The sequence below is a fragment of the Nodularia chucula CCY0103 genome (genome assembly GCF_963923915.1).
In the GTDB taxonomy this organism is placed as follows: domain Bacteria; phylum Cyanobacteriota; class Cyanobacteriia; order Cyanobacteriales; family Nostocaceae; genus Nodularia; species Nodularia chucula.
This window is the reverse complement of sequence record NZ_CAWUOL010000010.1, coordinates 1-57,671: the sequence shown is the minus strand read 5'-3', so window position 1 is coordinate 57,671 and position 57,671 is coordinate 1. Positions and strand designations below refer to the sequence as shown.

At 40.8% G+C, this 57,671-nt stretch carries 49 protein-coding genes; 25 read left to right on the top strand and 24 right to left on the bottom strand.

The features are described 5' to 3' along the window. Positions 1-541: 541 nt before the first annotated feature. The 4 genes from tig to ACM0OP_RS05360 all read left to right on the top strand — a co-directional run bounded on the left by tig (position 542) and on the right by ACM0OP_RS05360 (position 5,304). Complete coding sequence (gene tig, locus ACM0OP_RS05375) at positions 542-1,963, top strand: trigger factor (protein ID WP_414527361.1); 1,422 nt, start codon at positions 542-544, stop codon at positions 1,961-1,963. Between the two features lie 291 nt (positions 1,964-2,254). Further along, entirely contained in the window at positions 2,255-2,953 is a 699-nt protein-coding gene (gene clpP / locus ACM0OP_RS05370; protein WP_414527360.1) for an ATP-dependent Clp endopeptidase proteolytic subunit ClpP, read from the top strand. Between the two features lie 9 nt (positions 2,954-2,962). Continuing rightward, positions 2,963-4,297: an ATP-dependent protease ATP-binding subunit ClpX gene (gene clpX / locus ACM0OP_RS05365; protein ID WP_414527359.1), complete on the top strand. Its 1,335-nt coding sequence runs from the start codon at positions 2,963-2,965 to the stop codon at positions 4,295-4,297. An 86-nt stretch (positions 4,298-4,383) separates the two neighbouring features. Further along, positions 4,384-5,304, top strand: a complete 921-nt coding sequence (locus ACM0OP_RS05360) for an alpha/beta fold hydrolase (RefSeq protein WP_414527358.1) — start codon at positions 4,384-4,386, stop codon at positions 5,302-5,304. A gap of 7 nt (positions 5,305-5,311) precedes the next feature. Here the strand turns inward: ACM0OP_RS05360 and ACM0OP_RS05355 are convergent, their stop codons facing one another. Both ACM0OP_RS05355 and ACM0OP_RS05350 read right to left on the bottom strand, forming a co-directional pair. Then, on the bottom strand, positions 5,312-6,415 hold the full coding sequence (locus ACM0OP_RS05355) for an alkene reductase (RefSeq protein WP_414527357.1): 1,104 nt from the start codon (positions 6,413-6,415) through the stop codon (positions 5,312-5,314). A 201-nt stretch (positions 6,416-6,616) separates the two neighbouring features. Beyond that, positions 6,617-7,603: a GntR family transcriptional regulator gene (locus tag ACM0OP_RS05350; protein WP_414527356.1), complete on the bottom strand. Its 987-nt coding sequence runs from the start codon at positions 7,601-7,603 to the stop codon at positions 6,617-6,619. 206 nt (positions 7,604-7,809) lie between these two features. Between ACM0OP_RS05350 and ACM0OP_RS05345 the strand changes: the two genes are divergently transcribed. Both ACM0OP_RS05345 and ACM0OP_RS05340 read left to right on the top strand, forming a co-directional pair. Next, the gene (locus ACM0OP_RS05345) at positions 7,810-8,559 is read left to right on the top strand and encodes a dienelactone hydrolase family protein (protein WP_414527355.1); all 750 of its coding nucleotides are present in this window, start codon (positions 7,810-7,812) and stop codon (positions 8,557-8,559) included. A 97-nt stretch (positions 8,560-8,656) separates the two neighbouring features. Continuing rightward, the gene (locus ACM0OP_RS05340; RefSeq protein ID WP_414527354.1) at positions 8,657-9,559 is read left to right on the top strand and encodes a S1 RNA-binding domain-containing protein; all 903 of its coding nucleotides are present in this window, start codon (positions 8,657-8,659) and stop codon (positions 9,557-9,559) included. 124 nt (positions 9,560-9,683) lie between these two features. On the opposite strand, the gene ACM0OP_RS05335 is transcribed toward ACM0OP_RS05340, so the two are convergent. Further along, positions 9,684-11,282: a cyanoexosortase A system-associated protein gene (locus ACM0OP_RS05335; protein ID WP_414527353.1), complete on the bottom strand. Its 1,599-nt coding sequence runs from the start codon at positions 11,280-11,282 to the stop codon at positions 9,684-9,686. Between the two features lie 69 nt (positions 11,283-11,351). Further along, complete coding sequence (gene hpsJ-A / locus ACM0OP_RS05330) at positions 11,352-12,065, bottom strand: HpsJ-like protein, cyanoexosortase A-associated (protein ID WP_414527352.1); 714 nt, start codon at positions 12,063-12,065, stop codon at positions 11,352-11,354. A 472-nt stretch (positions 12,066-12,537) separates the two neighbouring features. Between hpsJ-A and recA the strand changes: the two genes are divergently transcribed. Beyond that, positions 12,538-13,611: a recombinase RecA gene (recA, locus tag ACM0OP_RS05325; protein ID WP_414527351.1), complete on the top strand. Its 1,074-nt coding sequence runs from the start codon at positions 12,538-12,540 to the stop codon at positions 13,609-13,611. Between the two features lie 80 nt (positions 13,612-13,691). Here recA and ACM0OP_RS05320 read toward each other — a convergent pair whose 3' ends face one another. After that, positions 13,692-15,278 (bottom strand): serine/threonine-protein kinase, encoded by a 1,587-nt coding sequence (locus ACM0OP_RS05320; protein ID WP_414527350.1) that lies wholly within the window; start codon positions 15,276-15,278, stop codon positions 13,692-13,694. 470 nt (positions 15,279-15,748) lie between these two features. Between ACM0OP_RS05320 and ACM0OP_RS05315 the strand changes: the two genes are divergently transcribed. Further along, the gene (locus ACM0OP_RS05315) at positions 15,749-15,910 is read left to right on the top strand and encodes a metallothionein (protein ID WP_414527349.1); all 162 of its coding nucleotides are present in this window, start codon (positions 15,749-15,751) and stop codon (positions 15,908-15,910) included. Between the two features lie 123 nt (positions 15,911-16,033). Here ACM0OP_RS05315 and hemL read toward each other — a convergent pair whose 3' ends face one another. Further along, a complete protein-coding gene (gene hemL, locus ACM0OP_RS05310) occupies positions 16,034-17,332 on the bottom strand; it encodes a glutamate-1-semialdehyde 2,1-aminomutase (protein ID WP_414527348.1) in 1,299 nt (432 codons plus the stop codon). Between the two features lie 360 nt (positions 17,333-17,692). Between hemL and hisIE the strand changes: the two genes are divergently transcribed. Beyond that, positions 17,693-18,343: a bifunctional phosphoribosyl-AMP cyclohydrolase/phosphoribosyl-ATP diphosphatase HisIE gene (hisIE, locus tag ACM0OP_RS05305; protein ID WP_414527381.1), complete on the top strand. Its 651-nt coding sequence runs from the start codon at positions 17,693-17,695 to the stop codon at positions 18,341-18,343. A gap of 475 nt (positions 18,344-18,818) precedes the next feature. Next, positions 18,819-19,016: a DUF2811 domain-containing protein gene (locus ACM0OP_RS05300; RefSeq protein WP_414527347.1), complete on the top strand. Its 198-nt coding sequence runs from the start codon at positions 18,819-18,821 to the stop codon at positions 19,014-19,016. 209 nt (positions 19,017-19,225) lie between these two features. Here ACM0OP_RS05300 and ACM0OP_RS05295 read toward each other — a convergent pair whose 3' ends face one another. Further along, complete coding sequence (locus tag ACM0OP_RS05295) at positions 19,226-19,951, bottom strand: response regulator transcription factor (protein ID WP_414527346.1); 726 nt, start codon at positions 19,949-19,951, stop codon at positions 19,226-19,228. A gap of 872 nt (positions 19,952-20,823) precedes the next feature. Here ACM0OP_RS05295 and ACM0OP_RS05290 point away from each other — a divergent pair. Further along, positions 20,824-21,450, top strand: coding sequence for a CPP1-like family protein (locus ACM0OP_RS05290; RefSeq protein ID WP_414527345.1), 627 nt, complete (start codon positions 20,824-20,826; stop codon positions 21,448-21,450). A 133-nt stretch (positions 21,451-21,583) separates the two neighbouring features. Here ACM0OP_RS05290 and ACM0OP_RS05285 read toward each other — a convergent pair whose 3' ends face one another. The 8 genes from ACM0OP_RS05285 to pstS all read right to left on the bottom strand — a co-directional run bounded on the left by ACM0OP_RS05285 (position 21,584) and on the right by pstS (position 30,771). Continuing rightward, positions 21,584-22,282 carry an HAD family hydrolase gene (locus tag ACM0OP_RS05285; protein ID WP_414527344.1) on the bottom strand — a complete coding sequence of 233 codons (699 nt, stop codon included), beginning with the start codon at positions 22,280-22,282 and terminating at the stop codon, positions 21,584-21,586. A gap of 52 nt (positions 22,283-22,334) precedes the next feature. Beyond that, positions 22,335-23,375 (bottom strand): 4-hydroxyphenylpyruvate dioxygenase, encoded by a 1,041-nt coding sequence (gene hppD / locus ACM0OP_RS05280; protein ID WP_414527343.1) that lies wholly within the window; start codon positions 23,373-23,375, stop codon positions 22,335-22,337. Between the two features lie 111 nt (positions 23,376-23,486). Next, on the bottom strand, positions 23,487-24,869 hold the full coding sequence (locus tag ACM0OP_RS05275) for an NYN domain-containing protein (protein WP_414527342.1): 1,383 nt from the start codon (positions 24,867-24,869) through the stop codon (positions 23,487-23,489). A 202-nt stretch (positions 24,870-25,071) separates the two neighbouring features. Then, positions 25,072-25,857 (bottom strand): phosphate ABC transporter ATP-binding protein, encoded by a 786-nt coding sequence (locus ACM0OP_RS05270; protein WP_414527341.1) that lies wholly within the window; start codon positions 25,855-25,857, stop codon positions 25,072-25,074. 1,048 nt (positions 25,858-26,905) lie between these two features. Further along, positions 26,906-27,685 carry a phosphate ABC transporter ATP-binding protein PstB gene (pstB, locus tag ACM0OP_RS05265; protein WP_414527340.1) on the bottom strand — a complete coding sequence of 260 codons (780 nt, stop codon included), beginning with the start codon at positions 27,683-27,685 and terminating at the stop codon, positions 26,906-26,908. A gap of 43 nt (positions 27,686-27,728) precedes the next feature. Next, positions 27,729-28,610, bottom strand: a complete 882-nt coding sequence (pstA, locus tag ACM0OP_RS05260) for a phosphate ABC transporter permease PstA (protein ID WP_414527339.1) — start codon at positions 28,608-28,610, stop codon at positions 27,729-27,731. 33 nt (positions 28,611-28,643) lie between these two features. Beyond that, positions 28,644-29,636 carry a phosphate ABC transporter permease subunit PstC gene (gene pstC / locus ACM0OP_RS05255; protein ID WP_414527338.1) on the bottom strand — a complete coding sequence of 331 codons (993 nt, stop codon included), beginning with the start codon at positions 29,634-29,636 and terminating at the stop codon, positions 28,644-28,646. 85 nt (positions 29,637-29,721) lie between these two features. Further along, positions 29,722-30,771 carry a phosphate ABC transporter substrate-binding protein PstS gene (pstS, locus tag ACM0OP_RS05250; RefSeq protein ID WP_414527337.1) on the bottom strand — a complete coding sequence of 350 codons (1,050 nt, stop codon included), beginning with the start codon at positions 30,769-30,771 and terminating at the stop codon, positions 29,722-29,724. 337 nt (positions 30,772-31,108) lie between these two features. On the opposite strand from pstS, the gene ACM0OP_RS05245 reads away from it, so the two are divergent. Then, positions 31,109-32,617, top strand: a complete 1,509-nt coding sequence (locus ACM0OP_RS05245) for a UbiD family decarboxylase (RefSeq protein ID WP_414527336.1) — start codon at positions 31,109-31,111, stop codon at positions 32,615-32,617. 317 nt (positions 32,618-32,934) lie between these two features. Here the strand turns inward: ACM0OP_RS05245 and ACM0OP_RS05240 are convergent, their stop codons facing one another. The 5 genes from ACM0OP_RS05240 to acpP all read right to left on the bottom strand — a co-directional run bounded on the left by ACM0OP_RS05240 (position 32,935) and on the right by acpP (position 37,851). Further along, on the bottom strand, positions 32,935-33,345 hold the full coding sequence (locus tag ACM0OP_RS05240) for a type II toxin-antitoxin system VapC family toxin (protein WP_414527335.1): 411 nt from the start codon (positions 33,343-33,345) through the stop codon (positions 32,935-32,937). A gap of 4 nt (positions 33,346-33,349) precedes the next feature. Further along, positions 33,350-33,643 carry a hypothetical protein gene (locus tag ACM0OP_RS05235; protein ID WP_414527334.1) on the bottom strand — a complete coding sequence of 98 codons (294 nt, stop codon included), beginning with the start codon at positions 33,641-33,643 and terminating at the stop codon, positions 33,350-33,352. A gap of 153 nt (positions 33,644-33,796) precedes the next feature. Further along, positions 33,797-35,809 carry a transketolase gene (tkt, locus tag ACM0OP_RS05230; RefSeq protein WP_414527333.1) on the bottom strand — a complete coding sequence of 671 codons (2,013 nt, stop codon included), beginning with the start codon at positions 35,807-35,809 and terminating at the stop codon, positions 33,797-33,799. Between the two features lie 327 nt (positions 35,810-36,136). After that, complete coding sequence (gene fabF, locus ACM0OP_RS05225) at positions 36,137-37,387, bottom strand: beta-ketoacyl-ACP synthase II (protein ID WP_414527332.1); 1,251 nt, start codon at positions 37,385-37,387, stop codon at positions 36,137-36,139. Positions 37,388-37,599: 212 nt separating this feature from the next. Next, positions 37,600-37,851, bottom strand: a complete 252-nt coding sequence (gene acpP, locus ACM0OP_RS05220; protein ID WP_414527331.1) for an acyl carrier protein — start codon at positions 37,849-37,851, stop codon at positions 37,600-37,602. On the opposite strand from acpP, the gene ACM0OP_RS05215 reads away from it, so the two are divergent. Together ACM0OP_RS05215 and ACM0OP_RS05210 are read left to right on the top strand one after the other, a co-directional pair. Next, positions 37,843-38,064, top strand: a complete 222-nt coding sequence (locus tag ACM0OP_RS05215; protein WP_414527330.1) for a hypothetical protein — start codon at positions 37,843-37,845, stop codon at positions 38,062-38,064. The genes acpP and ACM0OP_RS05215 overlap by 9 nt on opposite strands. An 84-nt stretch (positions 38,065-38,148) precedes the next feature. Continuing rightward, entirely contained in the window at positions 38,149-39,060 is a 912-nt protein-coding gene (locus tag ACM0OP_RS05210; RefSeq protein ID WP_414527329.1) for a CoB--CoM heterodisulfide reductase iron-sulfur subunit B family protein, read from the top strand. A 145-nt stretch (positions 39,061-39,205) separates the two neighbouring features. Here ACM0OP_RS05210 and lpxD read toward each other — a convergent pair whose 3' ends face one another. Continuing rightward, positions 39,206-40,252 (bottom strand): UDP-3-O-(3-hydroxymyristoyl)glucosamine N-acyltransferase, encoded by a 1,047-nt coding sequence (gene lpxD / locus ACM0OP_RS05205; protein WP_414527328.1) that lies wholly within the window; start codon positions 40,250-40,252, stop codon positions 39,206-39,208. A gap of 457 nt (positions 40,253-40,709) precedes the next feature. Here lpxD and ACM0OP_RS05200 point away from each other — a divergent pair, with 457 nt between their 5' ends. The 8 genes from ACM0OP_RS05200 to ACM0OP_RS05165 all read left to right on the top strand — a co-directional run bounded on the left by ACM0OP_RS05200 (position 40,710) and on the right by ACM0OP_RS05165 (position 52,160). Continuing rightward, positions 40,710-42,155 carry a sugar transferase gene (locus ACM0OP_RS05200; protein WP_414527327.1) on the top strand — a complete coding sequence of 482 codons (1,446 nt, stop codon included), beginning with the start codon at positions 40,710-40,712 and terminating at the stop codon, positions 42,153-42,155. A gap of 492 nt (positions 42,156-42,647) precedes the next feature. Beyond that, positions 42,648-44,021, top strand: coding sequence for a flippase (locus ACM0OP_RS05195; protein WP_414527326.1), 1,374 nt, complete (start codon positions 42,648-42,650; stop codon positions 44,019-44,021). Positions 44,022-44,048: 27 nt separating this feature from the next. Continuing rightward, positions 44,049-45,020: a glycosyltransferase family 2 protein gene (locus tag ACM0OP_RS05190; RefSeq protein ID WP_414527325.1), complete on the top strand. Its 972-nt coding sequence runs from the start codon at positions 44,049-44,051 to the stop codon at positions 45,018-45,020. Positions 45,021-45,035: 15 nt separating this feature from the next. Further along, the gene (locus tag ACM0OP_RS05185) at positions 45,036-46,286 is read left to right on the top strand and encodes an O-antigen ligase family protein (protein WP_414527324.1); all 1,251 of its coding nucleotides are present in this window, start codon (positions 45,036-45,038) and stop codon (positions 46,284-46,286) included. A gap of 125 nt (positions 46,287-46,411) precedes the next feature. Continuing rightward, entirely contained in the window at positions 46,412-47,482 is a 1,071-nt protein-coding gene (locus ACM0OP_RS05180; RefSeq protein ID WP_414527323.1) for a glycosyltransferase family 4 protein, read from the top strand. Next, the gene (locus ACM0OP_RS05175; RefSeq protein WP_414527322.1) at positions 47,463-48,266 is read left to right on the top strand and encodes a WecB/TagA/CpsF family glycosyltransferase; all 804 of its coding nucleotides are present in this window, start codon (positions 47,463-47,465) and stop codon (positions 48,264-48,266) included. Before ACM0OP_RS05180 ends, ACM0OP_RS05175 begins: the two co-directional genes overlap by 20 nt. A gap of 44 nt (positions 48,267-48,310) precedes the next feature. Next, entirely contained in the window at positions 48,311-49,525 is a 1,215-nt protein-coding gene (locus ACM0OP_RS05170; RefSeq protein WP_414527321.1) for an endo-1,4-beta-xylanase, read from the top strand. Between the two features lie 445 nt (positions 49,526-49,970). After that, positions 49,971-52,160, top strand: a complete 2,190-nt coding sequence (locus ACM0OP_RS05165; protein ID WP_414527320.1) for a GumC family protein — start codon at positions 49,971-49,973, stop codon at positions 52,158-52,160. A 139-nt stretch (positions 52,161-52,299) separates the two neighbouring features. Here ACM0OP_RS05165 and ACM0OP_RS05160 read toward each other — a convergent pair whose 3' ends face one another. From ACM0OP_RS05160 to ACM0OP_RS05150, 3 genes are read right to left on the bottom strand one after another with little or no spacing between them, the layout of a single operon-like run. Further along, the gene (locus ACM0OP_RS05160) at positions 52,300-53,532 is read right to left on the bottom strand and encodes a BaiN/RdsA family NAD(P)/FAD-dependent oxidoreductase (protein ID WP_414527380.1); all 1,233 of its coding nucleotides are present in this window, start codon (positions 53,530-53,532) and stop codon (positions 52,300-52,302) included. A 32-nt stretch (positions 53,533-53,564) separates the two neighbouring features. Then, a complete protein-coding gene (gene rd, locus ACM0OP_RS05155; protein WP_414527319.1) occupies positions 53,565-53,729 on the bottom strand; it encodes a rubredoxin in 165 nt (54 codons plus the stop codon). A gap of 30 nt (positions 53,730-53,759) precedes the next feature. Continuing rightward, positions 53,760-53,954: a hypothetical protein gene (locus ACM0OP_RS05150; RefSeq protein ID WP_414527318.1), complete on the bottom strand. Its 195-nt coding sequence runs from the start codon at positions 53,952-53,954 to the stop codon at positions 53,760-53,762. Positions 53,955-54,233: 279 nt separating this feature from the next. On the opposite strand from ACM0OP_RS05150, the gene ACM0OP_RS05145 reads away from it, so the two are divergent. The 3 genes from ACM0OP_RS05145 (at position 54,234) to ACM0OP_RS05135 (ending at position 57,595) form a co-directional block, all read left to right on the top strand. Further along, a complete protein-coding gene (locus ACM0OP_RS05145; protein ID WP_414527317.1) occupies positions 54,234-54,800 on the top strand; it encodes an SRPBCC family protein in 567 nt (188 codons plus the stop codon). Positions 54,801-54,805: 5 nt separating this feature from the next. Then, positions 54,806-55,381, top strand: coding sequence for a DUF924 family protein (locus tag ACM0OP_RS05140; protein ID WP_414527316.1), 576 nt, complete (start codon positions 54,806-54,808; stop codon positions 55,379-55,381). 480 nt (positions 55,382-55,861) lie between these two features. Next, positions 55,862-57,595: a diflavin flavoprotein gene (locus ACM0OP_RS05135; RefSeq protein WP_414527315.1), complete on the top strand. Its 1,734-nt coding sequence runs from the start codon at positions 55,862-55,864 to the stop codon at positions 57,593-57,595. Positions 57,596-57,671: the final 76 nt, after the last annotated feature.

Here is a 57,671-nt window from a genome sequence, read left to right as displayed (position 1 = left end):
ATCTATTGGGATTATTATATAATGTTATTATACAACAACGTCATTTCTAGTCCAACAAGGAGTATCTACACGTAAGGATAGTATTATTCGGAAAGTTTTAAAAATAACAAATATGGAGATAGTATTATTGGGTTGTGGATAAAAATGGATGTACTATGATCCAGAGGGATGGAAAACAGTCAGCCTGAGTTCCAAAAAGCAGAAAGACCCAACAATATAACAATCTATAGCAGAAAACCCTAGTTAAAAACCAGAATATCACGGTGTGAGACCGGTGAATTGAGAAAACCAGGACTAGTTAAGTTATTGTAATAACTGCCAGTTTCCATAACCAAAGTTATGTCCGCAAATTGTCAAGTCCTTTGCCATTGGGGGTAAACTGGATATCTACTCAAGGCACTCATCCATATAATATGGGCTTTTGACAGATAAGTAGATACTTCCCATTCCGAAACCAAGAGCAATCAACCCACAAAAGCGGTAAATCGCCTCTTGTGCGTGCTGGGAGCCAAAAAACCAGAAATAAATATAGAGACAAAGCATGAAAGTTACCCAGGAAAAACTTCCCGCCAGCCAAATCGGTCTGGAAATCGAGATTACGCCAGAAATTACCAAGCAAACTTACGAACAAGTAATTAAAAACTTAGCTAGAACTACAACTATTCCTGGGTTTCGTAAAGGCAAGGTACCTCGGCCGATATTGCTACAGCGCTTGGGCGTAACACGCGTCAAAGCAGCAGCGCTGGAAGAAATCGTGCAGAATGGCGTAGAAAAAGCACTCAAACAAGAAGAAATTCCCGCAATTGGACAACCACAACTGCGGAGTTCCTTTGACGACTTGATCAGTAATTATGAGCCAGGAAAACCCCTGACTTTTTTAGCCGCCGTAGATGTACAACCAGAAGTTAATTTAGTACAGTACACCGGTTTAACAGCCAAAGCCGAGGAAATCAAATACGACTCCAGTCGAGTTGATGAAGTCCTGGAAAAAGAAAGAGCAGAATTAGCGACGCTGATTCCTGTAGAAGGACGTGCAGCCCAAATTGGCGATGTTGCTGTAGTTGATTTTAAAGGCGTGTTAGCCAAAGGTGAAGGCGAAGACGAAACAGCCGAGCCAACAGCAATTCCTGGAGCGGAAGCCACAGATTTTCAACTAGAATTGCAAGAAGATAAGTTTATTCCCGGCTTTGTCTCAGGTATGGTGGGCATGAATCCCGAAGAAACCAGAGAAATTTCGGCTCAGTTCCCAGATCCTTATGCTAACGAAGAGTTAGCTGGAAAAGCGGCAATTTTCACAGTTACACTCAAAGAAATCAAAGAAAAAGAACTACCAGAGTTCAACGATGACTTCGCCCAGGAAGTTAGCGACTTTGATACCTTAGCTGAACTCCGGGCTTCTCTAGAAGAACGATATCAAAAAGAGGCTGAGGAAAAAACTAAATCCAACCAGCAGGAAGCCTTGTTAGCAGAACTGCTGCAATATGTAGAGGTTGACTTACCAGAAACCTTGATTGACAAAGAAATAGACGCAATGCTTACCCAAACAGCGATGCGCCTTTCTCAGCAAGGATTGGATGTGAGAAAGCTCTTTACCCAAGATATTATTCCCCAATTGCGGGAGCGATCGCGTGATGAGGCTATTGAACGCCTGAAACGGTCTTTAGGATTACTGGAAGTCAGTAAAAAAGAATCCATTGAGGTGACAGCTGAAGAAGTTCAAACCAGAGTTACCGAATTGATGGAACAGTACAAAGACCAAGATATTGACACTGAAAGAATGCGTTCAGTCGTGGAAAACGAACTGTTAACTGAAAAAATCGTTGATTGGCTGCTAGAACATTCATCAGTAGAACTAGTCCCCGAAGGTTCTCTGACTCCCGCAGCAGAAACCTCAGAAGACTCAGAGACAACGGAACCTCAGACTGAGGAACAAAGCACAGCAGCTACTACAGAATCAATATAATCTGTGCTGATACGCGATAAATCGTGTACAAGAAGTGCTGAGTACAAATTTTGCCTACTCGGCACTTCCTGATGGGAATTTATCCCCCATACGCAGCAAATCCTGATGAAATATGCAAACCATCGGGCAAAAATTGGGGATGTGCGATCGCTTTAGCTTGATCCGTTTTTACGAGAGCTATATCCATAAGGCATAATGGTGAATGAATAGCTCAAATAAAATTGCATCTTTGAAAAAAGCAGCAATAACTACTGCCAAACCTGTCCTAACTTAATTCTCAATAGTTCTTATATGCTTTTATCCCAGTCGGGAAACCACCCCATCCATAGTTTAAGTAGAGTCAACGTTACCTCCCATCTGAGCCAACCTACCAACATCGTACCAATGGTGGTAGAGCAGTCTGGCATGGGAGAAAGAGCTTTTGACATTTACTCCCGCCTGCTGCGAGAGCGAATTATCTTCTTGGGGACTCCCATTGATGATACAGTTGCCAATTCCATTGTGGCTCAACTGCTGTTTCTAGACGCGGAAGACTCAGAAAGAGATATTCAAATCTATATCAATTCTCCTGGTGGTTCCGTCTACGCAGGCATGGCAATTTATGATACAATGCAACAAATCCGTCCCGATGTTGTTACTATATGTTTTGGATTAGCCGCAAGCATGGGGGCTTTCCTCCTAGCAGCAGGTTCTGCTGGGAAACGGATGTCTCTACCAGACTCTCGTATTATGATTCACCAACCATTAGGTGGCGCTCAAGGTCAAGCCATTGATATTGAGATTCAAGCGCGAGAAATTCTGTATGTTAAAGCTAAGTTGAATCAATTACTAGGCCATCATACGGGTCAACCCCTAGAAAGACTTGAGGCAGATACCGAACGCGACTTTTTTATGTCGGCAGAAGAGGCAAAAAATTACGGTTTGATTGATCAAGTCATTTCCAGACAAAATATTCCCACTGCCGGGGAAAATGTCACCATTCTGAAATAAGAGGCTGGTATGTCTAAGTACGACTCCCATTTGAAATGTTCTTTTTGTGGCAAGTCTCAAGAGCAAGTACGTAAACTAATCGCAGGGCCGGGAGTCTACATCTGCGATGAATGCGTTGACTTGTGTAATGAAATCCTAGATGAAGAGTTACTAGACACGAATACGGCTGCGTCACAACCAGCACCAAGGTCAGAACCAACCGAAAAACGTCGTGGGCGCTCTGCTAATCTCTCCTTTAACCAAATTCCCAAACCTAGAGAGATTAAAAAATATCTAGACGAACACGTTATTGGTCAAGACGAAGCTAAGAAAGTTTTGTCAGTGGCAGTTTATAACCACTACAAGCGACTGGCAGTTATTCAGTCGAAAGGTAAAAACGCCGCAGATGATGCTGTGGAACTGCAAAAGTCCAATATTTTGTTAATTGGCCCCACTGGTTGCGGTAAAACCCTCTTGGCGCAAACCTTGGCTACCATCTTGGATGTACCCTTTGCTGTGGCGGATGCGACGACACTGACAGAAGCAGGGTATGTCGGCGAAGATGTAGAAAATATCTTACTGCGACTGTTACAAGTGGCAGACTTGGATGTGGAAGAAGCCCAGCGAGGAATTATCTACATTGACGAAATAGATAAAGTCGCGCGCAAGAGTGAAAACCCTTCCATTACCAGGGATGTATCCGGGGAAGGCGTGCAGCAAGCTTTGCTGAAAATGTTAGAGGGGACGATCGCCAATGTGCCACCCCAAGGAGGACGTAAGCATCCTTATCAAGACTGTATTCAGATTGATACGAGTAATATTCTGTTTGTTTGTGGCGGTGCTTTCGTCGGTTTAGATAAGGTAGTAGAGCAGAGAGCCGGCAAAAAGTCAATGGGTTTTGTGCAACCCGGCGACCTTCAGTCCAAAGAAAAACGGACTGCTGATACTCTCCGTTATCTAGAACCAGATGACCTAGTAAAATTTGGCATGATTCCCGAATTTATTGGACGTGTGCCAATGGTAGCTGTGGTTGATCCGTTGGATGAAGAAGCGCTCATGGCAATTTTGACCGAGCCACGCAGTGCTTTGGTGAAACAGTACCAAAAGCTGCTGAATATGGATAACGTCCAATTAGATTTTAAACAGGATGCGTTGCGGGCGATCGCCCAAGAAGCCTACCGCCGGAAAACTGGTGCTAGAGCCTTGCGGGGTATTGTGGAAGAACTAATGCTTGATGTCATGTACGAATTACCCTCTCGTCAGGATGTTACTCGCTGCATGGTTACTAAGGAAATGGTAGAGAAGCGTTCCACAGCCGAATTAATAGTACATCCGTCCTCCTTACCTAAACCGGAATCAGCTTAATAGTCATTAGCCCTTCGGCTACGCTCAGGGTAAATCATTGATCATTGGTCATTGGCTTTTGACTTGTGAATTTTGACTTGAGAAAAATGTCTTATATTCGTGTTCGTGGTGTTGAGCATTACTATGAGTGGGTGAAAAAACCCTCTGATTCTTTAGTAAAGCCAGTCATGGTGTTTCTTCATGGTTGGGCTGGTTCAGCTAGATACTGGAAAAGTACAGCTGATGCTTTGGCAGAGCAATTTGATTGTTTACTCTACGATTTACGGGGTTTTGGGCGTTCTCATGGCCAACCTATCATCGCCGCAACCAGTGCTTCTGTTGTAGAGTCTCAGTCAAAACCAGAAAAAGTAGAGGCCATTCAAGAGCTAACTTATGAATTAGAAGAGTATGCCGAAGATTTAGCAACTTTCCTAGATGAACTGCACATCCAGCGCCTTTATATTAATGCTCATTCAATGGGTGCATCTATCGCCACATTGTTTATCAACCGCTATCCCCAACGTGTAGAAAGAGGGATTTTAACCTGTAGCGGTATTTTTACGTACGACGAAAAAGCCTTTACTGCTTTTCATAAATTTGGTGGCTATGTAGTCAAATTTCGTCCCCAATGGCTAAGTAAAATCCCCTTGGTTGACAGAATTTTTATGGCGAGATTTTTGCATAGTCCCATTGCCAGTTGGGAGCGTCGGGCTTTTTTGCAAGACTTTCTCCAAGCAGACTATGATGCTGCTCTGGGTACAATTTATACTTCCGTGAGTAAAGCCCAGGCAGAATTAATGCCCCATGAATTTGCCAAGTTAACAGTACCGACTTTGCTGGTGGCTGGTGAGTATGACCAGATTATTCCTGCCGAGATGGGTCGTCAAGCGGCGGCAAAGAGTGAGAATATTCAATTTGCCATGATTCCCAATACATCCCATTTTCCTATGTTGGAAGATGCCTCAAACTACTTAGAAATAGTGCAAGAGTTTTTGCAGGTTAAGGCACCGGAACCACAAGCGGGTTAACTTAATTTTACGCTTCTTCTAAAAAGGGATAGTCAGTGTAGCCCTGTTCTGTGCCGCCGTAAAAGGTACTGCGATCGTAGGGATTCAACGATGCATTCAGGGCAAAACGTTTCACAAGGTCAGGATTGGAAATATAGATGCGACCATAGGCAATTAGATCAGCTTCGCCCTTGGAGATGATTTGTTCGCCAATTTCACGGTTTAATCCGCCAGCCGCAATAATTTTACTGTGAAACAGGGGACGGAAAAAACCAGAGGTGAGGTCGCTACTGAGATGTTCTAGGGTATCTTGGCTCCCATTAAGACGGGGTTCGATGAGGTGCAGGTAGGCTAAGTTAAATTTGTTGAGTTCCTGCACGACATAGCTGAAGAGGGTTTTGGGGTCTGAGTCGCCCATGTCGTTAAAACTGCCGGAAGGAGATAATCGTAAACCAACGCGATCGCCACCCCAGACTTCAGTTACGGCTTCCAGAACTTCCATCAAAAAGCGCGACCGATTTTCTATTGAGCCGCCATAGGCATCGGTGCGGTGGTTGGTGCAGTCTTGCAAAAATTGATCAATCAGATAACCATTTGCGCCATGTACTTCAACGCCGTCAAAGCCTGCTTCTAGGGCATTTTTCGCACCTTGACGATATTGGTCAATCACGCTGGGGATTTCTTCGAGTTCAAGGGCGCGGGGCGCGACGTAGGGTTTCATGCCTTCGTAGGTTCCGACTTCTCCTGTTGGGGCGATCGCGCTAGGGGCAACGGGTAATTCACCATTTGGCTGAAAATCAGGATGGGAAATGCGCCCAACGTGCCAGAGTTGCAGAAAAATGCGACCACCTTTGTCGTGGACCGCTTGGGTAACTTTTTTCCAGCCAGCAATCTGTTCAGCCGAATGGATGCCGGGGGTATTGGGATAACCTTGTCCTTGAGGACAGACTTGGGTTGCTTCGGAAATAATCAGTCCAGCAGTTGCCCGTTGTGCATAGTAGGTGGCATGAAGTTCGTAGGGAATGTTGCCAGCCGCAGCACGACAGCGAGTCAAGGGAGCCATCACCAGACGGTTCGGTAAGGTGTAAGTACCGAGTTGTACAGGGGTTAATAATTGCAGCGTGTTATCCATAAGTCTAACTGGAATCGTTTTTAAGTATCTAGGATAATCTATATCAAATTGGTGGCGACGTTCCGGGACTGATAACCTAGACTCTACATGATAGAGCGATCGCATTTGCGTAGCGTGTGCTGTCTCGCACTCAGCGCTCCGCAGAAATCGCCCCTAGCGTCTAAGAGAACTTTGATTTGAATATTGATTTTTGGGAAATCCCTAAACTAAACCCAGTTCACGTTTTAATAAATTAATCGACGTAGCCCCAATATAATTGTCTACCTTAATCAGTTTAGGTGGACGAATGATATCTTCCAGTGATGCTTGTACTGCTGCGTGTACAGTGGGAAAACTAGCTTGATCGCTAATAATCACTTCCGCTCTTTTGACGATCGCTCTAATTTTATAAGCATCCTTTGGTTGTGAAGTCATAATTAATAGTTCATCTCCTCGTAAACCGTGAAGAATCACTTCTGCGGCGCGGGCAATTCCGGAACTCAGACTAACTATGCCTACACAATTTTGCTTGGGCAAGGTTTTCAGTAGATCCAGTTCTTTGGTGTAATCATAGATATCTAGAGGAATTACCCGTACAGCTTTTGGCGCTGCTATTTCTTCTACATCGCTAATGAAATAACGACTTGTCACCACCGTTGCTGAGTTAGTTTTATCTAGCACCGCCGCTAACTCTTCCATTGCTACCAACTGTACAGGTATTTTCAGGGCTATTTGTAATTCATACACCATCAATTCCCCAGCACCTATGTCATGGGCGGGAACTGCCACGAGGACTTGAGCGCTACAACGTAAGCGCCAATCAATTTCTCCTAAAAATAGCTCCCGCGCTTGGTTGAGTGAATAGCCTTGAGAAAGCATTTCATCCAGGGCTTTCTGCACTAGTTGATAGGCATCTTCGCTTTGTTTTTTAACGATGGGAGATTGTAGCTTGCTACCGCCTTCATGGCCTTGGGTACGCACATAAATTCCCGAACCAGCTAGACTTTCGACAAACCCGTCATCTTCTAACTGGCGGTAAACTTTGCTAATAGTATTGCGGTGCAACCCAGTTTGCATGGCTAATGCTCTTGTGCTGGGTAATTTGTATCCAGGCGGATATTGCCGGGAGGCGATCGCAAACCGGATTTGATTAAATAGCTGATTAGAAGCGGGAATTTCACTGTCTGGCTGAATACGGAATTGAATCATTACCAAACCTGTTGATATTAGTAGAGGCAACTAACTAGGTGCATTGATGACATATTAGATATCTTATATACATATAGTTTTTTTAGCGAGAAATTTTTTATTCCCCACTTTTGCTAATTGATCACTGCTATGGGAAATCGCTAAACTACTGGCATAGTTAATCCAATCATCATAAGCTTCATCAGATCGCACTACTAAAAATTTTTATGACAAAGCAAATAATACATACCACAACTGTCAAACTTTCGCAAGATAATTTGCAAATATCGGCTTATTTAGCACAGCCACAAGCTCCTGGTTCTTATCCGGGAGTAGTGGTATTGCAAGAGATTTTTGGTGTCAACGCTCACATTAGGGAAGTTACCGAACGCATTGCTCAATCCGGATATATTGCGATCGCCCCAGCACTTTTTCAACGCCAAGCCCCTGATTTTGAAACAGGCTACACCCCGGAAGCTGTAGAAATTGGTAAAGAATACGCTTGGCAGCAAACTCAAGCAACAGAATTATTAAGTGATATTCAATCAGCCATCGACTATCTCAAAACTCTACCCCAGGTGAAACCAGATAGCTTTGGCTGTATTGGCTTTTGTTTTGGTGGTCATGTAGCTTATCTTGCTGCTACTCTACCAGATATTAAAGCTACTGCATCCTTTTACGGTGCTGGCATTACTACTCGGACACCAGGAGGTGGCGCTCCCACCATTAACCTAACTCCAGACATAAAAGGAACCATATATACTTTCTTTGGCATGGAAGATGCCAGCATCCCCGCCTCACAGATAGATCAAATTAACGCCGAATTAGAAAAATACACAATTCCTCATCGTGTGTTTCGCTACGATGGAGCTGACCACGGATTTTTCTGTAACCACCGCGCCAGCTATAATCCTAAAGCCACAGCTGATGCTTGGGAGCAGGTGAAACAACTTTTTAAGAGTGTTTTAGGAGCCTAGATAGAAAAATACGGCAAATTTTCTCAAATGGGCAATATTCCAGCTATTCTAAAATTCCAGTGGCATCACATCAAATAATAATTTATCTGCAATCGTTATGAACTCCGAATCGCAACTTTCTCAACCAGCTAATTCGTCTTTTACTATGGACGACTTTGCTAAAGCATTAGAAGTACACGACTACCAGTTTCAAAAGGGACAAGTTGTCCGTGGTAAAGTATTTCAACTTGACCCTGATGGAGCTTATGTAGATATTGGTGGTAAGTCATCCGCTTTTATCTCCCGTGAAGAAGCTTCTTTGAGAGCTGTTACCGATTTATCGGAAGTGCTGCCATTGCAAGAGGAACTGGAGTTTTTGATTATCCGAGATCAGGATGCTGAAGGTCAAGTAACCCTTTCGCGCAAGCAGCTGGAAATTCAGCAAGTCTGGGAACGACTAATCCAAATGAACGAAGGTGGCCAGACAGTGCAAGTCAGGGTAACTGGAGTGAATAAAGGTGGTGTTACCGTTGATTTACTTTCCTTACGAGGATTTATTCCGCGATCGCATTTAGCAGAGCGTGATAATTTAGAAGCTCTCAAAGGCCAAACTTTAACTGTGGCTTTTTTAGAAATTAATCGTAATACCAACAAACTGATCCTTTCCCAGCGCTTGGCAACTCGTTCTAGCAGCTTCAGCTTATTAGAACTCAATCAGTTAGTAGAAGGTAAAGTTACTGGAATTAAGCCTTTTGGAATATTTGTAGATTTAAATGGTCTCAGTGCCTTACTACATATCAAGCAAGTTAGCCAAAAATTCATTGACTCTCTGGAACAAGTATTTCAACTTGGCCAAACAATTAAAGCTGTCATTATTGACTTAGATGAAGGTAAAGGTCGCGTGGCTCTTTCTACCAGAGTTTTGGAAAATTTCCCTGGTGAAATCCTAGAAAATTTCGAGGAAGTCATGGCTTCAGCCGAAGCACGTGCTAATAGAGCTAGTAATAAATCTGCGGAATAGCAACTAGGTAATAGCTGGGAAGAAGCGGGGGAGCAGGGTGCAGGGTGCAGGGGGAGGGGGAAAGATTGTTACTTCCTAATACCCAATCCCCTGACACTGAGCGCAGCCGAAGTGCAATCCCCAGCTATAAATGTAAAAAAGACTGCCATTTAGTGTAGTTTTCTAACCACACGGCTTCTAAAACTGGATAGATGTCGGTGGCTGGTGTTTCGTTTAAAGGTGCAGATAGCTTTGTCCATAAACAGCGATCATCTCGCAGCACACCTTGACCAAAAACCCATTTTAGGATGCGATCGCCAGTGAAATCATATTTATAGCGATTCTGCATAAATTGAGATAAATTAATTGTCCCACCACCACGGGGATTAATACAAGATGCTAGGTAAGCTTTTTTTCCATCATCATACAACGTATAGTAACCAACTACATCTGAGTAAATTTTTTGAAATTGATTTCCATCTAAGTTTTGATTTATCTCCGATACAAATGGGTTGTGATAATAAGTTCCAGCATTGAGTTTGTATAGGATTTCTAGTTCTTGCTTTTGATTTTTATTATTAATAAAATTAAATTTCTGAAAATCTGTCTCTAATTCATCATCTTTCACAAAAGTAACTTGGGTTTGCTGCCACTGGTTTAAAAGCAGTTTATCTGGCAAACTTATAGAGTTAATGACGCTGATATTAATCTGAGTAGCAATTAAATATATAGCTGTCACCATAATTCCTAGCCAAGTCCCTGCTAAAAATAAGTGCCGTTTTAGATATACTTTTGGCTGGGTAATTTCGGCAGCATCAGGTTGATTCCCAGCTAAATCTTCTAAGGGTAATAACCAATTACAGCAGCAGGCGAAGGTCAAAGTAGCAAAGGTCATAAAAATACCACCACCTGTAGAGCCGTGCCAATAATCAAATGACTCTTGATTATTAACAACAATCGCTAATAATGCTACACGAATAACCCCTGTGAAAAAGCCTACAATAGTAGCAGCTATTGCCAATGCCAATCTGCGCCACCAACTTAAAGGAAAAACAACTGATAACAGCGTCAGTCTCAGTAGGGATATGATTACAGGTCCCCCTGTGCATGCGTATAGAACTCTTACTTGTCCGGTGGGTAGTGTTACTACGTTGCCAGAATAATTAACTTGAAAGCCAACATAATGCAGTAAAAAGGCGGAAATAGCTGCTGTTAAGTCATTGAAGTGTAGTAGAGAATTAAAAATAAAATTCAAAATTGTGACAATTTTTCCAAAGGGAAACAACATTAAGCACAAAACAGCAAATAAGCGCCAATGTTGCCTGAACCCTGAAAAGCCAAAGGACAGTAAACCTAAGCCTAAACCAGCCACAATAGGGGCAACCCGAAAGACTATGAAGTCTAAATGCCACAGATGCACAGGTCTAATGATTGCAAAGAATAGGAGGAGTAGCCCTAACCAGCTAGCAAACCAACTGGGAGTATTTTCTTGTAATTGCGGTTTTTGTTTAATGTCATGCCACAGTAAATATAAAATTACTCCCCAATGAATACTGTAAAAAGCAATTTCTTCACTTATGGATTCAATCGGGTGAGTTCTAATAATATTTAAATGCCAAGCCGCTAAGGTAGAAAAAATACCCAACAAATAAAACCATTGGTATTCTATGAATGGCTGAATTTTTAACAAAATTTTCGTTTTAGCCGCAATGATTTTGTTGTTTTTAATGCTTGATTTTCCCATATTTTACTCTTTACTTGTGGGACGGGAAAGACATACCTAACGCGTATTATTGAATGTTTGGTGAAAGTTTTACTTCAATTTAGTTAATCGCACCCATTTGGTTAACTTCCATATACCTATTAAGCAAATTCCTGAGAGGAGTGATCCTAAGTTAACTCTGATAGATGTTTTAATTAAATTTATACTTTGCTCTCGTTTGGCTAGACTAGCAGTGTTAATAGTATTTTTAGCAGAAGCTTCAATTTGTTGGGAAATTTGCTCCTTTAACTGTTCGGGAGATTGACTAAGGTTCGGGTCTATAGAAATATTTAAACTTGCTGCTATACCGCCGAGTTGTTCAACAGATGTAACTTGCTGTAATTTTTGCGTAATTTCTACTGTTTGTTTTTGTTGTTGTCCTTTTTGAATATTGAATTGATTGTTAGCATTAGTATAAATTTTTTGAGTATTATTAATACCTAAGGGTATCATTAATATGTAAATTATCCCAATGAATAAAGATACCCAAGAAAAGAATTTTAAGATAGCGATTTGTTTAGTCTTAACGACACTATTTTCGTTAAACAAAAATACAAATGTCAACCCCAGTAATATACTCCAAATATTATCTACCATTTGTCCTTGAACTTGAAATTCCCAATTAGGATTTGTAAATCGGGGTGGGATAAAAAGGGATAGATAATTAACTAGAGAAAATACCAGTAAGAAATAACCAATCAGCCTTAATAAAGCGAATGAACGTTGTTCTACTTTGTCGGTAATCGGGATAGATTTTATTTTCATTGGTTTACGATAATTAGATTGTTGAGTTGTTCTGAAATTTAATTTAGTAGCTAGTGTTAATTATCACGTCCTCACTGTGTTGATTTGATCTGTCAGGATTGCTTTGAGGAGCGCTGAGAAGGTAAGCTCGTTATTTAAAACTGGGTCTCATGCCTTTATGAGCATCAGTTGGGATTTAGCGGTGGATGATTCACTCAAATAAATTACCGCTTTTGCATAGGTATATCTATAGTTGGAAGAATTATTTTATCATTATTTAATATTCTTCACCTGATTTGACAGCGATCGCGTTAATATTTAACTAAACCTCACAAAAATTACCCATCCCCATACATGGGGGAGAATATCAATAACCTTTTCTTTTCAAAGCTTATATTGTACAATTCTATAGTTAAGATAGTATATCTGTTCTACTCAAGATTTCCGCCCAAGAAACCTGAAATTCATATAAATCCTATATTTAGAGGCAATAATGGCGATCAACACAGATACTTCTGGTAAAGAAAAAGCATTAAACATAGTCCTCAACCAGATTGAGCGCAGCTTTGGTAAAGGAGCAATCATGCGCCTGGGTGATGCTACCCGGATGCGAGTAGAAACAATTTCCACAGGGGCGCTCACCTTAGATTTAGCATTGGGTGGAGGATTACCCAAAGGACGAGTCATTGAAATTTACGGGCCAGAAAGTTCTGGTAAAACCACAGTAGCATTACACGCGATCGCTGAAGTCCAGAAAGAAGGAGGTGTGGCTGCCTTCGTGGATGCGGAACACGCCTTAGATCCCACCTATGCGGCGGCTTTGGGTGTAGATATTGCAAATTTGCTAGTTTCCCAACCAGACACAGGGGAATCAGCCTTAGAAATTGTTGATCAGCTAGTACGTTCCGCCGCAGTGGATATTGTCGTCATTGACTCAGTAGCTGCTCTGGTACCTCGCGCTGAAATTGAAGGAGACATGGGTGATACCCACGTTGGACTTCAGGCACGTCTCATGAGCCAAGCTCTGCGTAAAATAACTGGTAACATAGGTAAATCTGGCTGCACAGTTATATTCATTAACCAGTTGCGGCAAAAAATCGGTATTACCTACGGTAGCCCAGAAACTACCACAGGTGGCAACGCCTTAAAGTTTTACGCCTCAGTTCGCCTAGATATTCGCCGGATTCAAACCTTGAAAAAAGGTACTGATGAATTTGGCAACCGAGTTAAAGTCAAAGTCGCTAAAAATAAAGTTGCACCGCCCTTTAGAATCGCCGAATTTGACATTATTTTTGGTAAAGGAGTTTCCACCTTGGGTTGCTTAGTGGACTTAGCTGAAGAAACCAGTATTATTGTTCGCAAAGGCGCTTGGTACAGTTACAACGGTGATAATATTTCCCAGGGTCGAGATAACGCCATCAAGTACCTAGAAGAAAAGCCAGAGTTTGCGGCTGAAATTAAGGAATTGGTACGTCAAAAACTAGATATGGGCGCTGTTGTTTCTGCTAACTCCGTAGCCAAGGCTAATGAAGAGGAGGAAGATATGGAATTAGAAGAAGAAGAGTAAAACTTATTCACGTTCTGATTAATCTAATAAAACCTCTCAAGAGACTGGACTCATATCAGTTCAGTCTTTTCTCTTTAAATTCATAATAAACCCCGTTTACCATTGGGGCGAATAGTCATCCAATTGGTTTTCGCTAGTCCAAGTTGGTCATCAGAAACCTTTGCACCAGTCAGGTTAGCACCACAGAGATTAGCTCCTCGGAGATTAGCATTACTGAGATATGCCTCACTTAGGTCTGCGCCACGCAGGTCTGCGCTTTCTAAATCAGCATGGTTGAAGTAGGCTTTGCTGATATTTGCTTCCCTCAAATTAGCACGCACCAGATTAGCTCTACTAAAATCGCTATTGTGCAAATTAGCACCTTGGAGATGAGTGCTTTGCAATTGGGCAGAATGAAAATTTGTATTAGATAAGTCAGCACCCGGTAATTTCAGAAAACTTAAATTGTGTAGAGAAAAATCACGTCTTCCCTTAATATAAGCCGTGAGTAAATCTTGGGCATTCAATTTCCTCTGTTGATGATTTTGACGTTGAGAACCAATACCGGAGTTATGCCCGAATTTTTTCTTTACTGGTAAAGATCCATCTGATTCTGCATTTTTGGCTCGTCTAGCCCTAATTGCCGCCGCTACTTGTGCTGCACTAGATCCACTATTAGAAGCCGCAGGAATATGGTCTAAATTACCCGAATTATCCACGGGGGGATATATTGCTTCTTTGACATTAGGATCGGATTTTACTAACAAACCCTGGGCTAAACTTTCTAAATAGGGTTCTATCTCTAAAGCCCTTAAAACTTCATCTGCTGACTGGTAGCGATGACGTACTGAGACATCTAACATTTTTCGCAGAACACTCATGAGATGATCATTCGGTGGTACGAGATGCTCCCACACAATTTCCCCGGTTTTGGGATTGTAATCTAAATCTTTCGGAGTTTTACCACTCAGCAGATAAATACAGGTTACACCCAGGGCGTAGATATCACTGGCATAAACTGGACGCATGGCCATTTGCTCTGGAGGTGCAAAACCCGGTGTACCAATGGCGTAAGCCGTTAATGCGGTCTGTTCTGATAGATTTAATGCAGCTTGGCTAACTTGATTTTTGACAGCGCCAAAATCGATGATGACCATTCTGGCATCTTGAGTCCGCCGAATTAAATTGGCTGGCTTGATGTCACGGTGAATGACTTTGTTTTTGTGAATGTATTCCAATAAGGGCAAAACTTCGCTCAAAAACTGTTTGACTCCTGCTTCACTGAAAGTCCCATTTTGTTTCACTTCTTGTTGCAGGGTGGAGCCACTAATATATTCTTGAATTAAATAGAATTGTTCTTGATCTTCAAAATAATCTAGCAACCTTGGTAATTGGGGATGATTGCCAATTCTCCCCAGAGTTTTGGCTTCGCGCTCAAATAGCTCTCGCGCCATTTGTAAGATGTGTGGTGCGCTGCCGGAAGGACGTAGTTGCTTAATTACACAACTGGGTTCACCGGGTAAGGCTTGATCGTTAGCTAAGAACGTTGCTCCGAAGCCACCTTGGCCTAATGGTTTGATCACTCGATAGCGATCGCGCAATAATAGCCGTGAGCCACATGACTGACACCTGTGGCTATAGGGGACATTTTCTGGATTGGGACAGGTAGGATTTAAGCAATAGCTCATGCACTGTCAACTCGCTGCACGAATAATGAATGGAAGCGTTACACTCTCCTTTAATTATTAACACTCACTATTAACTCTTGCTAGGTAGTTTTTGCGGTAAATTCCTGGAAAACTTCTTAAAACTAACTCAGAATTACTTAAAATAGATATCAAAAGAGGATTACTTATTATACTTAGACTCTGAAATAGTGTCTAGACTGTATTCTGGGGAAACACAAAATCCCTCGCCTTTCCACTTTGGGCTGATATCATCTCCGTTTGAATAGAGATGGCTCAGAAGTAAAAGTTAATGACAATCAGCTACCCGATTATAATATTACTACACTTATGTTAATAAATATACCTGAAGTTTGGTAAACATATCATTTTTTTTCCCAGGTTTATCTGCTGACAAATTTACTCACCTGTACTATAGTTGAATATATGTTCAGGTATTGAATGTATATATCTATTTAGTGAAGGAGAAAAATATGAGTACCGTCAACCAAATGAAATGCGCTTGTCCCAAATGCCTGTGTATCGTTTCATTAGAGGATGCCATTAAAAAAGAGGGTAAACACTATTGCTCTGAAGGCTGTGCGGAAGGTCATCAAACCATCAAAGGCTGTGGTCATAATGGCTGCGGTTGTTAATCACCTCCCCAACGACCTATAGGGAATTTCTCTAGGGTTGCTTAAACAGGACTGAGTGCTGAGTAAAAACAGCAACTATGATGCTGATAAACCAGAATTATTTTTCTACCCAGCACTCAGAACTTATAGACTAGATAACACTTCTCGTGCTACTGCTAAAGTCTGCTCAATATCCGCTTCTGTGTGAGCCAAAGAAGTAAAACCAGCCTCAAACTGAGAAGGTGCTAAATAAACACCACGCTCTAACATACCGCGATGAAAGCGACCGAATTTGGCCATATCTGATTTCTTGGCATCTTCGTAGTTATGCACTGGCCCAGATGTGAAGAATAAACCAAACATAGCGCTAATACTACCACCACAAGCTTCGTGGCCAGTTTCTTGGGCAATTTGCACTAACCCATCTGCTAACTTTTGGGTAATTTGATCGAGATACTCATAAGTACCTGGTCTTTGTAACAACTCTAACGTTTTAATACCAGCTGTCATTGCTAAAGGATTACCCGAAAGAGTTCCTGCTTGATACACAGGGCCTGCGGGGGCAATCATTGACATAATATCCCGACGACCACCATAAGCTCCCACTGGTAAGCCACCACCAATGACTTTGCCCAAGGTTGTCAAGTCTGGGGTGACACCAAATTTTTCCTGAACGCCACCGTAGGCAATACGAAAGCCTGTCATTACTTCATCAAATACGAGTAATGCCCCATGTTCATGGGTAAGTTCTCGTAAACCTTCCAGAAAACCTGCATCCGGGGTAATAAATCCAGCGTTACCTACTATCGGCTCTAGAATTACACCGGCGATTTCATCACGGTTTTGTTCAAATAAGGCTTTAACTGCTTCTAAGTCATTGTAAGGAGCTGTGAGGGTACTGATAGTGGCTGCTTTCGGTACTCCTGGGGAATCGGGTAAGCCCAGTGTAGCTACACCAGAACCTGCTTTGACTAGGAACATATCGGCGTGTCCGTGGTAGCAGCCTTCAAATTTAATGATTTTCTCGCGGTTTGTGAAGGCGCGCATTAACCGCAGCACTGCCATACAAGCTTCTGTGCCTGAATTGACAAATCTCACCATTTCGATGCTAGGAACAGCATCAATTACCATTTCTGCGAGAACATTTTCCAGTAAGGAAGGAGCGCCGAAGCTAGTACCTTTTTCTAGGGCTTCATGGAGTGCGGCGATGACTTGTGGATGGGCATGACCACATATAGCTGGTCCCCAAGTGCCTACATAATCAATATATTTGTTGCCATCTACATCCCAAATGTATGCGTCTTTAACATGGTCAAAAACGATGGGTTGTCCCCCGACTGATTTAAAGGCGCGAACCGGAGAACTCACTCCTCCTGGCATGAGATTTTGAGCGGCGGCGAAGATTTCTTGTGATTTTGTGGTTTTAATTGTGGTATTGACCAAAACTTTCTCCTGAATATGGGAAATAAAATGCTCTATCTGAGGATAGGGTGAAAAACTGTTTAGAAATTTTACCTTATAGAGTTATCCGCACTAGAAAACTCAGAATATATTATTCAGGTACAATTCCGACTTGGTTGCAGAAATTGTCACTAATTTAGGACTAGGTTTGCCAGGATATCTACTGGGTTGCTTTTAAATCGGCCATCTATTGGTGTGCTACAGATGGAGTCTGCTAGAGATATGAATGCTTTTGTTTAAACTGACTGATGAAGTTTAATTTTACAGAAGCATATCAGTTGTCCTATTCAGAATGGTATCGTGAATCCATGAATAATGTTTAATCAGAACAAATTAACTGGTATGTCTTTTAATGAGCCGCATTCTCTACTACGGTCTATTCCTGTTGATCAAATTTCCTACGATGAACGGGGTTTAGTGCCGGCAATTATCCAAGATTATTTGGATGGTACTGTGTTAATGATGGCGTGGATGAGTGAGGAATCTTTACAAAAGACTTTAGATACTGGGGAAACTTGGTTTTGGAGTCGTTCCCGTGAGGAGTTATGGCATAAGGGGGCGACTTCTGGTCATATTCAAAAGGTGAGAAGTATTCGTTATGACTGCGATAGTGATGCGTTGCTAATTGGCGTGGAGCAGTTAGGAGATATCGCCTGTCACACTGGTGAACGCAGTTGTTTTCATCAAGTGGAAGGGGCAATTGTTGCTCCACCAGGGGATACTTTATCTCAGGTATTTCAGGTAATATGCGATCGCCGTGATCATCCTATAGAAAGTTCTTATACCTGTAAGTTATTAGCAGGTGGGGATAACAAAATTTTAAAGAAAATTGGTGAGGAAAGCGCTGAGGTGGTAATGGCTTTTAAGGATGATGAAGCTGATGCGATCGCAGGTGAGGTGGCTGATTTACTTTATCACACTCTAGTTGGTTTAGCACATCATCAGGTAGATGTAAAGTCCGTGTATCGCAAGTTACAAGATCGCCGACGGTAGCAGAAGTCGGGAAGTGGGGAGTGTCTATCAAGTTTGTTGCCAAAGACTAATATTTTGTAATTCTTATCATTATCAAAAATTTTCCTCACTAATTCCACAGGTTTTCCACAGGTATTTGAGGAGTTTTCCACAGATATTTGACGAGGTAATCGGCAATTGCGGTTTTCCTGGGGATTGTTGATTCCCAATAATCATCAGCCTCAACCACTGAGTTATTGTAAAGTTAAGTAACAAAAAATGAGCTATAATCCCTATGGCTGCGTCAAGATTTGTTTTTAATCCCACTGGATGTAACATTTCGCAGCATTGACAAACCCACCCCCTCTTGGCGCACAATGATGCGACTGGCGTTTATAGTCTGTTGAACCATCGGCACAAAAAATCACCTGAACTGCTGGTGGCAATTGTCAGGTAAAAGCAGAACTATAGTCAGGCAACTTGTCTCTCTTGATTCACTTCAGAGAAGGAAAAACTCATGAACGCAACAGTTAGTATCTTGGCAGAAATTCCCGAAACACTACATGAATCCCTGAAAAATTACTTAGAAGCACATCCAGATTGGGATGAAAAGCGAGTGCTAACGGCTGCTTTGTCGCTGTTTTTACTCCAAAATGGTGAGAGCGATCGCCGCGCCGCTCGTGTCTATTTAGAAACATTGTTTCATAATTGTTAAATTAAATGCCCTGTACCAATGAGCCAGCAACTCTAGAGTGCTGGTAAGTCGGTGGGCAAAAGATTTTTCGCTATCTAATTCTGGCTACTGCCTCAGCATCTCATGGATGTGGAGCCAAGATAAAAAGGGCAAGGGGAGTAAATGCCAAGGTGATCAACAGGTGAAATCCTAAGTTAACCCTGAAAAACTGTAAGTTGGAGAAAATACACTCAGGAATGAGGTTCTAACTGCGGGGATGGGGAGTGAGTTGGACATTCAAACTTATACCCGACACCACGCACAGTTTGAATTAACGCTGGTTGGCTGGCATCAATTTCAATTTTCTTGCGAATTTGACCGATGTGTACATCTACAACTCGTTGATCACCAACATATTCATAATCCCAAACCTCTTGAATCAGTTCTGCACGCCGCCAGACTCTACCCGGATGGCTAGCTAAAAAATGTAATAAATCAAATTCTAGAGCAGTTAAGGGTATCGATTGGTTATTTAGTGCCACTTCCCGGCGTGTGGGATCGATCATTAACTTTTCAAATACTAGGCGTTTTTGTTCGGCAGTTGTCACAATGCGCTGTCTTCTCAAAATTGCCGCTACCCTAACTTCTAACTCTCCCAGTCCAAATGGCTTGGTGAGATAGTCATCAGCGCCTTTAGAAAAACCGCGAATTTTGTCGGCTTCATCGGCGCGGCTAGTCAGCATCAAGACAAAAACACCATTACGACTTTGCATTTCTTGACACAGGTTAAACCCAATAACATCTGGTAAATTGACATCTAAAATCACCAAATCAGGGTTAAATTGCTCAAATAGAGCTAAGGCGGTTTTACCATCCTCAGCAGCCTCTACTTGATAGGTTTGCTTGATTAAAAAGCGTTGAATTAAATTTCTGACCGCAGGGTCATCATCAACTACAAGAATCTTGGCGGGAGCCATGACCATCACTTTGCACAAAAGTTCCTAAGATTAACATGAAGTAGGATTGCGTAAAAACGCAGTTTCCACTTTGGGGGTTATTTAAGACTCTACAGGGGTAACGAGTGCATTTCCTGATTATCCAAAATAATAGTGTAATCAAAATCGGGGAAAATCAAGGTAAGAACACTTTAGTAATCACACATATACTTAAGTAGATGTACGATAATTATCAGATATCAAGTTTCCTAGAAAGATATTCTTCCCATTCGCCACCACACCTCGCTTATATAGTAAAGTCTATTTTCCCAATTGAGTGGAGACCTAAAACTTTTTAATTTTAAATGCCTGTTCACACAGAGAACAGCACCTATTGACAGATTAATTCCCTAGATTTCCTCAAGATGGGTTAAATTTTCAACTTTTGAACCATAAAACTACATATCGTTCCCCACAAAATCCTCAAGAGTATTTATAGCTCCAGTTCTATAGTCAATTCTTCATTGACCCAGGACATGAGAGTATACACGCAGTCAGAGCAATATGTTAGAGTAAATTTATCTATGAAATACGATTAAATCCAACTGGCTCTTGCTAATATTCTGGCAGAGCATAAAAATGGATTAGTTTTTCCTAGCCTCATACTTATACGTTCTATTCATGAGTTAGGCTCTCTATATTTGAAGTTGATTTGTGTTAAAATCTAGTGTAGCGTCCTTCGGTACGCCGGAGGCTGGAAGTAAGCCTGTGGAAACTTGTAAGTCCTGGAATTATTCAGGCGGAGATCCTGAAAGCAGGAATCGTGTGACTTTATTAGTTATGCGAGGCTCAATTAAATCAAGATAAATCAAAAAACTGCCTCTGAACTAAGGCTCCAGAAAGTATAAACTCCCATGAGCGATCAAAATCCCTACGAGAAACTTGGGGTATCAGAAGATGCTAGCTTCGATGAAATTCAGGATGCTCGTAATCGCCAATTGGAGCAATACAATGGCGATGCCAAGAATTTAGAAATCATTGAAGTAGCCTACGATGCGATTTTAATGGATCGCCTGCGGATGCGCCAGGAAGGTAAAATTAAAGTGCCTGAACGGATCAGGTTTCCAGAATTGCGAGTACCATTACCCGCAAAAGAAAGTCTCAACCCCCGTGAGCAGTCTCCTCTATGGCTGCAAAGAATACTAGATCAACCCGCGCCGAAGGATATACTGTTACCTGGAGCTTGGTATCTGGGTTTAAGTGCCATTGGTATATTTACCCCAACCCCAGGCAATCAGATTTTACAGTTGATATTGGTCGTGGGTGTAGGCATTGGTATTTACTTCCTCAAGCGTAAGGAAGGGAAATTTGGTAGAGCAGTTTTATTGACCTTTGTGGGTTTAATTGCGGGTTTAATTGTTGGTGGGCTACTTGGTAGCTGGCTATTGACGCAAATAAACTTCGGTCAGTTAACACCTGAGCAGTTCTCAACAGCATTTACATTTTTATTGTTGTGGCTGATTAGTAGTTTTCTACGTTAATTTCTAACTGTGAAATACGTATAATTTATAGCTAAGAGTTGAAGCTCTGGGTTGATAAATAATTAGAATCTCCCGCCACTGCTGAAGCTGGGTGGGAGAGTGTTCATGGAAGTATTATGAAGAGTAGCTAGTTTTACCGAGTTTGTACTTGTTGCGTTTGCAGGATAAGTTGGACAGCTGTACTTAAATCTTGAACAATTAAGTTGGGTTGGTAAATTTCTAATTGGGTGCGATCGCGGATACCAGACTCTACAGCTATTACTTGAATACCATATTTTTGAGCGGCTGCAATATCGGCTTCTGTATCCCCAACCATCCAAGTTTCAGTTGCGGGAGGAAGTTCGGCTAGGGCGCGTTGCATTAACAAGGGCTTATCTTCAACGTCAGTAGTTTTCACGTAGTCGTTGCTGAGACAATAACGGCGATTTTCTGGAAAAACACTGCCTAAGTTGTACTTTTTCAGGGCATAATCTAATTCTCTGATTCGGCGCATTGTCATTACAGCCAAATCAATTCCAGCAGCTTGAATTTTTAACAGCGCTTCTACAGCACTAGGAATTAGGGTATCGTAGTGAAAATAATTGTCTGTATGTACTGTTTTACGTCGCAACTGGGCAAATTCTGCGGCTTGGTCGGGATCTAAACCAGATTTGATGGCGATTTGTTTTTCGGGAACCTGCGATCGCTTGAGTTGCCAAAATTCTGCTTTAGAAAGTTCTTCCACAGATTGTTCGGGATATCGGACGTTTTGCAGACAAAATTGATAAACCCGGTAATACCTTTCAGATACGTCAATAATCGGGCCGTCGAAGTCAGTAATTAATCTTAGCATCGGCGGAAATTGTGAATTTTTATGAAAATTATCTCATTTATTGACCCATTAGTTATGTCAGCGTCCCCCGCTTAATTTGTTCACTTTCAATGGCTTCAAATAAAGCCCGAAAATTACCTTCTCCAAAACCTTTAGCTTGGTAACGACGCTCAATAAATTCAAAGAAAAAAGTTGGTTGTCCAAAAATCGGCTGAGTAAAAATTTGCAGTAAGACTGCTTCTGGGGTTTCTTGTTTCCAGTCCACCAAAATTTCTTGCTGGGCGATCGCCTCAAGTTCTCCGATTGATAAGGGAAATCCAGGACGCTGTTGCATTTGTGAGTAATAGGTTTGGGGAACCGAGAGTAAAGATACACCACGGGTGCGAAATTGTGCGATCGCATTGATGAGATTAGCTGTACCCAAAGCGATGTGTTGAATCCCTGATCCCCGATTCACATCCAAAAACTCTTGAATTTGCGAATTAGGTGAAGCTGGTTCATTAATAGGTAACTGTACCCTACCGTCACTGGAAACCATGACTTGACTGTATAAAGCAGAACGGTCTGTTTTAATTTTAAAACTTTGCTGGGGTTGAAAACCGAGAATTTTTGTGTACCAAGCCACCGCAGGTTCTAATTCACCCACAGCCACATTCAACACAATATGATCAATACCAGTAAAAGTATAATTTGTGGATAGTTGTACATCACTAGTTGTCACCCGTGAGTTTTCCATCAAAGTGTGAGTCAACCCACCCCAACCAGCAATTTTCCCACACTTACAGCAGACATCACCAAAATCTTGTAACTGAATAGGTTGGATTACCTTCGCACCATGTATTTCAGCTTGGGCGATCGCATCTAATACATCTCCCACAGCAAAAGCCACATCTGCTACCCCTGGGGGATGTTGGCGCAGAAATTCAGCTACCGGACTGATATGTGATAAAGCTGAAGATAGCAAAAAGCGCACCAACCCATTCTGCACAACTTCGGTACAAGTGTGAACCGAACTGATGTTAGTATCTACTGCTGTAAACCCCAGGTGGTGTACAAACCAATCCCGCCAGATTTCAGCATCATTGACATAGAAATGAACATGATCAATTTTCATAAATCTTGAGAATCCAGCACAACAGCTTACCTATCAGTAGTTTTTGTCTTTTTTGCCAGATTATCAAGTATTTCCCCATCCATCATACACCAATGTACATACCTGAGTAATTTAGCGTAAACTAACTTGCCATCGCTTCTCGATTTGCTTTAGGTCAAAAGACTTACATGACTGCAAAAATTTAATAAAATTACCTGTTAAATGTAAAGATTTAATTTGCTCAGTTATGGGCTTACCATAACGCTGATTAAATCCACCACCCAACAGGCTAATATCAATATAAGTAACTTGAGATTTTTTAGTCAACTCCTGAAGAATATCCTTAAGTACCTTTTCTAAATCTGCGCCAGAAGTAATATTTTTTTTCAATGCAGCATCTTCCTGAAGATTCCCAGGTTCTGACTGATTAACTTCAAATAAAGTTATGTATAATTCAGATGCTGAATCTACTTGGTGGATAGCAAAATCAGCCGGATAATTCATAAAAAAATCCCTAGCTTTTTTACCTGCTAAATGCTGAGAAACAACTTGACTAATAGTTAAACTATATTTAGATTTAAAAATTTTAGAAAGACTAGAAAGCTTAACCCAATAAATATTATGCTGCTTTTGCTGGGTTTTAATTAACTGTTTAATTCGCCCAATAAATTCCTCAATACTAGGAATCTCAGTTACTAAAGGGGGAAATTGTGTAATTTGTTTACCCGTAGAACTATTTAATACTATCAGGGCTTCTTCTTTTTTTACTACCTGATAGACAATTAAGCCATTTTGCTGAAGATGGTTGCACAGATTAGTCATCACATTATCTGATGAACAAACTATAACTTCCTTAGCATTATGATAACGTTCATGAACAGAAGAACCCAGAGCAATCATTTTACCATCAGCATTATCTTTACCAACAGGAACGTGAATTAATTCGTAACCACGCTGATGTAATTCTATATCTCGTTTACCCATCTTAGACCAATTAGCAAAAGCAATTTTGACTTGCAGAGGATAGGTAGAAACTTGTGCTAAAAAATTTTCCATTTTACTATCGAGTTGCAAATTTTCTGCATCCAGCAGTAAAATAGCGATCGCCCCAGGAACTAGAAAACTTTTACCATTGTCTGATACTGGTAGAGGTTGAGAAATATCTCCACTATTTAAGTCCAGAGAATTTAGTCTTTGAATTGATGCTTCAATCACCATTTCCAGATGATCAAAAACTGGAGAAGTAAAAAAACTCGGAACTAGAAAAAGTTGCAGATATTCTTTAATCTTTCCCGTCAGTGTGATGTCATCTGCTAACGAGCTGATTTTTTTATTTAACCCAGCTATTAGAGCAGATTGATATTGAGGTTGTTTCCAGTTAATACTTTGGTATTTGACCAAAACCAACTCAGGATACTGCTGCAAAATTGGCAGAATTGCATTACAAACAGAAACACTCAGTTGTTTAATTAATGCAGAGTCATAAGTAGTTAGCAACCGTTCATCATTGGACATAATTCATCTTACATTAAGATAGCCTGGTTAAGACCATCATCCTAGATGGTAATTTATACTATATTATATTTATTGAGCTAAAAACAACTAACCACAGTAAAACTGTCTACAGCCAACACTGTCAACCCAGAGCAAGGTGAGAAATAAAATAATTGCCACAGACTTAACTTTAAAAAACTTAATATTTAACACACACAATCGCTCAACTGAGATTGTTAAAAATATAATTGCGGGTACGAACAGAAATAGGGTTAGTAAAAAGTTTTTTAGTAGTACCAAACTCGATAATTTGACCAATACGATTTTCATTCCTATCCAAAAAAGCAGTGAAATCAGATAAGCGATGAACCTGATTTAAATTATGGCTGATAATTACCATTGTCAATTCTGAACGGAAGCGCAAACTTTGAATTAAACTTTCCACTTTCATACTAGCAATAGGATCAAGAGCAAAACAAGGCTCATCAATCAGTAAAACTTGTGGCTTAACGGCTAAAGCACGAGCAATACATAACCTCTGTTGTTGACCCCCTGAAAGTTCTAAAGCCGACTTGTGTAGTTTATTTTTTACTTCTTCCCAAATATCCGCATCTTTCAGTGCAGATTCCACAATTGAGTCTAATTCTGTCTTGGGATACCAACCCATTATTTTAACTCCATAAGCCACATTATCATAAACACTTATGGGAAAAAGATTAGGCTTAGGGAGTACCATACTTACTTGACGGCGGAGACGATTTAAATTCACCCGACGTTCATAAATATTTTGATTAAAAAATTCTACCCTACCCTCAATTTCTATTTTTGCTTCTAACTCAATCAAGCGATTAAGGCATTTTAAAAATATAGACTTTCCACAACCACTAGGTCCAATAATTGCAGTTACCTTGTTTTGATAAATATCCATAGATACATCTTCAATTATCTTTTGGCTATTGTAATAACAAGTGAGATTTTTGACCTTAATGGCTGGACTTAGTTCATTCATGGCAAATAAATAAGCAACAAATATTGACTAAATAAATCAAGGAAAGCAAGTAGTATTTCTTGTTTTTCATAAAGTCAATATACACAGACATTTAACTACTACTATTCATGAAAAAAAGATATGATAAATTCTGTAAATTAACTCACAAATAGCAAAAGAGATTACATGATTATTTGAATTAGCAACTAATTATCAGAGAAATCATGGATATCTTTTTCGCGGATTGCTATAGGATTATATCATTCCGTAAGAATACTATCATACAAATAGTAGCTTTTTAGGGTTGCCCCGATTCCTTTGATCCGTTGTTAGAGTAGGGTTAACTAAGAACAAGCTATACTAAGCTTACCTTTGTAGTCTCAAGATGAAGGTCAAAGATATCTAAATATCAATATATTGCTTCTGTACCACGCACTTAATTTTACACTGTATCTTTTACCCACGAATTTATTTATGGGTTGATCTATGATGTATGGGGCTAGGAAGATGCTGCAACTACAAATTCTGCATCTAATTCCTAATTCAAATGCAAAATTTTCTCATCTCAGTTTTGTAGGGAGCTAATTAAGCTGTTGTGCAGCTAGAGAATTGCTATATATTAGTATGACAAAATTATAGCAACGGACATATTGGTTAGGACATCATAATTGTGGTTTTAAGGGAACAGGCTTGCCCTGAGCGTAAGTCCTGCGCTTAGTGCGTAGCATCACACAGGGTAGGGGAACAGGAAATGTCCTAACTACCTTGGCGGCTGCTATATGTATAATCACTCAGGGTAGGGAACAGCTAGAAAAATCCCTAAAATCGAGGGAATATAGACATTGATCTGCTGATTTTCTGCTTCTAATACCAATTATTTGTGATAGCTTCTGTGGCATAATCATGATGCGGTGAATTATTCGCAGAAACCACATATCGCTAAAGCGTTAACTTAGTACGTTCTAGAACGCTAAGACACAAAGTACACGAAGAGAGAAAATAATTCGGCACAATTTTATAAAGAAATGCAATAAAATCCTAAACTTGCACAGATTTTATTGATAAATTTTTAGCCAAAACGTCCTGAAACATAGTCATTGGTACGGGAATCGAGAGGATTACGAAATATTTGATTTGTCACACCAAATTCTACCATTTGACCAATACGACTTTCATCAGTGCTAAAAAAAGCTGTGAAATCAGAAATGCGAGTAGCTTGCTGCATATTGTGAGTCACAATCACAATGGTTAATTCAGACCGCAAACTATTAATTAATTCCTCAATTTTCATTGTGGCGATAGGGTCAAGGGCTGAACAAGGTTCATCCATGAGTAGCACTTTTGGTTTGACAGCTAAAGCACGAGCAATACAAAGTCGCTGTTGTTGACCACCAGAAAGACTTAAAGCTGATTTATTCAGTTTATTTTTAACTTCGTCCCAGAGAGCGGCTTCTTTTAACGCAGATTCTACCACTGCATCTAATTCGGTTTGGGAACATTTACCATTTATTCTCATTCCATAAGCAATATTTTCGTAAATGCTCATGGGAAAAGGATTTGGTTTTTGGAAGACCATACCAATTTGCCGGCGGAGTCGATTTAAGTTGATGCGGGGGTCATAAATATTTTGACCGAAAAATTCTACACGACCTTCTACTTTTACGGAACCTTCTAATTCACCAATCCGATTCAGACTCTTAATAAAAGTTGATTTACCACAACCACTCGGACCAATAAGTGCAGTTACTTGATTTTGATAAATATCTAGACAAACATTATCAACTGCCTTAGTGGTGCTGTAGTAAAAGCTGAGATTTTTGACTTGAATAGCTGGAGTTAATGTTTTCATTTTTTAGCTAAGTTTACCCAGAAATGTGGCAATTTTTGTTTTTTTACTTAATTTTTCTTTTACGAGTAAGTAAGCGAGAGATAATACTGACAAATAAAACCAAGGCAAGTAGGACTATAGAAGTAGTCCAAACTAATTGATATTTTTGCGGGTCGGGGTCGTTGTAGAGGTTGTAAATTAATACTGGCAGGGAAGCTGTTGGTCCGAGTAGTCCTTCTGACCAATCTAGGCTAAACAAAGCAGTCACAAGAAGAGGTGCTGTTTCACCTGCTGCACGAGCGACGGCTAAGAGAATACCTGTGGTAATTGTAGGTAATGCCGCAGTCACTACGATGCGAAAAGTGGTTTGCAATCGATTACCTCCTAATGCGGCAGAGGCTAGACGTTGGTCTGTAGGAACTAATTTTAAAGCTTCTTCAGTGGTCAAGACAATCACGGGTAACATGATTGTAGCTAAAGCAAAGCCACCTGCGATCGCACTAAATTGTTTAGTGACTAAAACGATTATACCATAAGCAAATACACCCACGATAATGGAAGGAACACCAGTGAGAATGTTAGTGATAAAGCGCACAAAATTAGCTGCTGGGTTAGTACGTCCAAATTCCGCTAAAAATATTCCGGTGAATGTGCCTACGGGAACACTTAATAGTGCAGCAATTGTGACAATTGTTGCTGTTCCGAGAATGGCATTGCCAAAACCAAAATCAATCACAGGATTAAAAAACATTTCTAGCTTGAGTCCAGATATTCCCCGTGCAATAATTTCCCACAAAATGGATAATAAAGGAATTAAAGCTACAAATGTGAATCCCAAGGCGATCGCATTCATCAAATAAGTAAATGACTGCCTTGATTTTGGTAAGGGGCTAAATAACTCATTGGCTAAAAATTGCTCCATTTTAGATTTTTGATAACTACTCATATTTAGTAAAAATTGTGATATTTCATGAGATTATTAGCGATTTTTTTTACCCACCCACTCTACCAGCAAAACAGCACCAATATTCACAAACAGAGTCACTGCAAACAAAACTAATCCCAAATAAGTTAAAGCCCCAATGTGTAATCCTTGTGCAGCTTCGGCAAATTCATTCGCTATTACAGAAGGTATTGTATAACCCGGATCTAATAAAGAAGCGCTGATTTGAGAAGAATTACCAATCACCATAGTCACAGCCATTGTTTCGCCCAAAGCTCTTCCTAAAGCCAGCATTGCAGCGCTGACAATTCCGGAAAATCCAGCAGGTAGCAAAACTCGAAAAATTGTTTCCCAACGGGTACTACCCAAAGCCATAGATGCACTACGTAATTCTTTCGGAATAGCCAATAACACATCGCGACTAATTGCTGCTATTGTGGGCAGAATCATAATTGCGAGGATAATTCCCGCAGTTAACATATTTGTGCCAAAAGGGTCTGGGGTATTAAATAATGGTATCCAACTAAAATATTTAGCTATTAACCTTTGTAGGGGTTCTAAAACTGGAATAAAAATAAAAATTCCCCACAAACCAATAATTACACTGGGAATTGCGGCAATTAACTGCACCACAAATGCCAGAGTTGTTTGTATAGAAACTGGTAAAAAATTCTCACTTGTTACCAATGCAACTGCTAAACCTACAGGAAAAGCAAATAAAATGGCGATCGCGCTGGTTACTACCGTTCCATAAATATAAGGTAAAGCACCAAAAATCTCATTATTTACATCCCAATCTTGCTGCCATAAAAACCCTATACCAAACTCAATAATAGCTGGTCTAGCTTGTTTAAAAATGATCCAACTCATCACAAATAGCACCGCTACAGTGATCGTCGTAAAAGTATAGACTAGCCATGTAAATCCTTGATCAAACCAACCTTTTATCCCATCCTTAGCTATCAATTCAATATTTTCATCATTTATATCTAATGAATTATTGTAGGGGGAATTAGAGGAATTGTTCATAAATAATCAACAAAAATTAGATGATTTGGGATTAATTGGGTGAACAAATAGTCCACCCTGCTTAAAAAACAATTAAAATGGTAATTTATGGTTTAACAGTGCTGTTAACTGTTTTCAATACCCGATTTGCCACTGCGGGGGGAATTGATGTGTAGTTCACTGAAGCATTTAATTTCTGGCCATCAGTCAATACCCAATTAATCCATTTTTTTACAGCATCAGCTTTGGCAGCATTAGGATACTGTTTATAAACCATCATCCAGGTCAGACCAACGATAGGATAACCTTGTGCTGGATCATCTGCAAAAGTCCGGAAATTATCAGGAAAAGTCACAGACGCTAAAGCTGTGTTTGCAGCCTGTAAAGAAGGAGCAACAAACTGTCCGGCTTTATTTTGAATCTGTGCTTGGTTGAGTTTGTTTTGGGTAGCGTAGGAATATTCCACATAACCAATAGCACCAGGAGTACGAGTAACTAAAGCAGCTACACCTGGGTTTCCTTTACCACTCAGGACGTTGGGCAAATTCCATTTAGGCGCAGTACCAGTTCCGACTCTACCTTTAAAATAAGGGCTGATTGCACTTAAATGGTTAGTGAAAATGAAAGTTGTACCGCTACCGTCAGCGCGCACAGCAAATCTAATTGGTTGGTTAGGTAGATTTACGCCAGGATTATCAGCTTTGATTTTGGGGTCACTCCAGTTGGTGATTTGACCAGAAAAAATCGCTGGTAAAGTAGCACGAGATAATCTCAGGTTATTAACACCAGGGAGATTATAAACGACGGAAACAGCACCACCTGCTGTAGGTACTAAAATCACACCGTTCTTGACTTTAGCCATGTCACTGTCGGTCATTGCAGCATCACTAGCGCCAAAATCAACAGTTCCAGCAATTGTTTGCCGAATACCACCACCACTACCAATTGATTGGTAGTTAATTCTCATATCTGGAAATTTCTTTCTCACTTCACGAATGTATCTTTCATACAAAGGTGTTGGAAAAGTCGCGCCTGCACCGTTGAGAGTTTGAGCTTGCGCTTGGGCTGGTGCTGTAACAATAGAACTAAGTGCAACAGCGCCTGTCAGCACAGTAGTAGTTAATGCTCGTTGCAGAATGGTACTTGAAACACTCATATTACCTCGGATTTTTAGGATTTTGGTGTGATTGGCAACACCTAACAACTTAATCCCCACAAGGTTAAGTTACATTTAAATTAAAATTAATTAGGGTTTAAACTATGTTTAAAAATAGGTATTAAAACAGCTTTATTCACATCTTGCACTTGCTGTTAGGGAGTGAGGAATGGGAAAAAACCTTTGTGTGTTGTGGCGATATTTTCACCCCATAGCCCAAACTGCGGCCACAAAAATCAAATAGGACTCCTAATCAAACAAGCGTTATAGCGATAAATCATGAATAATATATTAGAGAGCTATTCACATTTCTTAAATATTGAGCTTTATTGGAAAAATGGCGAGAGACTTACGGGGATTCATTAAAATTTTGGAAGAAAGAGGACAATTAAAGCGAATTTCAGCTTTAGTTGACCCAGAATTGGAAATTGCAGAAATTTCCAACCGAATGCTGCAACAGGGTGGGCCAGGATTGTTGTTTGAGAATGTCAAAGGTGCATCCTTCCCGGTGGCGGTTAACTTGATGGGAACTGTGGAAAGGATATGCTGGGCGATGAATATGCAGCATCCAGAGGAGTTAGAGACTTTGGGTAAGAAGCTGAGTATGCTGCAACAACCAAAACCACCCAAGAAGATTTCCCAAGCTATAGATTTTGGGAAGGTGCTGTTTGATGTGGTGAAGGCTAAACCCGGAAGAGATTTTTTCCCTCCTTGTCAGCAAGTAGTGGTGCAAGGGGATAATTTAGATTTAACTAAGTTACCGTTAATACGTCCTTATATTGGTGATGCTGGGAAAATTATCACGCTAGGATTAGTCATTACCAAGGATTGTGAGACGGGTACACCAAATGTAGGCGTGTATCGATTACAACTGCAATCTCCAAATACCATGACAGTGCATTGGTTATCTGTGAGGGGTGGGGCGAGACATTTACGCAAGGCGGCTGAACGTGGTAAAAAATTAGAAGTGGCGATCGCACTGGGAGTAGATCCGTTAATAATTATGGCAGCTGCGACACCCATCCCTGTAGATTTATCAGAATGGTTGTTTGCGGGATTATATGGCGGTTCTGGTGTCAATTTAGCAAAGTGTAAAACTGTAGATTTAGAAGTTCCCGCAGATTCAGAATTTGTCTTAGAAGGGACAATAACCCCAGGGGAAGTCTTACCAGATGGACCCTTTGGCGACCACATGGGTTACTACGGCGGTGTAGAAGATTCGCCATTGGTGCGGTTCCAATGTATGACCCATCGCAAAAACCCGATTTATTTGACTACCTTTAGCGGTCGTCCACCGAAAGAAGAAGCGATGATGGCGATCGCATTGAATCGGATATATACTCCTATTCTGCGGCAACAAGTCTCCGAAATTGTCGATTTCTTCCTACCAATGGAAGCCTTAAGTTACAAAGCGGCGATTATTTCCATTGATAAAGCATATCCAGGACAAGCCAGACGAGCAGCACTAGCCTTTTGGAGTGCCTTACCCCAATTTACTTACACTAAATTTGTCATTGTTGTAGACAAAGATATAAATATTCGTGATCCGCGTCAAGTAGTGTGGGCTATTAGTTCCAAAGTTGATCCCACCAGAGATGTCTTTATTTTGCCCCACACACCCTTTGACACCTTAGATTTTGCCAGTGAAAAAATTGGTTTAGGTGGCAGGATGGGAATTGATGCCACCACCAAGATACCACCGGAAACAGATCATGAATGGGGTTTACCCTTAGAATCAGATCCCGATGTAGCCGCAATGGTAGACCAACGTTGGGCAGAATATGGTTTAGCAGATTTAAACTTAGGAGAAGTCGATCCAAATTTGTTTGGTTATGATATGCGTTGACACTCCTGGTCTAAAGACACGGAGATTCTTGGTTTAGCGAGTAGGGGCGGGTTTAGAGATATGATTGATAATTAACCAAGATATTGGTTAACCCGCTCCTACAATTAGACCCCTTACGGTATCTAACCAGTATGTGCTTCTCTCTTCGCTTGCACCGGAGGGGGAATTAGAAATTGGTGATTCATTGAGTTGGTAAACAGCTAAGAAGTCTTGGCGTTACCTTTTGCTCACTTTTTGATTCAACACAGAGTCATGAGAGTTTGAGAGGTTTCTTGCGTTAGGTGGTTGGGTGTTTTTTTATTTGGAAGTCCCCAAACTCAAGATTCTGCTCTTGCCCAATTTTCTAAATTAATACCTTTAACTCTTAACAAATCAGAATCATTAGAGACTAGCATTAAGCCGCGTGTAATTGCTGTAGCAGCTATCAATATATCTTGCTCTTGAATAGTAAAACCCCGGCGCTTTAAATCTACATGGATTTCGCAGGCTTTCTCTATAATCTCCATATCATCGAATAACAGGATTGTATATTTTTCAAAGAACTGCTTAAATTCAGATAACTGTCTCGAAGCATTTATAGATAAAAGTCCTCTTTTGATTTCATAGTAAGTGATGCAACTAATAAATACTTCTTCCCCTTTACGAGTCACTTCCCGTAATTTATTATCTACGGTTACATTCCTTTTCAAAATATAAGAGACAATATTTGAATCAAGTAAGTAATCCACCTATTTATCTACCTTCCACTGCTGCATCAAAAATCGCTATTTGCTCAGGTGTTAAATCATTTAACGTACCTGAAACAGCCTCTAATACCAAGATTTTATCTATTCTTTTGATTAAATCATCCTCGTTAATTTCCCTCATCTCCTCTGGTGAAAACTGCCCAAATAAATCTACCAACATTTCGATCATTTCATGTTGGTTTAACTTAACTTGATATAAACTATTACCCTGAATCAACTTATCCACAATTGGCGAGATTCGATTGTGTAGCTCCTGATTGTAATTTAAAACTTCCTGCATAATTAACCCTCATATATAAACTCATTACCCCAATTATAGTTAATTCCTCTCCGCGTTACCTCTGCGTTAAGCTCCGCGCCCCTCTGCGTTAAAAAAAAGGGGCAGACCTTTCAGCCCACCCCTATAAAATGTAAGAGAATATTCTGTTGCTAATTAACCCAACAAAGCCTTAGCCTTAGCCAAAACATTATCAACGCTAAAGCCAAACTTCTCCATACAAACTCCACCAGGAGCCGAAGCACCAAAAGTATCGATACTAACAGTATCACCTTCACTACCAACATACTTGTGCCAGCCGAAACTAGCAGCAGCTTCTACAGACAAACGCTTAGTAACAGCTTTAGGTAGAACAGACTCCTTATAAGCTGCATCTTGTGCGTCAAACAAATCAGTAGAAGGCATAGAGACAACCCGAACTTTCTTACCTTCAGCTGTCAGCTTCTCAGCTGCGGTAACACAGAGACTGACTTCAGAACCAGTACCAATCAAGATAATATCTGGTGTACCCTGAGAATCTACAATTGTGTATCCACCCTTGGCAACCTTTTCAATTGATGTACCTGGCAAGTTAGGCACAGCTTGACGAGTGAAGGCTAACAGAGAAGGAGCGTTTTCCTTAGCCTTGGTAATTGCGACTTTGTAAGCGCCTGAGCATTCGTTACCATCTGCGGGACGAAATACAGTCAGGTTAGGAATAGCACGCAAGGAAGCCAGAGTTTCTATGGGTTGGTGAGTGGGGCCATCTTCACCTTGTCCAATAGAATCGTGAGTCATCACCCAAATTGCGCCGACTTGAGACAAAGCAGATAAGCGGATAGCAGCCCGCATATAATCGGTAAAAATCAAAAAGGTAGCACCGTAGGGAATTAATCCCGAACCATGCAAACCCATACCATTACAGATAGCGCCCATACCGTGTTCCCGGACACCGAAGTGAATGTTGGGATTTTGGTATTGTCCTTTTTGGAAGTCGCCTTTACCCTTGATTTCAGTTAAGTTAGAGTGGGTTAAGTCAGCAGAACCACCAATTAATTCAGGTAAAACTGCTGCTAATTTATTCAGACAATTTTCTGAGTGTTTGCGGGTGGGAAGTCCTTTGTCTTCGGGGGTGTAGCTAGGTAGTACCTTATCCCAACCGTCAGGAAGTTTGCCGCTAACGTAACGTTCAAATTCGGCTGCTTCTTGGGGATATTTGGCTTTATAGTCAGCAAAAACCTTGTTCCACTCAGCTTCGTAGTCGGCACCACGTTCTACTGCTTTGCGTGCGTGGTCTAAAGCATTTTGAGGAACTACGAAAGGCTCGTGTTCCCAATTGAGTTGTTTACGAGTTAAGGCAATTTCCTCTGCACCCAGCGCCGCACCGTGAACCCCAGCAGTATTTTGTTTGTTGGGAGAACCATAACCGATGGTGGTTGTCACCTTAATCATGGTGGGTTTGTCGGTGACAGCTTTGGCAGTTTCAATGGCTTTGGCAATTCCCTCTAAATCGGTGTTACCATCTGCAACGTGGAGGACGTGCCAGCCATAGGCTTCAAAACGCTTGGAAACATCTTCTGTGAATGCTACATCTGTAGAACCATCAATAGAGATGTGGTTGTCGTCGTACAAAGCAATGAGTTTGCCTAATCCCAAGTGACCTGCGAAGGAAGCAGCTTCACCGGAAATGCCTTCCATGTTACAACCATCACCCAAAATTACGTAAGTGTAGTGGTCAACAATTTTGGCATCTGGTTTGTTGTATTTAGCTGCTAAATGGGCTTCTGCCATTGCTAAACCAACTGCATTAGCAATACCTTGTCCCAAGGGGCCAGTTGTAACTTCTACACCGGGAGTTTCAAAGTTTTCTGGGTGTCCTGGGGTCTTAGACCCCCATTGACGGAATTGCTTGATATCTTCTATGGTGACGCTATCGTAACCTGTCAAATAGAGCAGGGCGTACAGCAACATGGAGCCATGACCAGCAGACAAGACGAAGCGATCGCGGTTGAACCACTTGGGATTTTTGGGATTAAACCGCATGAAGCGATCCCAAAGGACAAAAGCCATAGGCGCAGCGCCCATTGGTAATCCTGGATGTCCTGATTTGGCTTTTTCTACAGCATCAACGGCTAAAAAGCGAATCGAGTTAATACAAAGTTCTTCGAGGGATTGGGTTGCAACAGCCATAATCTCTTATTCTTAACGACAGGTTAACACTCTTGGAGCTTTTTTTCTAACTGGGATTGTTCTGCACAGTTACCAGTTAACAGTTAAAGGTTATCAGGTTTCCTCCTTCAACTTGGTAACTGCATCACTGACTGAATTTTCCCGATAGTATCTTTATCATCCCATTCCCTATTGTTGATGGACAAGCGGGACTTCTGAGATTCTAGTGATAAATCAGGCTAATAATTAGGGCATGACGAACCCTTGATTGAGCCATCAAGGATATTTGAGCTACTTTTTTTCACACAATCATCTCAGGAGAGCCGAAAAACGGCAGGTTGGAAAGTTTTAGGCGTACTTCTTAAAGGCTAGTGTGACATTATGACCACCAAAGCCAAAGGAATTGGATAATGCCACGGACACTGTTTGAGCGCGGCTGACATTAGGCACATAATCTAGGTCACAGGCTGGATCGGGATTTTCCAGGTTGATGGTGGGTGGAATCTGGTCATGGGCGATCGCCAATACCGTTGCTACGGCTTCAATGCCTCCGGAACCGCCTAAAAGGTGTCCAGTCATGGATTTGGTGGAACTGATGGCGACTTGATAAATGTGTTCGCCCAAAGCGGTTTTCATAGCCGCAGTTTCCGTGGAATCATTGGCTGGGGTACTAGTACCATGAGCATTAATGTAACTCACCATATCCGGGGTAATACCGCCATCTTTGAGAGCTAGTTGAATGGCTCTGGCTGCACCTTCGCCTCCTGGAACTGGGGCAGTCATGTGATAAGCGTCACAGGTCATCCCATAACCCACCATTTCGGCATAAATGCGAGCGCCACGACTGAGAGCGTGTTCTAGCTCTTCTAGGATGAGAACGCCTCCACCTTCACCCATAACAAACCCGTCGCGATCGCGGTCGAAAGGACGACAAGCATGAGTCGGGTCATCATTCCGAGTAGAAAGCGCTCTGGCGGCAGCAAAACCAGCTAAACCCAAGGGTGTAATTGCGGCTTCACAACCCCCACAAATCATTGCCTGAGCATAACCATTTTGAATCAGGCGAAAAGCATCCCCAATGGCGTTGGAACCTGCGGCGCAGGCTGTCACAGCACAGGAATTAGGCCCTTTAGCCCCGGTGTGAATTGCCGTTAATCCCGCCGCCATGTTAGCGATCATCATGGGAATCATGAATGGACTACAGCGATCTGGCCCTCGATTCAGGTAGATAGTTTGTTGGTCTTCCATAACCTTCAATCCGCCAACCCCAGAGCCAATCATCACTCCCACCTGTTCAGCATTGAGTTCATTAATGACTAATTTGGCATCGGCTACAGCTTGTTTAGCCGCTGATACTCCAAATTGGGCAAACCGATCCATGCGCTTGGCTTCTTTGCGATCCATGTAAGCCAGTGGATCGAAGTTTTTTACTTCACCTGCAATGCGGCAATCATGGCTAGAGGCATCAAAAAATGTGATGGTATTAATGCCATTGCGTCCGCTTAACAAGCCTTCCCAATATTCATCTGGTGTATTACCAATGGGTGTAATCGCGCCAACACCAGTTACAACAACGCGTTTACGTTTATAGTCTGTCATTTCTTAGTTCAAATTGGCGAGAAAGCAGCAAAAATAGGAACTGGGGAGTGGGAAGCAGGTTTGGGAAGAATCCCGATAATAGTTTATTAAGAAGGTTTTTATCTATATCCAATTATTACCAGTGCTTAATACCCAGTACCCGAACAATGAGCGTATTTCAACTACGCTCAATACAAGTAGCCGAAGTGCAATACCCAATCCCCAATCGCTGTTTAGGCAGATGCGGCAACTTTGTCGTTGATGTAATCCACCGCTTCTTGAACCGTCGTAATTTTTTCGGCGGCTTCATCGGGAATTTCAATATCAAATTCTTCTTCTAATGCCATGACTAATTCCACTGTATCTAGGGAATCAGCATTCAGGTCATTGGCAAAATGAGCTTCTGGTGTAATTTTGTCCTCTTCAACACTGAGTTGATCGACAACAATTTTCTTGACCTTTGCAAAAATTTCTGTTTGACTCATACGATCACAATCCTTGACAATTTTTTATTAGTGGGCGACGTGCTTTTCAGCATATACATCTTATCGGAAAGCGGGATCGCCCGTATACTACCCAAGGCTTTTCCTAAAGAAAACTCTCATACTCACACCACCTCTAATTTAGGTCATGATGTGGGAAGTGTGGGGAGTGTGGGAGGTGTGGGAGGTGTGGGGATTGGGTTAAAACCCTTGTAGAAGAAAAACTTTTGCTTCTTCGGACACATAGCGCGATCGCCTACAATTTCCTACAATTTAATGTAAAGATCCTTAAATACTTATATGCTCTCTCCTCAGCTAAAATACGCTTATTACCCTGGTTGTGTAGCTCAAGGAGCTTGCCGAGAGCTTTATTTATCTACTCAAGCATTGACTCAAGCATTGGGTATTGAACTAATTGAACTTAAAAAAGCTGCTTGCTGCGGTTCCGGCACATTTAAAGAAGATTCTCAATTACTAGAAGACACTGTTAACGCCCGTAATATCGCCTTAGCAGAAGAGTTAAATCTCCCTTTACTGACCCATTGCAGCACTTGTCAGGGTGTAATTGGTCATGTCAACGAAAACCTGAAACAGTGTCAAACAGATAACCCCGGCTATGTTGAGCAAGTCAATGGCTTACTTAATAAAGAAGGGTGTTCCCCTTATCGTGGGAGTACGGAAGTTAAACATATTCTCTATGCCTTACTCACAGATTATGGTTTAGAGGAAATTACTCAGCGTGTAACTCGCAAGTTAACAGGATTGAAATGTGCCGCTTTTTACGGCTGCTATCTCCTGCGCGCTCAAAAGTATATGCCCTATGATGACCCTTTTCACCCCGAAGGCATGGAAAATATGTTTCGGGCTGTAGGTGCAACACCAATTTATTACCGTGGACGTACCCAATGTTGTGGCTGGCCTCTTTCTAGTTACGCCACTAAGGAATCTTTCAAAATGGCTGGGATGCACATTCAAGAGGCTTTAGCTAATGGTGCTGATTGTATTGTGACTCCTTGTCCATTGTGCCATCTGAATTTAGATTCTCGTCAGCCAGAAGTAGAAAAAGTAATTGAGCAACGCCTTGGTTTACCAATCCTACATTTACCGCAATTAATAGCTTTGGCTTTAGGAGTTAGCCCCCAGGAGTTAGGTTTAGATCGTCACATCGTTTCTACTAAGTCAGTGTTGGAAAAATTAGGAATTAGTTATTAGTCATTGGTCATTAGTCCTACTTTTCGGGATGCTACCCATTAAGTGCAGCTATGCCGTAGGCTTTACGACTAAGATCAGGCAAAGCCTTCCTCCTGCTTCTTCTCCCCTGCCCCCTGCACCCTTGCTTCTTCCCCACACTCCCCACTTACTTCTTTCCTGACTGGCGTTGTAATTGCCTGAAGGATTGATACATTTCTGGCAGGCGATTATATATAGCAGACACCTTAAGATATAATTTATGGGGAATTGCTGGCATTCCAGAGACAGTTTCTCCTGGTGGAACATCACTATGAACCCCGGCTTTAGCAGAGGCGATCACTCCATCACCAATTGTTACTTGATTACCAACCCCTGACTGTCCCGCCAAGATGACGCGATTCCCTAATTTCACGCCTCCAGCTAGTCCGGCTTGACCTGCGATCGCACAACCAAAACCAATTTGGCAACCATGCCCTATTTGGACTAAGTTGTCAATTATTGTATAACTACCTACTCTAGTTTCTCCCACGGCTGGACGGTCAATGGCACTATTGCAGCCAACTTCCACATGGTCTTCTAAGACAGTGTAGCCAGATTGTTCCATTTTTAACCAACCAGTGCGGGTAGGCACAAAACCAAAGCCTTCTGCACCGATGACAGCCCCACTATGAATTACGCAATCTGCACCGATGCGAGTCCGTTCATGAATTGTACAGTTAGCGTGTAAGGTGGTGCGATCGCCTATCTTCGTATCGGGATAAATCACCACATTAGGATGAATAATTACACCATTGCCAATTTCCACCCCTGGCTGAATCACAACATGGGGACCAATATAAACATCATCACCGATTTTGGCACTGGGATGAATTACTGCCGTCGGATGAACTTCTGGTGCTGGGCGGTATGGTTGGTAAAACAGCGAGATCGCTTGAGCAAAAAGCAATCTAGGCTCTGGCGTAGCTATCCAAGCCATACCCCGTGATTGTGCTTGTGAATGTAATTTTTTATCTACTGGCAAAATCAAAGCGCTAGCCCTTGTCTCAGCGACAAAAGAGGCAAATTTTGCTCCTTCTACATAACTCAGATCACCAAGTTTAGCCTCATCTAAAGCCGCTAAACCCGTAATTTCTGGGTTGGTATGTTGTCCATAGCTGAGGCTATTATCCGTAGCACCTTCAGCAAGTTTACTGACGATTTCGCTAAATTTCATAGTGATATATCTCAAGGTCAACTACAAAGGCAAAGTCATGATCATTTTCAATAGAGTTTATCTTGAAATAACTCATTCCCGAAATATTCGCAAATTCGCCGCATAAACTCTATAAATACCAGTATTTAGCTCAATATTACTCCAAATTATTTTCTAGTATTTAACTGACATAGCATAAATGTATACTTTACCCAATGAATTTTATGTATTTTTTTTTACTGATGCTGATAAAATTTTGTAAATATCAAAATAACTACGAGACTTTTACTAATCATCTATATTACAGTAGTGTTAAAATCGGCTTGTATATGATAAAGCATACAGCTAGTAACATATTTTTATGCAGAGATAGTTGATCAGTTCTATCACCAATTAAGTCAAAATAGGACGGAAATAAACCGTAATAATTTAGACAAAGTTACTCAGGGTTTGCAACTACACCAACGCATCAATATTTATGAATAGTCAGAGCATTACAACTAGTAATACCAGCGATAAACTAAGTAAAGCGCCTCTAGATTTACGTGCGCCTTCAGCTGTAAAAGTCAGAAGAGGGTTGTGGTGGCTCAGAATGGTAACACTGACCACAGTAGACTGGATGGTTTTATATTTAGCGTGGGTATTAGTCCAAGATAATCCTTTATCAGTAAATTCCCTGTGGGATAATCCGGATCTCTACATACCTGGGTTAGTTATGTTGCAAATAGCATCACTGATTCTTCAAGGTACTTATAAATCAGGTGCAAGTCGTTGTGACTACGGACGGATTATTAAAACATTAACCTTTACCCAGGTGTTAATTTTAGTTTTCTGTTTTTTATATCAGCCCATCGTCGCAATTCCCCGCACTGGGTTTATTTTATCCTGGCTGCTGAGTATATCTTTCGTATGCGGGGGGAGATTTTTCGTCGATCTGAATCTAGAATATTTGCGCCGACGAAAAATATTGGGGCGGAATTTTTCCTTTGTAATTGCTGATCCAGAAAATCATGATGCTGTAATTAATTTAGTCAAAAAAGAAAAAGGATATGTAATTTCCGGAAGTGCAGAGGCTAAAGCATTAGATAGAGACTATCGCCAAGCCACTCTAGAACAGATGCAGCAATTGGGCATAACAGAAATTTTTATTGATTGGGAAGCGATCAAAAACAGAATGTTCTTGTGTTGGTTATTTCAAGCATCGGGGATAACAGTACATATTTTGCCGATGGACTTAAAACCAATCTACAGAAATGTAGAAATGAAGAAAATTGGAGGAATGACTTCTTTAACCTTTCGCGCTCCAGTAATTACAGGTAAAGACTTTTGGATTAAGCGGAGTTTTGACTTTTGCTTTACAGCTTTATTTCTGGTTTTTACCTTTCCTGTTTATCTGGCGATCGCCGCAGCTATTAAACTAGATTCCCCAGGTCCAGTATTTTATAGACAAACTCGTGTAGGACTGAGTAGAAGCACATTTCAAGTCTGGAAGTTTCGCACGATGAGAACTAATGCAGACAAACTCCAAAAAGAATTAGAAGCCTTAAACGAAACTAAAGATGGTGTACTATTTAAAATCAAAGATGATCCACGTGTCACCCGTGTAGGTAAATTTCTCCGCCGTTACAGTTTAGACGAATTACCCCAACTATTTAACGTTTTACTAGGAGAAATGAGTTTAGTTGGTCCTCGTCCCTTACCCACTAGAGATGTAGATCATTTTTCAGAACGCCACTTCATTCGCCAAAAAGTTCTCCCAGGTGTCACAGGACTTTGGCAAGTGTCAGGACGCTCAGATATTTTAGATTTTGAGCAAGTCATAAATCTCGATCTTAATTACATTGAAAATTGGTCAATAAAATTAGATTTTGAAATTTTAGTGCGGACAGTGGGAGTAGTTTTCAATAAAAAAGGGGCATACTAATATTTAGCGTATGTGTAATAAACCGGGTTAGTGAAAAAATAGCAAAAATATATCAGTAACTCGGTATATTACCTACTATGCTCGGAAAAAGAGCGGATACTTCCAAAAACTAATTAAAATTTCTTTTCATTGATCATTCATTGCAATTTGCAAAATTGAAATATCACAAACAAAATTTTAGAAAAGCACTTAATTCTAACTCCTTCCCCAGTATCTAATCTTGAGCTTATATCTTTGCCAAATTCCCAAACTGCTGTAATGTAAATTATTACTCAAATTAGAGATAGAGATAATTGGTAAATCTCCAATGAAAAAATTATAATATTCCTGGTTTTGATTAGATTTGATTAAAATAGCCAACAAATAAACTGATAGCAGCATCATCTAAGTGACTGGCAGATAATCTTTGATTTCTTCAGGATTTTTTGATAAATATCAATAGGAGAATTTGTAAATGTCAAAAAAAGCTACTGGGAAGGCAGATTTGATTCAATGAATAAACGGGAGAGTATTGCTCAAATCATCAAAAAGATTCAACAGCCAGGGTTGATGGCTTCTTTTATCAAAAAAGCCGGCATAGCTTTTGTCATTCAAGTGTTGGGTGTGGGTTTAGGATATCTACTGCAAGTTTTCCTGGCCAGAGTTATGGGAAGTGAGGAATACGGACTCTATACCTATATTTTGGCATGGGCGACAATTTGTGCAGTGATTTCCAATTTGGGTATACCTGTTGCAGTCTTACGCTTCATTCCTGAATACACCACCAAAGGTGATTGGGGACGATTTCAAGGAGTAATTCGCGGTAGTTCCCGACTGACCTTTGCTTCCAGTGTCGGGATGTCTATATTATTGACACTGATAGTGCTGTCAGTAAACTACTACAGACAAGTAGAAAATCTCATTCCCATCCTATTTGGAATTTGGACAGTCCCACTACTAGCTTTAGAGAACTTACAAGGGAACTTTTTTCGCGGTAGTCGGCTAATGGTAGCAGCCTATGGCCCCAGTAAAGTCCTGCGTCCTGTGCTATTTATCATCGGTACTTGGGTAATACTTCAATTGGTAGAAACTGGACAAATATCCAGTCAACTAGTATTTATTATTACAATAATAACATACGTGCTTTTAATATTTAGTCAACAACTGCTGATTCATCAAGGCTTACTAAGTCAAGGGGAAAAAACCACACCCATCTATGAACTACGTTCGTGGCTGCGTGTTTCACTACCTTTATTGTTGATTGTTGGCTTTGTGATCATCCTCTATCAAACTGATATTTTGATGATTGGAGTCATATTAGGGCCAGCCCAAGTTGCTTTGTATAATGCAGCCACAAAAACCTCCTATTTAGCCAGTTTTGTCTATATGGCAGTAGAAGCGATCGCCGCCCCCACCATTGCCTCACTTTATACAGCAGGCGATCGCATCGAATTACAAAAAATGATGACAACAATGGCACACTTGGTTTTTTGGCCAAGCATGATCATTACCCTCTTCCTGTGTTTATTTAGTGACTACATCTTGGGAATGTTTGGCGCTGAATTTATCGCAGCAAAATGGCCTCTAGTCATCTTGGCATTAGGACAACTGATTAATTCAGCCACAGGTCCAGTGGGATATATGCTTGATCTCACAGGACACCAAGATCAAAGCGCCCGTGTCAGATGCTTTACAGCCATCACCAACATAGTTTTAAACTCCATTTTAATTCCTCAATTTGGCATTATTGGCGCAGCCATAGCCACATCCACAGCAGTTATCTTAGATAATGTCATAATTTATTGTTTAGCTGTTAAATATATAGGTGTTCATTCCGCAATTTTTTCTCAAGTTTTCTTAAATTTAATCACTAGCAAAAAAACATAAAAACCCTTAAAGTATCGCACAAAAATTATGACTCAACATAGCCAAGAATTAGTAAGTGCAGTTATCCCTACACGCAACAGGCCAGATATGGCTAGCAAAGCAGCCAAAAGCGCCTTAACTCAAACCATACAATCCCTAGAAGTCATTGTCGTCATAGATGGACCCGATGAAGCTACAGTTAATGAACTCAAAAAAATAGAAGACCCACGACTCAGAGTCATCGCATTACCAGTTAATATCGGTCCTGCAGGTGCGAGAAACATTGGTGTTAAAGAAGCAAAAGGAACTTGGATAGCCTTTCTGGATGATGATGACGAATGGCTTCCCCAAAAAATCCAGCGTCAAATAGAACTAGCGCATCAGTCATCTTACACTTTTCCTATTATTTCCTGTCGCTTCTTTGCCCAAACCGCAAATGGGGAATTAATTTGGCCTAAAAGACTACCCTTTCCCGCCGAATCTGTGAGCGAATACTTATTTGTTCGTAACTCGTTATTTCTGGGTGAAACTTTTATCGCTACCCCTACAATTTTTACAAAAAAAGAATTATTAGAAGCCACACCTTTTAATGAAGATTTACCCAGACATGAAGATTTTGACTGGTTAATTAGGGCTACTCTAAACAAAAATGTCGGCATAGAATTTGTCCCTGAACCCCTAGTTAAATTCAATGCCGTTTATAACCCCAAACGCAAAAGCTTAAGTAACATCAATAACTGGGAATATTCCTTAAATTGGATTAACTCCGTGCGCCATATAGTCACCCCAAAAGCATATTCAGCATTTGTCACCACAGTTGTTAGTTCCCAAGCAGCCACAGACCGCAATTATCAAAGCTTTATCCCCATTCTATGGCAAGCCATCAGATTTGGTAAACCTCGCAGTCTGGATATATTACTATATTTATCCATGTGGTTTATCCCGAAAAATTTCCGTCAAGTAATGCGTTTTCTTTTGAATAAAAAACCCCAAAAAACATCCCATTACAAGTCATCTTAGTTCTGTATTCTATTTATGAATAAACGCCTAATCCTGGCTGAACAGATATTCACAGTAGTTTCCTTAGTCAATTATACAGGAGGTCCATTAGCTGTAATTTTATCAGGAGGAGCCAGCGAAGGTGATAACTCTATAGTCACAGCAAATTATGCCTTAATTCAACTTGTTTTCTTCCTCAACTATGCAATTTCTTTCTTTCTACTGGTTTTACGCTGGAAGAAAGTCCTGACAATTATGAGTAAAGATAGATACATAATTGTATTAATAGGACTGTGTTTCCTCTCCTATTTATGGAGTCCTGTACCAAGCACTACCTTAGTTCGTAGCGTAGCACTACTGGGTACTACCTTATTTGGAGTTTACTTAGGGACTCGGTATAGTTTAAAAGAACAACTTCAGTTACTAGCCTGGACTTTTGGAATAGTGATTATCCTCAGTTTGCTATTTATTGTCGCCTTACCTAAATATGGAATCATGGGGGGTAAACACGCAGGCGCATGGCGGGGAATATTTACTCATAAAAATGTTTTAGGAAAAGTCATGATTTTAAGTGGCTTGATTTTTTTACTGACAGCCCTAAACCAAAATAAATACAGATGCTTATTATGGGTAGGATTGGGATTTTCCATGATTCTTTTATTGCTAGCTAGATCATCTTCATCAGTTATTAACTTTTTAATTATTCTGATTGCTTTGTTCTTCATTAAAACAGTCCGTTTACCATATATACTGATGCTTCCAACCCTGCTTTTGTTAGCTGTCATCGGACAATTTTCATATTTAGCAATCGTAGATAATCTAGAATATCTCTTGGGTGCTATGGGTAAAGATACCACCCTGACAGGACGTGCAGACCTTTGGCCAGCAGTGTTAGATAAAATTTGGGAGCGCCCTTGGTTAGGTTATGGTTTTAGTGGGTTTTGGGGTGAGTGGGATAGTGAATCTGCTTATGTTTGGAGAGCCACAAAATGGAACCCTCCTAACTCTCATAATGGTTTGTTAGATACTTGGTTAGATTTAGGTTTAGTGGGATTATCTATATATTTATTAGGATTTTTAGTAAATGCATTCAAGGGATTAGCTTGGGTACGAATAAGCAAAAGTTGGGATGGTTTTTGGCCGATCCTGTGTATGATTTACTTTTGGTTATCTAACCAAACTGAAAGCGCTTTATTACGGCAAAATGAAATTTATTGGTTGCTCTATGTAACGGTAATTCTATCAATGTTAAAATATCCTGATTCCTTGAAGAAAATCAATATATAAAAATCCCCAAAATTCATTTACATCAAATATAAAATTTGTTGATATCCAGCAATGATAATTAATTTTTTTCTTGTAGGCTGTTTTCAATCATAGTAAACTTTATCCCTCATAATTGAAACTTAAGTATGAAAATTGTTCAATTAGTTACGCAAATGGAAGCTGGTGGAGCGCAACGAGTCGCCATGCTACTTAACGAAGCTCTGCAAAATCGCGGTTATGATGCAGAAGTATGGTTTTTGTATCTTAAACGTCCTACCTATGTGGATTTTCCAGGTGTAAAAGTTTTATTAGAACATCCACCTTCTGGGTTAGATTACTTACAGATTATATTTAAGTTTCAAGAGTTACTGCGATCGCATAAGCCGGATATTTTGATTACCCATACTCACTATGCGAATGTTATCGGTCAGTTTATAGCTAAATTTTGTGGCGTACCGGGAAGATTAGCAGTTCAACATAACCCAGTCCAGACTTATCCCAAAGCAGCAAGGTTTGTCGATAGGGTTTTAGGCACAAGAGCTTTTTACACTGCAAATATAGCAGTTTCCCAGGTGGTGGTAGATTCCGTAGTTGACTACCCATTAAAGTATAAAAAATATGTAAGAAAAATATATAATGGTATCCCGCAATTAAATCCCCAAAATTCTGCTAAAGAAGTTCTTACCCGTTGGAATTTACCAGCCGATATCCCTTTACTGGTGAATGTTGGTAGATTGGCTCTGCAAAAGAATCAAACTACTTTGATTGAAGCACTGCTATATATACCTGAAGCTCATTTAATTCTCATAGGTGACGGTGAATTAAGAACAACCTTGCAGGAAAAAGTTTCCACCTTGAAATTAGAGGAGAGAGTTCATTTTTTAGGTGAGATGAAATCTGAGGATGTCTTGGATTTGCTATGTATTTCAGATGTGTTTGTATTTCCTTCTTTATATGAAGCAATGCCAATGGCTTTAGTAGAGGCTATGGGTTTGGGTATACCTATAGTTGGGGGTGATATACCAGCCATGCGGGAAGTTTTGGGTGATGCAGGCCTCATTGTACCTTCAGATAATGCTGAAAAAATAGCAATATCTGTGCAAGAAATCCTAGATTCTTCAGAGTTGGCTGAAAATTTGCGTCAATCTTCTTTAAAACGTGCATCTTTATTTTCTGTAGAAACAATGGTGGAATCTTATGAAAAACTCTTTAGATGAAGGGGATATTCCTCAGCCAATTGCAATTTTAGGTGTGACTATTCACCCTCTGTCTATTTCTCAGCTTAATGCTTTGATTGGTGAAGCTGTTGATCAGCAAAAGAAGTGGATAATTGCTCATCATAATTTGCATAGTGTTTATAATTATCATCACAATTCCAAAATGCGGGATTGTTATGCTCAGGCGAAATATGTACATATAGACGGGATGGCTTTGGTATTGTTGGGAAAATTTTTAGGTTTTTCTCTAGAACGTGAGCAAAGAGTGACTTATGTAGATTGGATTAATCCGTTAATGGCGGCGGCGGCTGAACGGGGCTGGCGCGTATTTTATTTGGGTTCAAAACCAGGAATTGCAGAAACGGGTGTGGAGGTTTTTCGACAAAAGTTTAATGACTTACAAATAGTCACGGCCAATGGTTATTTTAATAGTTGTCAGGATAGCCCAGAAAATCAAGAAATCCTCACACAGATTAATCAATATCAGCCGCACATTTTGATGGTGGGTATGGGTATGCCACGACAGGAAAACTGGATTATAGACAATTTAGATCAAATTTCTACTAATGTGATTTTACCCTGTGGAGCCGCTATTGATTATGTTGCAGGGGCAATTCCTACTCCGCCAAGATGGGCTGGTAAAACTGGTTTAGAATGGCTATTTCGTCTGATTGCTGAACCTAAAAGATTATGGCGACGGTATTTACTGGAGCCTTGGTTTTTATTAAAACTATTGTTACTAGATTTGTGGCATAATTACAACGGACGTGAGTTGAAAAAATAACTCTAACTGTAGAAAAATGTTGATTTGAAATCGCATACAAAAACATGAATTATTTGAGATCCCATACCTCGGCTTCAGAGAGATTATTTACTCGGCGACAGACACTGTTGTTAGGTCTGGGAGGATTGACTGGTCTCGGTGCATCTACGCTGGCTCATCAATTTATGAATCCGTCATTCAATTTGACGCAGCCCACATTGAATCCGCCAACGTTGAACAACTTTAATTTCGCTAGTTTAGGTAATACGCCTTTACGCCAACGAGCCGCTAACAAGGGATTAATTTATGGGGCTGCTGTGCGCCAGTATGCTGTATCTTCAGACACTCAATTTGCACAGGCTGTAGTGCGTGAATGTGCGATGATTGTCCCAGAATGGGAACTAAAGTGGAATTTTTTACGCCCGACACCGAGTACCTTTGATTTTGGACCGGCTGATTGGTTGTTTAATTTTGCTCAAACCAATGGACTTTTGTTCCGTGGCCACACTTTAATTTGGCATGAAGTTGGTGCTTTGCCACAATGGTTTGGTAGTGTGGTCAATTTTAGAAATGCTAGACAGTTATTTTTGGATCATATTACAACTGTTGTTAATCACTATCGAGGTAGAATCCATTCTTGGGATGTAGTGAATGAAGCAATTCACATTCCTGATGGACGCAGTAATGGATTACGAAATACTCCTTGGCTGAATTGGTTGGGTGAAGACTATATCAATCTGGCTTTTAGGACGGCAGCTCAGGCTGACCCCAATGCTATGTTGGTCTATAATGACTACGGATTGGACTATGATACACCTCAAGACGAAGCTAAAAGAAATGCTGTTTTAAGGCTATTAGAAAGGTTGAAAGCCCAAGGAACACCAATTCATGCTTTGGGTATCCAAGCTCATTTAATTGGTGGTGAAACTCGCTTTAATGCTCAGAAACTGCGGAACTTTTTGACCGAGGTCGCTAATCTTGGTTTAAAAATTCTGATTACAGAAATTGACGTGACAGATAATCAGTTACCAATAAATATCCAAGCGCGTGATCAAACTGTGGCTGGAGTCTATCAAGATTATCTCGCAACTGTTTTGAATGAGCGAGCTGTGGTTGCTGTGCTAAATTGGGGATTGAGCGATCGCTATACTTGGCTGACAGAATTTGCTGCTCGTTCTGATCAAGCGCCTGTTCGTCCTCTACCTTTGGATGATCAAATGCAGCGTAAATTAGCTTGGAATGCGATGTCTAATGCTTTTAACAATGCTCCCCTGCGTTAACCTAACAATACTCGTTTAAGCACCTATGTATGAGATATTTGCAATATATGGGCGTTGACCATCAATCAGATATCTCATACTTTCTTCAAAAAAGTAGATTTTGTTGCTAGTGATACCTGTTTCTAATGGAGTTAGTATACACTGTAGTCAGTAATTCGTTTAACGGTAGTTACTAAAAAAATATAGCATTTTGCGAAAATTATCTTTAATCTCTTGTTGATATAAGAAGTGGGAATTTAATCAATTTTGACAGAATAATTTGGTAATTTTCTGAATATAGCCTTTCCCAGTCTCATGAAGTACACACCAATTTATTCCCTGTTCCCTGTTCCCTGTTCCCTGTTCCCTAAAACTAAAAAACTTTGTACCTTACGAGCATGGGAACTGCTATAAAAAAATCAATTTCGCAAGTTTAATAATAAAACAAGTTTAATAATAAAAAATTATGGAATATAGAGAATCTCTCGATTTAGACTTGATTCGTTACTTCAGAATAATTAAAAGACGATGGCTACCTATCAGCACTATTTTTATAGGTACTGTTGCCCTGAGTGTTGCAGCAACAACTTTCCTCAAGCCATCCTATGAGGCTGAGGGTAAAATTCTCTTTAGAATGCCTTCTTTTAAGATTGTCGGCACTAGTCTTGTACCCAATTTTAATGAAGGTGATGAAGCGGGATCTTTGAGGAGTTTGATGTCTGATCAAAACCCGATTAGCACACAGATAGAAGTTATTTCTTCTCCGCTTTTATTACAGCAGGTCATAGATAAACTGGAACTGAAAAATAGCGATGGTGAACTGCTGAAAGTTGAATATCTACAAAAGCAACTAACACTGAGAATTATTGGAGGGACTGATGTTTTGCAGCTGAGTTATACTAGCCGTAATCCGGAAGAAGCTGCGGCTGTAGTTAACACTGTCATGAGTCTTTATTTAGAAAATGAGGTGTTGACAAATCGGCGAGAAGCGGAAATTACTCGCAGTTTTATGTCCAGACAACTGCCCCATACTCAAGCTACAATGCGGAAGGCAGAGGCGGCGCTGAGGATGTTTAAACAGCAACATAGTATTGCAGATTTAGGAGAGGAAACACGGATAAGTGTCGGAATTGTTGGCAATTTAGATCAGGAGATGAATACAGTTAAGGCTCAATTAGCTGATATTAATGCTCAAAGTCAGGAACTACGTCAAAAATTAGCTTTAAATTCTCAGGAAGCGATCGCGGTAAGTACTCTGAGTCAGTCTCCTGCTATTCAGGGAGTGTTGGCACAGTTGCAAGATGTAGAAAGACAGTTAGCTAATGAAGGGAGTCGGTTTCAGAATGAAAATCCTGTAATTATTAGTCTAGAAGCGAGAAAGGCTAATTTAATCACACTGCTACAAGAACAAATTGAGGAAACTTTAGGACAACAAACTCAAATCCCTAAAAGTTTGTTGCAAATTGATCAACTTAGACAAAACTTGATCCAAAATTTCCTGCAACTAGAAGTGCAGCGCTTTGGCTTAGATCAAAGGTTAGTATCTTTATCTAATTCCCGTTCTGCTTATGAAGCACGCATGAGAGTTATACCGCAGTTGGAAGAAACTCAACGGGAGTTAGAACGGAAAATTGATGTAGCGCAATCTACATATCAAACCCTACTCAAAAAGGTGCAAGAATTACAATTAGCAGAAAATGTGAATACACCCAATGCTAGGATTATTTCTGAGTCAAGAGTTCCTAACAACCCAGCCGCAAGTAAGAAATTGATTGTTGTGGTTTTGGGTGTGATGTTGGGTGGATTTTTGGCTACTGCTAGTGTGCTGTTGTTCGAGATTAAGGATAAATCTCTGAAAACACTCCAGGAAGTTACAGAGGTATTTCGCTATACATTGCTGGGTGTGATTCCTCTCTCAAGGCAAAAACTACGTTTCCGCGATGATGATTCGGAGTTAAACCGTCCAGAGGTGGCTGTGAGAGATCACCCTCATTCCCTGACTAGCGAAATTTACCGGATGATTCAAGCTAACTTGAAGTTCCTGAGTTCTGATGAGGTGGTGAAAACTATAGTAGTTAGTAGTGCAGTTCCTAAAGAAGGTAAGTCTACAGTTTCGGCAAATTTAGCTGCTGCGATCGCTCAACTAGGACGTAAGGTGCTGTTAATTGATGCAGATATGCGGGTTCCCACTCAACATCATCTTTGGCAAGTAAACAATAGAATCGGTTTAAGTGAAGTTCTTGTCGGTGAGAATGAGTTTGAAACTGCTGTTCATCACGTGATGGATAATCTTCATGTTTTAACTGCTGGAGTTCGTCCTCCCAACCCACTAGCTTTGCTAGATTCCAAGCGGATGGCTTCATTAATTGATGATTTTTTATCTCAGTATGATTTTGTGATTATTGATGCGCCTCCTTTGTTAGTGGCTGCCGATGCTGTCAGTTTAAGCCGAATGTCAGATGGCATTTTGTTGGTAACTAGACCTGGTGTGATTGATTACAGCAGTGCTGCTGCAACTCAGGAGTTGTTGGCAAAAACCAGTCATAATGTCTTAGGTTTGGTGGTAAATGGTGTCAGTCAAATGAATGAATCTAGTAGTTATTTTTACCATGCAGCCAAATATTTCCCCGGTGAAAATTTAACTGTGATCAGGTAACTGGGGACTGGGGACTGGGGACTGGGGATTGGTGATTGGTGATTGGTGATTGGGGACTGGGGATTGGGTATTGGGGACTGGGGATTGGGTATTGGGTATTGGAAACTGAAAATATTTCTCCCCACATTCCCCACATTCCCTACTCCCTACTCCCCATTGCAATACCTGCTAAGTATGAGGTTGTCCAAGCACTTTGGAAGTTAAAACCACCTGTAATCCCATCAATGTCTAAAATTTCTCCAGCGAAGTAAAGACCTGGAATTAATCGGCTTTCCATTGTTTTAAAGTTAATTTCTTTCAGGTTGACACCGCCACAGGTGACAAATTCTTCTTTAAAAACGCCTTTACCTGTGATGGGGTATTCGCCTTGAGTTAGTTCTTGGACTAGTTGATTTAATTTAGGTTTGGAGAGTTCCGCCCAACGGTCTTCTGTGGTGATGCCTGCACGGTCTACAATATATTGCCAGAGGCGATGGGGTAGGTCAATGCCACGATGGAGGGCGATCGCCTTTTGACCCCATTGTGTCTTCACATCTAGGATTTTTTGCCGCACTTGTTCCTGGTTGAACTCCGGTAGCCAATTGACTAATAATGTGGCTTGATAGCGGTTTTCGTGGAGAAATCTAGCACCCCAGGCGGAAAGTTTGAGGACAGCAGGTCCGCTGATTCCCCAGTGGGTAATTAACAATGGCCCTGTTTGTTGTAGAGGGGGTTTACCTGTACCAGCTAACCGGATTTGTACAGAGTTGAGGCTAACACCAGCTAATGACCTGAGTTTGGGATCAGGAATGTTAAAGGTAAATAAGGAGGGTACAGGGGGTTCGATTTGATGACCAAATTCTCTGGCGATTTTATAACCTAGAGGGTTGCTTCCTGTGGCTAAGAGGAGGCGATCGCATTTTTGGGTTTCTCGCGATTTTAAGAAAATTTCAAATCCCGGATGCAGTAGTTTTGCGGAAATTACTGGTGTCTCTAGTCGTAATTCTATCCCAGCTTTTGATGTGGCTTTAATCAGACATTCTGCAATTGTTTCGGAATTATCTGTAATGGGAAACATTCGCCCATCGGCTTCGGTTTTGAGATGTACACCCTGGTCTGTAAACCAATCTACGGTATCTTGAGCTTGAAAGCGAGTAAAAGCACCCCGCAGCGCTTTCCCACCTCTGGGGTAATTTTGCACTAATCTGGCGGGTTCAAAGCAAGCGTGAGTTACGTTACAGCGTCCACCGCCGGAAATCAGAACTTTAGCCAGTGGTTGACGACTAGCTTCGATTAATGTGACTTGGGCTTGAGGATTAGCTTCTGCACAGGCGATCGCGCCGAAAAATCCGGCCGCCCCACCCCCAACAACTACAATATTTAACGGCAACACTTGATTATTCAATGACAAATACTGATTATTTTTTACACTTCTAGGATTTCAAATAAGTCTTTGGTCGCCCCGCACACTGGACACACCCAATCCTCTGGAATATCTTCAAAGGGTGTTCCGGGGGCGATACCGCTATCGGGATCACCGATTTCGGGGTCATATTCGTAGCCGCAAATAGTACAGATATACTTTTCCATATTAGTGTATATTTTACCACTATATTTAGTTTAAAAGCGCCACCAGGTTCTCTGCACATAACTAAGAATCCCCACGGCGATCGCCCCTAGTAAAAATAGCCCAATGATTCCCCCAGGTAGAAACGTCAAAATACCAAAACCTCTCAGTACCCACATAGCTAATCCAATACCGAGAAGAATACCGAAAATTTGGTTTAATGTCCGATTTAAGGAAGATTGATTCACTTCATTTCCCTTTGAAATCAAGAATACCATTTTAGCTGTTGATAGCGGGATTTTCATCTCCAGGTAGTGATATTTTCACCTTACCTAACTTATAGTTTTGATAAAGAGTCATAAAACATACAGTTTTTACCATATAATTCCAGAATAATTTCTTAAACATTACTAGTTTCAGCACCATAGCACTGGTACTGAAATTGAGTTAGTTGAACTCAACCCTATTTAATAGTTTGCAGTTTCAGCGCTAACCGGTGGAGAAGTTGAGGAGTAACGGAAATTAATATGACTGCATCTTATATTTCAAATATCTCAGACTCGATGATTAAAGGTATGAATATGCCTTGGAATCAAGACAAGCAATTGTCAGTGATGGGTGGTGAAGTTTTGGTACAAACCGAATCTCACACAGCTTGGGGTGGTTCTGTTACCGCCTGTATGTACTTACCATTAGTGCGATCGCGGGTATGGCAGCAATTAATTGATTACCCTCGTTGGGTACAATACTTTCCTGATATCACCAAAAGCGAGGTCATATCCCAAGGTGAAGCAAAACGGTTATATCAAGCAGCACAGAAAAATTTCTTATTTTTGACAGCCCAAGTGGAAATTTACCTCAATGTCGTAGAGTTACTAGGAAAGCAAATTCAATTCCGCATGGAGAAGGGGTCTTTCCTCGATTTCACCGCCATGTTAGATTTAAAAGACTATGGTAATGGTACTTTATTAACATATCAAGTCAAAGCCACACCTAATATCCCCATTCCTGCAATTTTCATTCAACAAGCCATGAATTTGGAATTGCCTGCAAATATGCGTAAAATGCGACAAGTTTTGTGTAAGGTTCAATAAAGGCGATGTCACAGGCAAAAACAATTTTGGAATTTTGGTTTGGTCATCCGGATGCATTTGACTATGGCAAACCCCAGGCTGATTGGTTTAGGGAAAATGGGGAATTTGATCAGGAAATCCGTAATCGGTTTTTTTCCACTTATGAAAAGGCAGCAGGTGGATATCTAGACAACTGGATCGATGCACCAGATACCTGTTTAGCACTAATCATACTGTTAGATCAGTTTCCCCGAAATATGTTCCGTGGTCAAGCGGAAGCCTTTGCAACTGACTGGGAAGCACTTTCCGCCGCCCAACAAGCAGTTGTGAGAGGTTATGATTCCCAATTGTTGCCTGTACAACGTTGGTTTATTTATTTACCTTTTGAACACAGTGAAAACCTCAGCCATCAGCGTCAGTGTGTGAAGCTATTTCAGCAACTGAGCCACGATCCTGATAGTGCTACAGCAATTGAACACTCATTGATACATAAGAAAATAATTGAGCGTTTTGGGCGTTTCCCCCATCGTAATAGCATTTTAGGACGTAATTCTACTGTGGCGGAAAAGGAATTTTTGCAACAGCCCAATTCCTGGTTTTAGCAGTTTACAGCGATTTTCAGGTAAATGAACCACATCTTTTTTATCTCACGCAGAGGCGCAGAGGAGCAGAGAGAAATACATGAGTGTGGTCTAAATACATGAAAACTGCTGTAGGTGGAAATTTATAGCAACCGTCAAGGAAGTTATATCAGGTCACCCCACCCCTAACCCCACCCCGCAAGCGAGGCTTCCGTTATTTAGTCATATAGCAACCGCCAAGGACGTTAGGACATAAATTTATCATAAAAGTTATACACCGAAAGGCTTTTACCCCACTCCCCACTTCCTACTCCTTACTCCCCAGCTATATTTATTAAACTTATTGCCACTATTTAACTTTTTCATGATTATTCAATTCTACAAATAATAAAATTTACTAATCAATTACTTTAGAAATTAGCATTTTACTTATTGAAGTTTTCAAGTAAACATAAGAGATAAGGAAACTCACTATACATAATAGATTTTTGGACAAAACTAATGGTTACACTCACACAGCTTAATCAAGTTAGTTCCAACCCTGGACGGTTGACAATTGAAACGGTAGAAATTGCTCCTCAAACAACTGCTATTCGTTGTCTTGATTGGGATAGAGAACGTTTTGATGTTGAGTTTGGTTTAAGAAATGGCACAACGTATAATTCCTTCTTAATTCAAGGTGAAAAAATAGCCTTAGTTGATACTTCTCACCGCAAATTTCACCAATTGTATCTAGAAGTGATTAACGGATTAATTGACATAAATCAGATTGATTATTTGATTGTTAGTCACACTGAACCAGACCATAGTGGCTTAGTTAAAGATATTTTGCAATTAGCTCCTGATATTACTGTTGTTGGGGCTAAAGTAGCAATAAAATTTTTAGAAGATATGGTTCACCAGCCCTTTAAATCAATGCTGGTAAAAAGTGGAGAACGCCTAGATTTGGGAAACGGACACGAATTAGAATTTATTTCTGCCCCTAATTTACATTGGCCTGATACCATCTTCACCTATGACCATAGAACTAGTATTCTTTACACCTGTGACGTGTTTGGAATGCACTACTGTGATGATCAGACTTATGATGAGAATTTTACTGCAATCGAAGAAGACTTTGCATATTATTATGATTGTCTCATGGGGCCGAATGCGCGGTCTGTTTTGGCAGCTTTAAAGCGGATTGACAAATTAGAAATAAAAACAGTTGCCACAGGTCATGGTCCTTTACTAAAACACTCTATTGCTGAATGGATAGGACGTTATCAAACTTGGAGTTTAAGTCAAGCTAAAACAGAGACATTAGTGGCTTTATTTTATGTTGAAGATTACGGTTATAGTGAGAGTTTAGTAAGAGCGATCGCCTCTGGTATTACAAAAACAGGCGTGGCCATAGAATTAGTAGCTCTCAATGATGCCGAACCCCAAGAAATTAGAGAATTAGTTGCACAAGCGGCGGGTTTAGTGATTGCAATGCCTCCCCAATCTTCCATTACAGACCAAGCAGCTTTAAACACTATTTTGGCCGCTGCTCATCATAAACAAGTAATTGGTTTATTAGAGTCAGGAGGAGGAGAGGATGAACCCGTTTATCCCTTACGCAATAAGTTTCAAGAACTAGGATTAATTGCAGCTTTCCCCCCTATTTTAGTTAAGGAAATTCCCACCAAAGTCACAGAGCAATTATGTGATGAAGCAGGAACAGATTTAGGACAATGGTTGAATAAAGATCGCTCAATTAAACAAATCAAATCTCTCAATAGTGAAATCGAAAAATCTCTAGGGCGGATTAGCACAGGATTGTACATTATCACCGCCAAAAAAGGAGACGTTCAAAGTGCAATGCTGGCTTCTTGGGTGACACAAGCAAGTCTTAACCCCTTGGGAGTAGCGATCGCAGTCGCCAAAGATAGAGCAATTGTATCCTTAATGCAGGTAGGCGATCGCTTTGTGTTAAACGTCTTAGAGGAAGGCAGATATCAAGGATTAATGAAACATTTTCTCAAGCGTTTTGCTCCTGGTGCAGATCGCTTTGCTGGAGTCAAAACATATCCGGCTGCTACTAATGAATCGCCTATTTTAGCTGAAGCTCTAGCTTACATGGAATGTGAAATCACCAGCCGCATGGATTGTGGAGATCATTGGGTGATTTATAGCACTGTTCAAACCGGACGAGTTGCCGAGGTAAATGCACTCACAGCCGTTCATCACCGCAAAATTGGTAATCATTACTAGTGACTGGGGACTGGGGACTAGTGACTGGGGACTGGGGACTGGGGACTGGGGACTGGGGACTGGGGACTGGGGACTG

What these genes read in the sequence shown, in the direction of transcription:
- tig (WP_414527361.1), top strand. Translation starts at nt 542, where the DNA reads ATGAAAGTTACCCAGGAAAAACTTCCCGCCAGCCAAATCGGTCTGGAA.
- clpP (WP_414527360.1), top strand. Translation starts at nt 2,255, where the DNA reads ATGCTTTTATCCCAGTCGGGAAACCACCCCATCCATAGTTTAAGTAGA.
- clpX (WP_414527359.1), top strand. Translation starts at nt 2,963, where the DNA reads ATGTCTAAGTACGACTCCCATTTGAAATGTTCTTTTTGTGGCAAGTCT.
- ACM0OP_RS05360 (WP_414527358.1), top strand. Translation starts at nt 4,384, where the DNA reads ATGTCTTATATTCGTGTTCGTGGTGTTGAGCATTACTATGAGTGGGTG.
- ACM0OP_RS05355 (WP_414527357.1), bottom strand. Translation starts at nt 6,415, where the DNA reads ATGGATAACACGCTGCAATTATTAACCCCTGTACAACTCGGTACTTAC.
- ACM0OP_RS05350 (WP_414527356.1), bottom strand. Translation starts at nt 7,603, where the DNA reads ATGATTCAATTCCGTATTCAGCCAGACAGTGAAATTCCCGCTTCTAAT.
- ACM0OP_RS05345 (WP_414527355.1), top strand. Translation starts at nt 7,810, where the DNA reads ATGACAAAGCAAATAATACATACCACAACTGTCAAACTTTCGCAAGAT.
- ACM0OP_RS05340 (WP_414527354.1), top strand. Translation starts at nt 8,657, where the DNA reads ATGAACTCCGAATCGCAACTTTCTCAACCAGCTAATTCGTCTTTTACT.
- ACM0OP_RS05335 (WP_414527353.1), bottom strand. Translation starts at nt 11,282, where the DNA reads ATGGGAAAATCAAGCATTAAAAACAACAAAATCATTGCGGCTAAAACG.
- hpsJ-A (WP_414527352.1), bottom strand. Translation starts at nt 12,065, where the DNA reads ATGAAAATAAAATCTATCCCGATTACCGACAAAGTAGAACAACGTTCA.
- recA (WP_414527351.1), top strand. Translation starts at nt 12,538, where the DNA reads ATGGCGATCAACACAGATACTTCTGGTAAAGAAAAAGCATTAAACATA.
- ACM0OP_RS05320 (WP_414527350.1), bottom strand. Translation starts at nt 15,278, where the DNA reads ATGAGCTATTGCTTAAATCCTACCTGTCCCAATCCAGAAAATGTCCCC.
- ACM0OP_RS05315 (WP_414527349.1), top strand. Translation starts at nt 15,749, where the DNA reads ATGAGTACCGTCAACCAAATGAAATGCGCTTGTCCCAAATGCCTGTGT.
- hisIE (WP_414527381.1), top strand. Translation starts at nt 17,693, where the DNA reads ATGTCTTTTAATGAGCCGCATTCTCTACTACGGTCTATTCCTGTTGAT.
- ACM0OP_RS05300 (WP_414527347.1), top strand. Translation starts at nt 18,819, where the DNA reads ATGAACGCAACAGTTAGTATCTTGGCAGAAATTCCCGAAACACTACAT.
- ACM0OP_RS05295 (WP_414527346.1), bottom strand. Translation starts at nt 19,951, where the DNA reads ATGGCTCCCGCCAAGATTCTTGTAGTTGATGATGACCCTGCGGTCAGA.
- ACM0OP_RS05290 (WP_414527345.1), top strand. Translation starts at nt 20,824, where the DNA reads ATGAGCGATCAAAATCCCTACGAGAAACTTGGGGTATCAGAAGATGCT.
- ACM0OP_RS05285 (WP_414527344.1), bottom strand. Translation starts at nt 22,282, where the DNA reads ATGCTAAGATTAATTACTGACTTCGACGGCCCGATTATTGACGTATCT.
- hppD (WP_414527343.1), bottom strand. Translation starts at nt 23,375, where the DNA reads ATGAAAATTGATCATGTTCATTTCTATGTCAATGATGCTGAAATCTGG.
- ACM0OP_RS05275 (WP_414527342.1), bottom strand. Translation starts at nt 24,869, where the DNA reads ATGTCCAATGATGAACGGTTGCTAACTACTTATGACTCTGCATTAATT.
- ACM0OP_RS05270 (WP_414527341.1), bottom strand. Translation starts at nt 25,857, where the DNA reads ATGAATGAACTAAGTCCAGCCATTAAGGTCAAAAATCTCACTTGTTAT.
- pstB (WP_414527340.1), bottom strand. Translation starts at nt 27,685, where the DNA reads ATGAAAACATTAACTCCAGCTATTCAAGTCAAAAATCTCAGCTTTTAC.
- pstA (WP_414527339.1), bottom strand. Translation starts at nt 28,610, where the DNA reads ATGAGTAGTTATCAAAAATCTAAAATGGAGCAATTTTTAGCCAATGAG.
- pstC (WP_414527338.1), bottom strand. Translation starts at nt 29,636, where the DNA reads ATGAACAATTCCTCTAATTCCCCCTACAATAATTCATTAGATATAAAT.
- pstS (WP_414527337.1), bottom strand. Translation starts at nt 30,771, where the DNA reads ATGAGTGTTTCAAGTACCATTCTGCAACGAGCATTAACTACTACTGTG.
- ACM0OP_RS05245 (WP_414527336.1), top strand. Translation starts at nt 31,109, where the DNA reads ATGGCGAGAGACTTACGGGGATTCATTAAAATTTTGGAAGAAAGAGGA.
- ACM0OP_RS05235 (WP_414527334.1), bottom strand. Translation starts at nt 33,643, where the DNA reads ATGCAGGAAGTTTTAAATTACAATCAGGAGCTACACAATCGAATCTCG.
- tkt (WP_414527333.1), bottom strand. Translation starts at nt 35,809, where the DNA reads ATGGCTGTTGCAACCCAATCCCTCGAAGAACTTTGTATTAACTCGATT.
- fabF (WP_414527332.1), bottom strand. Translation starts at nt 37,387, where the DNA reads ATGACAGACTATAAACGTAAACGCGTTGTTGTAACTGGTGTTGGCGCG.
- acpP (WP_414527331.1), bottom strand. Translation starts at nt 37,851, where the DNA reads ATGAGTCAAACAGAAATTTTTGCAAAGGTCAAGAAAATTGTTGTCGAT.
- ACM0OP_RS05210 (WP_414527329.1), top strand. Translation starts at nt 38,149, where the DNA reads ATGCTCTCTCCTCAGCTAAAATACGCTTATTACCCTGGTTGTGTAGCT.
- lpxD (WP_414527328.1), bottom strand. Translation starts at nt 40,252, where the DNA reads ATGAAATTTAGCGAAATCGTCAGTAAACTTGCTGAAGGTGCTACGGAT.
- ACM0OP_RS05200 (WP_414527327.1), top strand. Translation starts at nt 40,710, where the DNA reads ATGAATAGTCAGAGCATTACAACTAGTAATACCAGCGATAAACTAAGT.
- ACM0OP_RS05195 (WP_414527326.1), top strand. Translation starts at nt 42,648, where the DNA reads ATGAATAAACGGGAGAGTATTGCTCAAATCATCAAAAAGATTCAACAG.
- ACM0OP_RS05190 (WP_414527325.1), top strand. Translation starts at nt 44,049, where the DNA reads ATGACTCAACATAGCCAAGAATTAGTAAGTGCAGTTATCCCTACACGC.
- ACM0OP_RS05185 (WP_414527324.1), top strand. Translation starts at nt 45,036, where the DNA reads ATGAATAAACGCCTAATCCTGGCTGAACAGATATTCACAGTAGTTTCC.
- ACM0OP_RS05180 (WP_414527323.1), top strand. Translation starts at nt 46,412, where the DNA reads ATGAAAATTGTTCAATTAGTTACGCAAATGGAAGCTGGTGGAGCGCAA.
- ACM0OP_RS05175 (WP_414527322.1), top strand. Translation starts at nt 47,463, where the DNA reads ATGAAAAACTCTTTAGATGAAGGGGATATTCCTCAGCCAATTGCAATT.
- ACM0OP_RS05170 (WP_414527321.1), top strand. Translation starts at nt 48,311, where the DNA reads ATGAATTATTTGAGATCCCATACCTCGGCTTCAGAGAGATTATTTACT.
- ACM0OP_RS05165 (WP_414527320.1), top strand. Translation starts at nt 49,971, where the DNA reads ATGGAATATAGAGAATCTCTCGATTTAGACTTGATTCGTTACTTCAGA.
- rd (WP_414527319.1), bottom strand. Translation starts at nt 53,729, where the DNA reads ATGGAAAAGTATATCTGTACTATTTGCGGCTACGAATATGACCCCGAA.
- ACM0OP_RS05145 (WP_414527317.1), top strand. Translation starts at nt 54,234, where the DNA reads ATGACTGCATCTTATATTTCAAATATCTCAGACTCGATGATTAAAGGT.
- ACM0OP_RS05140 (WP_414527316.1), top strand. Translation starts at nt 54,806, where the DNA reads ATGTCACAGGCAAAAACAATTTTGGAATTTTGGTTTGGTCATCCGGAT.
- ACM0OP_RS05135 (WP_414527315.1), top strand. Translation starts at nt 55,862, where the DNA reads ATGGTTACACTCACACAGCTTAATCAAGTTAGTTCCAACCCTGGACGG.